The organism is Verrucomicrobiales bacterium (assembly GCA_016793885.1).
In the GTDB taxonomy this organism is placed as follows: domain Bacteria; phylum Verrucomicrobiota; class Verrucomicrobiia; order Limisphaerales; family UBA11320; genus UBA11320.
This window is the reverse complement of the sequence record JAEUHE010000118.1, coordinates 1-51942: the sequence shown is the minus strand read 5'-3', so window position 1 is coordinate 51942 and position 51942 is coordinate 1. Positions and strand designations below refer to the sequence as shown.

Genomic DNA, 51942 nt, shown 5'->3' with positions numbered 1-51942 from the left:
TTCACCGGCGTCACCGTCAGCGTGAACGATCGGGTAGCCGTCCCTCCGTTCGCGTCACTCACTGTCAGGGTCACCTGCGCGGTTCCGGATTGGTTGGCCACCGGATCCACCCTCACCGTCCGGTTGGCCCCACCGCCGCCGAACTCAATCCGGTTCACCGGCAGCAGGCCCGTGTTCGAGCTCGTCGCCTGCAGCGTCAACGCGCCCGCCGCAGTCTCAATGTCACCCACCATGAACGGGATCGCCCCCGTCGTCTCGTCCTCCTCGATGGTCGGCGAGCCAATCGCCGAAATGGTCGGCAGATCATTCACCGGCGTCACCGTCAGCGTGAACGATCGGGTAGCCGTCCCTCCGTTCGCGTCACTCACTGTCAGGGTCACCTGCGCGGTTCCGGATTGGTTGGCCACCGGATCCACCCTCACCGTCCGGTTGGCCCCACCGCCGCCAAACTCAATCCGGTTCACCGGCAGCAGGCCCGTGTTCGAGCTCGTCGCCTGCAGCGTCAACGCACCAGCAGAAGTCTCAAGGTCACCCACCATGAACGGGATCGCCCCCGTCGTTTCGTCCTCCTCGATGGTCGGCGAGCCAATCGCCGAAATAGTCGGTAGATCGTTCACCGCATTCACGGTGACGCTAAAGGAGGTCGATGCACTCCCGCCGATGCCGTCAACAACCCTCAATGTCACGTCGACGGCTCCTGATTGATTGGCCAAGGGCGTTATCGTCACTGTTCGATTGGCCCCCCCGCCCCCCAGCACAATTCTCCCCACGGGCACCAACCCAGGGTTCGAGGTAGTGGCGGTCACCGTCAAGGCACTGGCCGGGGTCACAGCATCCGCCACTGTAAATCCAATCGGCCCGGTCGAGTTGTCTTCGTCGATGGTACGTGGACCGATGGAGCTGATGGTAGGAGGTTCGTCGGCAGGGCCAGTGGAACGAGGGGCAAGGGCCACGTCATCGACCTTGAAAGTCGCAGGCCCCCCTTCACTGCTGATCATCAAGGTGCAGGCCGCCTGGGTGGGCGAATACGGGACGGATACCGTCTGCCACCGCCCCGTCTGAACCAGGGAGATCGACAAGTCGGGCGCCTGATCCGGACGTCCGATACCGAGCACAGCCCGCCCTCTCTCAATATAAACTCTCGCCGTCAGATCGTACTCCCGTCCGGGAACCAATGTCAGGTTCTGGCCAATGCCGTCCTGGCTGCCTCCAGCCACGACTCGCTGCAGGCTCACTCCCGGTATCAGTCCACCCTGAGCCAACTGAAGACGCGAGCCCGACTGCGACCTTTGAAACCAGCCCAGGCCGAGCTGGTTGGTAATGCCCCCGCCGATGATGGTGTCAAATCCGCAGTCGAATCTTCCGTTCGCCACAAAGTCATTCACTGCTGCCACCCTCGCGTTGATGGGAACGACCGGGGAAGCGACACCCAGGTTACCGCTGTCATCTACAGCCCGCGCCCGAAGTCCATAAGAGCCGGCGCTGCAAGGGGTGAAGCGATAAGTCCACGCCTGGCGACCGACCGCCGGATGCCAGCTCGCACCTCCATCGGTGGACACTTCGATCGCGGCCACCCGGCCTCCAACGTCGGCAGCGGTCCCGGAAACGACCACCGTATCCTGCACCGTCACAAAACTCCCGTTCGCAGGTCCGGTCACCTGGGCCGTTGGCGGAGTGAAGTCGGTGGATCGAGTAGCCGGACTTAGCCCCGCGAGAAGACTGCCCGGTTGAACATTCATGTCCGCGAACAAGTTTACAATGGCCTGTTGCAGCCGCGGGTCCGCCGGAGCGGGAGCCTGATTATAAAAGCCTGCCAACGAGCGCTGGAGACGCATGGTGCCAGCGGAGAAGACGAGCGCACCGCTGGCGGCTCGGTAGAGGGAGAGATGATGCATCGCCGACGCCGTGCCTAACTCGAAGCTGGAGCTATCCTGATTCGTCACATCCGTAGTCGAGAGATAAAACAAACCCGGCGGGCGAAACCCGTTGTCGACATCACCGTCCAGCTCATAGCCCAGCAACCCATCGAAAACCACCGACTCGCCGGCCGTCAGCGCAGCGACCGACGTATTCCTCCAAAAACGCAACTTACCGTCCGGCTCGGGAACCTCCAAGGAGAACTCCGTGTGCGTTGGGCGGGAGGTAAGCAGGCCGGTCGTGGCGTTCTCGGGCTGATAGCCGTCATAGAGCGGCGGACCGAATTGCGGATCCCGAAACAGCCCGGTGGATACTCCAGGCAGCGGATCCAGCTTCGGCCCTTTTCGCTCCTTGTAGACCACCATGGTGTGATGGTCATCCTCCCAGCGAATCTTCCAGAAGGCGGTGTTTCCTGAGAAAAAGGCCAGGTTCACTCCGGCATCGCGGGCTGCCTCGATGTTCACTTTCTGCTGAAGCGACCAGTATTCGTCGTGGCCACTGGTCACAAACAACCGGTGATTTTTCATGAGTTCGCCGCGACGATCGCTGTCCCGACCGGTGGTGTACGAAACATCAAACCCATTCGCTTCGAGAAAACGAATCAGCGGATACTCCTCACCATAGCGCAACACATTCCCGACCGTGTTGTCCCCCACGATCTGCGTGTACGGCGCCACCGAGTTGGTCAACACCCAGAGATGCGGTCGACGATAAGACACCTTGTAGGCGCGCGGGTTGAACAAATCGTAAACACTATGGCCATCCATCGCGCGCTCGGGAGGAATAGTCCCACCATAATACGCGGGACCGTAATTGTAGGCTTGCCAGGTGGTGTCGGATGTCTGGAGAAGAATGTCCGAACTCCGCGCGTCGTCACGAACGACGAAAAAGATGCCGCAGGAGATCCCCGTGTCCCGCCGCCGGACCTTGGCCATGAACAGGCCCGACACCAAATTCGCCGGTGTGTTCCAGGTCCAGGAAGGGATCCAGTTTCCACAATCGATCAGACGGGCAAACTGCCGGGCATCGGTCGCCGGATCCAGGGACGGGGTCGCGGTCTCAAGGCAAGCGGGCTGATCCACGGAGGTGCCAGCGAAGCGGGCCACCTCTCGCGCACCCCGTCCCTGATAATAACCAAGTCGGTAAACCACCAGATCATACAAGATCCCCGAATCGGCCGGGGTCTGCACGTAGAAGGTGATCGGCTCTCCCTTGTTCACGCTCACCTCGCTGGTAAATCCGCGAATGGTGGGAACCGAGCTGTCAGGGTTCCAGACGGAAGGCAACGTCCCAGGAAGCAGGTTCTCCTCGACTATTGGATTCGAAGACTGACCTCGAGCATCCTCATAGCCAGCACCCAGCAACGTCACCAGAGCGAGCACCACCAAACTCCGCCACAGGCCGAAAATTCGCGGCGCACGGAGGCCGCGGGATGAACAGTTCGCGTGTTCAAGGTGTTCCTGGGAGGCAGAATTCCCAAACGGGGTCAGCGAGAGTACACGAACCCTGTGGGAGTCGGAAGAGTGGTTAACCTTCATGAGTGAGTGAAAATTAGAAGGACCCTCTGGCAAGAATCGAGCAAAATCTGATGTCCGTAGACCGCCACTGACGGTGACGGTTGGATGACAGGCCCGGCGGGAACAGCGCCCTTCACTTGGATCGGGCGGGACAGGAGGAAGGCCGACCGGAAACGCATTCTGGATAGGTGATGTGGTATTTCGGATATCCCTCCAAGCTTGCCGCACTCCACGCAATCCTTCACAACAGGAACCACTCAAACCCAACCCGAACTATGAAACCACGCCGCCCACTCGATGGCTCCTCTACCGGAAGATCCCTCGCCTCCCGAATCCTAAGGACCAAGTTCTCCTTCGCCTTTGCCGCTGGCCTGGGAGTCTGGCTCCCGACCGCCTACGGGGAAGTCATCATTGACCTCGACTCCACCCAACTCAGCATCGGACCGCTCCAAGCCTGGCCGAATTCCGGAACCGTGGGAGGAGAATTCACCTCCGCCGGAGGCACTACCCCGGAAGTAAGCGCTATCCTGGGGGTACGAGGTGTCACCCTGGTCGGAGCCGATACCCATTACGTGGGTCCGAACACAACTCTCGCCGCCCAGGGCAACCGAAGTCGGAGCGTCGAGGCCTGGATCTACGACGACGCTCCGCAGGACGGCGGGGTGATCATCTCCTGGGCGAGGCGAGGTGGACCTGACGGCAGCAACGGGACTCTTCTTCACGGCACGAACCCCGCGTTTGGGGCCGTCGGACAGTGGGGCGCCGGTGACATGGGGTGGAATGAGAAGATCGCCTTCGGCCGCTGGACCCACATCGCCTACTCGTTCGATGCGACAACTCAAAAAGGCACCGTTTACTTCGATGGGAAGATCGCCAACACCAAAGAATTTGCCCCTGGAGTCATCAACGCCCACGCGACCGACGAGGCTGGCCAACCGGTGCCGTTTCGCCTCGGACGTCAAACCACCGCCGCCGGCTTGCTGAGCGGCGCGGACTTGCCCAGCAACATTACCGTAGGACGCGTGCGCATGCACGATGTAGCGCTCACCGAGGAACAAATCAGGGCCAAGTTCTTGGAAGAGAAGCCGAGCTTTGAAATCGACTCGGATGGAGACGGCGCTGCCGATTGGTTTGAAGTGCTCCACGCCCTCAACCCCAATGATCCAGCCGACGGGGCACTGGACGCCGACTCGGATGGCCTGTCGAACGCAGAGGAATTCCGAGCCGGAGCCAATCCGACCATACCTGACACCGATGGCGATGGAATTGCGGACGCGGCCGAAGTCAACCGCAAGGTGAACAACCTCGCGGCGCCCACCGATCCGGCCAAGGCCGATACCGATGAGGACGGTTTGGGGGATGCCGTGGAAACCGGCAGCGGGACATTCACCGACGCTTCCAACACGGGGACCGACCCGCTGAAAAAGGATACCGACGGCGACGGCTTTGACGATGGACGTGAAGTGGCCAGCTTCACCAACCCGACAGACTCGAACAGTTTTCCCCGAGCCGACCGTGGCCCCTTTGTTGAGTTGGATGCTACCACCCTGGAGGCCGGCCCGCTGACCGAGTGGCAAAACACCGGCCCCCTGGGGGGAAGCTTTGTGGCCGCCGAAGGCGCCGCCGCGAACATCGAGACCGTCGATGGGGTGAACGGAGTTAACCTCGACGGGGGGGTAAATTACTACACCGGGCCCGCAGTTCCCTCCGTCCTAACGGGGGACAGCGCCCGATCCATCGAGGCGTGGATCTACAACCCGGCCGCCGCGGACGAAGAAACGATTGTTGCCTGGGGACGCCGCGGCGGCGGCGACGGAACCAACCTCTCTTTCAATCACGGAACGAACCCCGCCTATGGCGCCGTGGGACACTGGGGCGCACCTGATTTGGGATGGGATGGAAAGCTGGCGGTAGGACGTTGGACCTATGTGGTCTACACCTACAACCCTGTCAACAAAACCACTTCCGTCTATTCCGACGGAGAACTGGCAAGTTCCGAGGTCAGCGGCCCCCTCAACACTTGGGGAGTTGATACCGCCGGGCAACCGCTGCCCTTCCGGATTGGCTCACAAAACGAACCGAACGGCACTCCCACCACCAACCTCAGAGGATCGCTCAGCCTGGCCCGTCTCCGCATTTACGACCGGGTGCTCGACTCCACTTTCATCCGATCCAAGTTCAGCGAGGAGCGACCGCAGCTCTGGGCGGATACCGATCGTGACGGTATTCCCGACTGGTATGAGCTGCGCTACTCCTTCCTGGATCTGAACGTGGCTGGGGATGCCGTCCTCGACGCCGACAACGACGGCCTGAACAATCTCGGGGAGTTCAGAGCCGGAACGCTTGCCGACAATCCGGATTCCGATGGCGACGGAGTGACCGATGGCGCCGAGGTGAACCGTCAGGTGAACAATCAAGCCGCCCCCACAAACCCGCTGAAGTTCGATACCGACGGGGATGGCTTGGGCGACCGTGCCGAGACCGGCACCGGCCTTTTGGTAGATGCCCAGAACGCCGGATCTGACCCCTTGAAACCGGATTCCGATGGCGATTCATTCGATGACTTCCGCGAGGTGGCCAACGGTGCCGATCCCAACAAGGCCTCGAGCACCCCTTCCCCAACCCGCGGCCCCATCGTCTACGTGGACGCCGCCGCGCTCGAGCTGGGCACGCAGACCGAATGGGTCAACCAAGGTCCTCTCGGGGGCAGCTTCGTAGCGCCTCAGGAGGCCCCCGGAGTCGTCGAGGAGATAGCCGGAATGCGCGGCCTGACGCTGGACGGCTCCGCCGCATTCTACACCGGACCGGCGACCCCTCCGTTCATCGCCGGGAACAACGCCCGTTCTATCGACGCCTGGATCTACAACCCATCGCTGGCCGACGAAGAGACGATTGTGGCCTGGGGCCGTCGGGGCGGGCCGGATGGTTCGAATCTCTCGTTCAACCATGGAGCCAACACGACCTTTGGAGCCGTGGGCCATTGGGGCGGAGCAGATGTCGGCTGGAGCGGCCGAGTGGTGGCCGGCCGATGGACCCATGTCGCCTACTCGTACGATCCTCAATCGCGAACCGCTAAAGTGTTCTCCGAGGGGAGCGTCGCCACGACCAAGGTGACCGGGGCACTCAACACCTGGGTGCTGGATACCGCCCAACAACCCCTGCCCATTCGGATCGGATCTCAAAATGATGACAACGGAGCCCCAACCAGCGCCCTGCGCGGCTCGATGACGATCGGAAGGCTGAGGATCTATGACCGCACCCTTAGCGACGGGGAGGTCAAGGGCCTCTTCAGCCTGGAACGCAAAAGTTACTCGGTTCCGAATGACCTCACCCTCGCGCTGGGTCCCACCCCCGCCGAATTTACCCTCCAGTGGGTGCCAGTGGATGGCCTGAGCTATGAGGTCCAGCAATCAGGCAATCTGGTCGACTGGACGCCTTTGGCTTCCGGCATCACGGCCGGCAGCTACACCGGCGTTCGCACTCCGGAGGCGACGGGACCGCAGTTTTACCGCCTGGTGGTCCAATGAACCGCGATCAGCAAGCCCGCTGATGGGGCTTCTAGGATCGGCTGCATTTCCCGGGCCAACCCCGGTAGGCCGAAGGAGTGCAGCCGATCCATTTCTTGAAGGTGCTGGAGAACACAAAGGGGTTCCGATAGCCGACCGTCGTCGCAATGGTTTCAACCTTCTCCTGAGTGGTGGATAAAAGCTCGGCCGCGCGTCGCATACGCAGGTAGATGACTTGGTGCATGGGGCTCCGATGAAAGGCTTCCTGAGATCGCCGTCTCAGGAGTTCAATCCCACAATGCGCCGACTTCGCCAGCTTTTCCAGGGACCAAGGCTCCGCTAGGTTTTCATTCACGCGCTCCCACAGCGCGGTAAAAGTGGGGTCCGCCGACTCAGGTTGAGCGAATCGCTTCAGGTACCCGTCGATGAGATGCACCCAGGCGGTGGCGTGAGAAACCGCGCCTCCGTCACGACACTCACAGAGAAGTCCCTGGATAGCGTGCCTCAGGGGCTCTGGATCGAAACGGGCCAGGCGAGGGGAGGCGGAACGGACCTCCAAATGGTCCGGGGGGCAGCACACCCAGCAGAATCGCCAAGGAGCCCGCCCAACAGCGTGAAAGGCGTGAAACATGTGCGGCGGAAGCAGACATCCGTGACCCGAGGGAACCGATTTCCAGGAACCGTCGATAAAAACGCGACCCTCACCGGCGAAGACCGCGAGGAAGAAAATGGTGGTCTGGCATCGTCTTACGATTCGATACGGAACACGAACCTCCGATATGCCCACGTGGAGAAGCCCTACCCGGTCCAAAGCGACCTGGCGGGCAAATCCTTCTAGCCAGGGACGAGGTTCGGCGGCGACCGAACAAACCCCCACAAACTTGGCGCGAGAACCCGGAATCGTGGCATCCTGACTCAGGGACAAGAGAGGTTCCGAGGTGGCGGAGTGGATCATGGCAGGCAAGCCTCCGAAGACAAAGCCTCGAGCCGCCAATTCGGCCCCCAACACCCCCACGCCGGCAGCCCGCGCTCATAGCTGGAAGGGAGATCGTTGTCAGCCTGAGCTGACTGGCACTTCTTCTCCATGTGAACGTATCGTTAACAACAATCGACAGGTCCCGGTCACGCTAGCTCAGCCATGGCCGCGAGCAAGGGTTCTTTTTCTCGCCTCTTAGGAAGTCCAGCCCCCCAAAAATCAGCGGCAACCACACCAAATTTCTTGAATTAATCTCCAAATCGGTGCGTCATCCCCCATAATCTATGTCTACCCCTGACCATCCGGTGACCACGCGACGTGGCTTCATCAAAACTGCCGGCGCCGTCGCCGCCACCTCCGCGCTTGCGGGAGTGGTGTTGCCGCACGTGCACGCCGCTGAGAACAACACGATTCAAATCGCCCTCATCGGTTGCGGTGGGCGCGGCACCGGTGCGGTCGGAAACGCCCTCGCCACCAAAAAGGGTCCGGTGACGCTGAGCGCCATGGTGGATGTGTTCGAAGATCGGCTGGAGAACAGCTACAGCACTCTTAAGAACAAATTCAACGACCGCGTCGACGTCCCTCAGGACAAGCGCTTTATCGGGTTCGATGGCTATAAACAGGCCATGGATTCCATGAAGCGAGGCGATGTGGCCATCTTCACTACTCCCCTCGCCTTCCGCTGGGTCCACTTCCAGTATGCGATCGAAAAGGGGCTGAACGTGTTCATGGAAAAGCCGGTGACCGCGGACGGTCCCACCAGCCGCCGCATGCTGGAGTTGGCGGAAAAAGCCAAGGCTAAGAACCTGAAAGTCGGTGTCGGCCTCATGTCCCGCCACGCCCGCCATTTGCAAGAGTTGCACAAGCGGGTGCAAGACGGTGAAATTGGCGACGTCCTGCTAATGCGTGGCTACCGCATGCACGGACCTGTGGCCTCCGCCTTCTCGAAGCGCTGGCCAGGCAAACCCAGCGAACTGCTGTGGCAGATCTCTCGCTTCCACAGTTTCCTCTGGGCGAGCGGCGGCTGCTACAGCGACTTTTACATCCACCATATCGATCATCTGTGCTGGATGAAAAACTCCTGGCCCGTGAAGGCTCACGGACTAGGCGGTCGACACTACCGCAACAGCCCAGAGGGCGATCCCTGGGTCGACCAGAACTTCGACTCCTACGCCGTCGAATACACCTTCGAGGACGGGTCCAAGTTCTATATGGACGGACGCTGCAACACCGGCGCGCATCCGATGTATTTCAGCCACGTCCACGGAACTAAGGGCATGGCCGTCGCTGCCAAGACCGGCGACTATAATGGCCCCTCCAGCATCCACCTGGGACAACTTCCCACCCGCGAAAGCACACTGTGGCAATCCAAGGTCGATCCGAGCGAAAACGATCCCTACCTGAATGAGTGGAACGACCTGATGGACGCGATTCGGAACGATAAGCCCTACAACGAAGTTCCCTTCGGCGTGCAGGCGAGCGTTGTCACCTCCATGGGCCGCATGGCCGCCCATACCGGTCAGGAGATCCGCTACGACGACATGCTCAACCACCCCCACGAGTACGCTCCTGGAATCGACAAGTGGACGATGGATTCGCCTCCCCCGGTCACCTCGGACGCCAACGGCCTATACCCCGTCCCCATGCCGGGCGTGAAGAAGGATCGGGAATACTAAGCGACGACCCTCGACCAAGACCTTACCGCATCGCCTCAAGCCATCCCGATCAGGGATTACTTGAGGCGATTTTTTGTGCCCACGACCCGGCCCGCACTACAACTGTAGAAACGTGCCTCCCCGGACGTTCCCCCAGCCCCCGAGCACCGCGAGCACAGCTTGCATCCCTCCGTGAGCCAAAGTATTCATCAACCCGGTCGCGTGAAGGAAATCTCACCCTGCCTGTGCCCTTAACCCAATTAGTCCCTGTCCCCCAGCATCGGTCGCTTGGAAAGCGACCGGCACAAGCCCTTCAAATCGCCGCTTCAAGCCCTCCCGCCACCCGTCGTTCGTCCCCGGAAAAACGCCTGCCACGACGAGGTGCGCAGGCATGAACGAGCCGGTCGCCAAACCCATCCACACGGTCCCGGTTCGCGATTTGGTCGAATTCGTCCTGCGACGGGGTGATCTTGCGGTGGAACGCCAGTTCGTCGGTTCCGATCGTGCAATGGCAGGGATCCGCGGACACCAGAAACTCCAGCGCAGCCGTCCCTCCGAGTACCAAACCGAGGTCTCAGTCGAACATCACATCGACGCCGGCGAATTCATCCTGCACATCCGTGGCCGCATCGACGGCGTGCTACCAGGACCACTTGAGACCTTGATCGAAGAGATCAAGACGGTAGTAGGAACATCTGATCCGGTCGCTCATCCCTTGCACTGGGCTCAGGCCAAGATCTACGGCTTCCTCTACGCCCAGCTGGGAAATCCCCATCCGATCGTCATCCAACTCTCGTATCTCAACCTGGAGACCGATCAAGTGACCGAGTTTCGGCAGACGCTCACCGTGGCCGAACTGTCCTCGTTCTTCACCGAAACCACCACGCTCTACGTGGATTGGCTTCGGATTCAGCAGCGCTGGGAACAAACGCGCAACCAGTCCATTCGCGCGCTGACCTTCCCATTCCCGGCCTACCGATCTGGACAGCGGGAACTCGCAGTTGCCGCCTATCGCACCGTAGCCAAGGGTGGACGGTTGTTTCTCTCGGCACCAACCGGCATCGGAAAGACTCTCTCCGTGCTGTTCCCAGCCGTCAAAGCTCTCGGCGAAGGCAGGCTCGAACATCTCTTCTACCTCACCGCCCGAACCGTTGGCCGCACCATCGCCGAGAAGGCGGTCTCGGACCTGCGCCAGAGCGGGCTGAAGCTCCGCTCCGTAACTCTAACAGCCAAGGAAAAGGTCTGCGTGCGGGACGGCCATCCCTGCGATGCACTGACTTGCCCCCTGGCTATCGGCTACTACGATCGCCTGCGCCCAGCGCTCACCGACGTCCTCAGCCGGGAGGAGATCACCAGAGCCGCTCTCGAAGCAGTGGGGCAAAAGCATCAAGTCTGTCCCTTCGAGCTTTCACTGGATACTGCAGTCTGGGCGGACCTGGTCATCTGCGACTACAACTACGTATTCGATCCCCAGGCCTACCTACGTCGATTCTTCGAAGAAGAGTCCGGGGATTACGCCTTCCTCGTGGACGAAGCCCACAACCTGGTCGACCGCGCCAGAGATATGTTCTCCGCCGACCTGGACAGCCAGGAACTCCAGGAGGTCAAACGCGCGGTCAAATCAGCAGCTCCGCGCTGCGCACGGGCGCTCAACCAACTCTACAAGGCACTGCAAAACTTCGCCGATCCCGAGTTCCGCTACCCCGACGATAGCGACGAGCTGGACCCGGCACTGGAGTTGGACCTCTTCCCGACGCACACTTCCCCTTCCCAACCGGGCACCCTGCCCGCTCGTCGCTGTGAGGCCTTTCCTCCAGGGCTTATCAACCCTCTGGACAAAGCGCTCCTGGAGGCAGAGAAGTGGCTCGTGCGGAATCAGCCTGCCGAGTTCCGTGAGAGATTGCTGGCGCTTTACTTCCGCCTGAGGGCATTCCGCCGCACAGCCGAACTGTACGACGACCACTTTGCCACACTCCTCGACGAGGGAGGGCCGGCGATGAAGATTCGACTCTTCTGCATGGACCCGTCAGCTCTGCTCCGAGAAGCCATGACTCGAGGCAAGGCAACGGTTTTCTTCTCCGCCACCCTCACTCCCATCGACTATTATCGCCATCTGCTCGGCGGTGCGATGGAGGATCGGGTAGTCCAACTCGGATCACCCTTTCCTCCCGAAAACCTGAGTGTACTGATTCACGACCGAATTAACACTTCCTTCAAAAAGCGAGCTCACTCCATTTCGGACGTCGTCGCCGCTATCGCGACCCTGGTGCGGGGACGTCGCGGAAACTACCTTGTCTACTTCCCTTCCTATCAATACCTCAGCGACGTCCTAAACCTGTTTCAGATCAACCATCCCTCCATCCGGTTGGTCACCCAGCATCCCGGGATGACCGAGCTGGAACGCCATCATTTCCTCGCGTCCTTCTCCGTTGAGCACGATGAAACTGTCCTGGGCTTTGCGGTTCTGGGTGGCGTGTTTGGAGAAGGGATCGACCTCGTGGGCGAACGGTTGATTGGAGCGATTATCGTAAGCGTGGGCCTTCCCCAACTCTGCGCGGAGCGCAATGTCATCCGTGACCACTTCGAACAACAGAACGGCTCGGGCTTTGAGTATGCTTACACGTTCCCCGGTATGAATCGGGTGCTGCAAGCCATCGGGAGAGTCATCCGATCCGAAACCGACCGAGGCATCGTGTTGCTGATCGACTCACGGTTCTCCGAACCTCGCTACCGTCAACTGTTCCCGCCATGGTGGCATCCCGTGCGAGTCACCGACACCCCATCTCTTACCCAAGCGGTGGAATCAGCCTGGCTGGGACTCCGTTAGAAATTCCGTCCCCTCCCTGTAGGAGACGCTCGTCACGCCGTAGCTCCCCGCGAAGGCGGAACGTCAGTCTTCGGGCCGCAGGGGGATCCACCGCCTCACGAAGACTCGTCCCCCTACCGGGCGGACAATCTGCTTGAACAAACCGGGGCTGATCTTCGTTAAATCTAGACCATGAAACGCCATTTGATTCCCCTCGCTCTGGTCGGGTTATCGCTCTCGTTTGCCACCTCGCAAGAGAAGCCGCACGACGGCTTCGTTTCCATCTACGACGGCAAATCCCTGTCCGGCTGGCATATCAGCGCAAAAACCGGTCACAGCGCCGTCAGCAAGCATCAGACGGGCGGCAAGTGGGTCATCGAGGACGGGGCGATTGTAGGTTCGCAGGACATTAAGGGAAACGGTGGCATCATCATCACCGACGAGCAATTTGGCGACTTTGAGGTGAAGCTGGAGATGAAGAATGACTTCGGTCCGGACAGCGGTCTATTCCTGCGCAGCACGGAGGACGGCAAAGCCTGGCAAGCCATGATCGATTATCATGCCGGTGGAAATCTCATGGGCATCTACGGCGAGGGACTTGGGGGGACTCCGCACGTGAGGAACTTCAGCTTCACAGACAAGGTGACGGAGATTTCCGATAAACCGACCGGGGTGCCGCCCGTGGCTCTCCCCGTTCTTCCTCAAGCGTGGCCCTATTTTTGGCGGCATGGCCAGTGGAACGAGCTCCGCGCCCGGATTGAGAACAATCCCCCGCACATCACCACCTGGATCAACGGTGTGAAGATCATGGAATGGCAGGAGAAGGAAATCCGCCATCCCGCCAGGGGCGGCATCGCCCTGCAAGTCCACGGCGGGGGCGATCACACCCAAGAGTTCGTGCGCTATCGCAACATTCAAGTCAAACGCCTGGATCAGAAACATTGATCAGGAACGGAAGACTAAAACCGACAGGCTGCTAAGGACGTCGACGATCCGCTGTGAGCCGCTGGATGAGATCGCTGACAGAGTGCATATCGCTAGGCTTGGAAATGACCTCTGCCACACCCGCGGCCCGCGCGCTCATTTTGAGCTCCTCGGTGAGGTGTCCCGAACAAAGTACGATTGGGATACCGGGTCTTACTTGGGACAGCTCTGCCGCCGCCTGCAATCCGGAGATACCGGGCATATTGAGATCCGTAATCACTACATCCACCTCGCCGGCATGCTGGCGAAAGTAACCAATGGCTTCCGAAGGACGCGTGAATCCAGCCACTCGATACCCCAGCCGATCCAGCATCCGCTTGGCCACCGCGACTAGAGGCTCCTCGTCGTCTAAAAAAAGAACATGCTGACCGCCCCCTCGTCCGGGGACGGGCTTCAGCGTCGCCGCATTCGCCACGGGAACCGAAGCGGCCGGAAAATAGAGCTGAAACAGTGTACCCCGACCGACTCGGCTGCTCACCGAAATAGCACCGTCGTGGTCCTGGACGATTCCGTGCACCACGGAAAGCCCGAGCCCGCTCCCCTTTCCTTTCTCCTTGGTTGTGAAAAAGGGTTCAAAAATCCGTTCCAATACCTGGGGATCCATACCCTTGCCAGTGTCACTGACGGAGAGACAAACACAGGAGCCGGGCTTCAACCCCGCAATCCGGCTGGCGGAATGCGCATCCACCTCAATCCCTTGAAGCCTGATCTCGATCGTGCCGGGCTGGTCCTCCAGTGCATGCCAGGCGTTGGTGCACAAGTTCGCGATCACCTGATGCATCTGCGTCGGATCGGCCAGCACGGGTGGTGTGGCCGGATCAATGGAAGTCGTCAGCCGGACCGAAGCTGGAATGGTCGCGAGAAGGAAATTCACTGTCTCCTGAACAACGGGACCCAAATCGATCACCTGCTTATCCCGCGTCTGCTGGCGGCTAAAGGCGAGGATTTGTTGCACCAGACTTGTTGCCCGAACGCTGGCGCGTTCAATCTCCTCTAGATTGCCCTTCACCGTGCTCCCCGGAGTCAGATCCATCAGGCCCAAGTGCACATTGCCCAGGATAGCGGCGAGAATGTTGTTAAAATCGTGAGCCACCCCCGCAGCCAGCCGACCAACGGCTTCCATCTTCTGCGCCTGTCGAACTTGCTCTTCCAGTTGGCGCCGATCGGTGACGTCCAGGTGCATCACCACCGCGCCCAGCGGACGCCCCTCGTGGAGAGGTGTCACAACCATGCGAAACCAGCGTTCCTCCGCAGGCGAATGGCAAGGGTATTCCAGGGAAAAAGTCCCGAGCTCGCCACGTAACACTTGAAGAATCCCCTGAGCCGCGGTTTTCGATTCCTCGGCCCGAGCCCCATGTGATTGAGCGCACACCTCGATGTAGTTCTGGCCTACCGCATGATTGGGGCTAAGCAATTGATTGGCGGCCGCAAACCGCTTCCAGGATTCGTTGACCGACACGATCACACCTTCCAAGTCCAGCAGCGCGATGTGCGCCGGCAGCGCGTTGAGAATGTCAGCTTGGGCCTCCGCGAGACGCCGCTGGGTCTCCTCGCTCTGCAATAGCTTAAGCTCGGCAACCTTCCGCTCTCGAATATCCTCGAAAAACGCCAGCAGGTAATGCTCGTCCGAGAACGCAAAAGGAACCAGTCGACAGTGCAGCCAAAGATCCTTACCGAAGGAATTGATCGTCCGGATCTCTCGTTCACAGGACCGTCCCGAAGCCAGGACACCTAGCGCCGCGTTGAGAAGACCGGATCTCTCCCACCACTCGATCTCGTGAAAATTGTGTGTCTTCACATCCGCCACGCTGGGCACGTCCAGAACATGCTGGCTCGCAGCATTGGCGGTCACGGCCTCTCCGTTGGCTCGATAGGTGACGATGCCGAGCGGTGAACTCTCGATCAGTGTCTGGTTGAACCGCTGCGCATCCGCGATCTGTTGCTGGGTCCGTTTACGCTCGGTGAGGTCCTTTTCCAACGCACGGTTCGCCTCCTCCAACAGTAGCATCTTTTCCTCGAGCTTGCGGATCAGCGTCTCGCTGTACAGTTGCAGCAGTCCAGCGTCTCCTCCGAGAGGCGACACGAGCGACCGAGGGTCGGCGCTTGGAGAAGGAGGCTTCACGGCCCGAATGCGTGCCAGGAAATCGTCGGGTTCCGTCGGTTTGAGAATGAACGCGTCAGCTCCCAGGCTGAGGGCCAGCCGTTCGTCCTCGGGGTCAGTGTAGGTGGCCGTGTACACAATGAAGGGAACCGCCGTAAGCCGTCTATCGGCCTTCCAATGCCTGAGCAGGGTGTAGCCGTCCATCACCGGCATCAGCAGATCCGAGATGATGAGATCAGGGGTACGGAGACGAGCCTTGAGCAGAGCCTCGGCGCCATGGCAGGCGGTGTCCACCGTGTGACCATGACCCTTCAGTAGGGAGGCCAGATAGTAGCAGTTCTGCTCCTTGTCATCGACGATGAGGATATGGCTCATAGCGGTTCACTCCCGGGCACAGTGGCGGCGCTCAAACGCTGAACATCAGCGACAAACGTGTCTGGATTGATGGGTTTCTCGAGATACCCCGAGCAGCCGGCGGCAAGGGCCTTCTCGCAATCCCCCACCATGGCGTAGGAGGTAACCGCGATGATGGGGACGCTGCGCAGCGAATCGATGCGTCTCAGCGCCCGAGCTACCTCATAGCCATCCATGGCAGGAAGCTGAATGTCCAACAGGATCATCGCCGGGATTAAGCTGCGAGCCAGCTCGATCCCCCGCAACCCGTCCGACGCCGGCACGACCGCATAGCCGTGCCGCTCCAAGAGGAAGGTGGCGAGGTAGCGGTTCTGTTCATTGTCTTCGATGAGGAGAACAGTCTGTTTCATGGCTGGCATGGGTTACCCAGGGGGAGGACCACAGTGAAGTCGCTGCCAGTCTGCCAGGCGCTGCGAACGGCAATCTCGCCGCCCAACAAGGCGCACAGCCGGGAGCAGATCGCGAGACCAAGACCGGTGCCATCATGATGCCGGGTCATCCCGGTGTCCAACTGGCGAAAGGGTTGAAACAGGAGCGGCAGGTCGTCCGGCTTGATGCCGATTCCGGTGTCCGAGACAATCATCTGCACCACCGGACAGGTCGTAGAATCGCCAGAGCGGCGGAAATCCATAATCGTTCCGATCGTCAAGGAAACACGCCCCGCCTCCGTGAATTTAATGGCGTTGTTTAAAAGGTTCAGCAGGATTTGTTCAACACGACGTCGATCGCTGACCATGAAGGTAGGGCTGGGCGGCAAAACCACGGACAGGATCAAGCCCTTCTTCTCCGCGAACGGCCGCACGGAACCGACTGCACTTTCCACGACGCTCACCAGGTCGAAAGCCTCGTTGCGTACCTCCAGCTGCCCGGCCTCAATTTTGGAGATGTCCAGGACGTCGTTGATAAGCTCCAGCAAATGCCGCGCGCTGCCTCGAACCATCCCCAGTTGCTTGGATTGTTCGGGGTTCAAGGGCCCGGCCAACTCCTGAAGGATGATGCCCGTGAACCCGATGATCGAGTTCAGCGGGGTGCGCAACTCGTGAGACATCGTGGCCAGAAATGCGGATTTAATGCGGTCTGCCGATTCCGCTCGGGCGAGCGCGAGCTTCAGCTCGGCGGTCCGCGAGGTGACCTCCAGCTCGAGAGTTTCATTGATCACACGCAAGGCCATCTCAGCCGCCTTTCGCTCTGAGATATCGATACCCACCGCTACCAAACAGGTGGTTCCCTCGAAAACCACCCGCCTTCCAGTGAAAAAAAAGGGAACCGAGCGGCCGGAGCGGTCCAAAAACGGCAACTCGACCGAAGATTCGCCTCCGGCGAAGACCTCAGCGATATGAGTTTCCAACAGCGATCGTTCCGCGGGAACCAAAAAGTCCGATGGTTTCATTCGCGCGATCTCCTCCGCAGAATACCCGGCGATCGTTTGGAGATTTCTATTCCAGCGCAAAAGTCGGCCCCGATCATCCGCCAGGTACACTACCCCCGGCATGCTTTCAATCATCGAATCCGAGAACAACCTCTCGTTCCGTGCCCGGTCTTCAGCGCGCTGACGCTCTTTCTCCCGGGCCAAATGGTCGAGCGCGTAGGAAACATCAACCACCGCCTCCTTCAGCAGCGCTATCTCCCGATCTTGAAAAAAACCTGGCACCTTCGAATAAACATTCAGAACTCCCGCGACCTTGCCACCAAAGAAGATGGGGAAGGCCGCTGAGGTTCGGAACGCGCGCCGCACGATTTCCGCTCTCCACGGTCCAACCGCCGGATCGACTAGCAGATCATGGCAAATGAACGGCTCGCCAGTTCGCACGGCGATGCCCGAGGGGCCTCGGCCTTCGGCCCGATCGTCTGCATAAACCTCCACGGTCTGAATATAACCACTGTCATCTCCCGCGACCGCCACCGGAGTGATGCGATAACTTTCCGTTTCCTGCCATCCCACCCAGGCCATCCCAAACCCGCCCTCCTTAACCAGCACACCACAAAGTTTTTGGAACAGTTCGTCAGGTGTTTGAGTTCGAACGATGGCTTGGCTGATGTGGCTAAGGGCGGAATAGAGTCGATTCAGCCGCTCAATCTCCGCCTGCTGAGACTGAAGGAAGGTATATCCCTTCTCCAAAGCTCCAAAGGCCCGATGCATGAGCAGCAGCAGAAGAAGGGACGTGACGCCCACGAAGGCGAGACCTTTGTAGAGGCTCCATTGCACCAGTCGGGCCGGATCTGCCACCATCAAACCCATGATATGGTCGGAGAAGAGAATCCAGAGCGTCGCGAAAAGCGCGTAGCAGATCACGATCCAAGCCGCACGGGAGCGAAGCCGGGTGACTTGTTGGCGGTCGATCTGCATTGGCTGGACGTCGGAATTCATTGTGCCACAAGCCCCTTGTATCACCCAGCCGAAGGACGATCACTGTAAAAATGAGAGGAGTTCAGGGAATACATCGACCGCTTCCGCTGCATAAACGCTTCAGAATCAAACCTCCAAAAAAAATCAGATCCCTTAGCGAAGGATTTGGGAGGGTCGAGCGTGTTACAGAGTGAAATGAATATACTGAACAAACTCGTGCTACCGACTCTGATCCTCACCGCCATGCTGCACCATCCACCCGCCACCGCCCAAACCGCGACGGCTGGACGTCCACCCGAACCCCCTCCGACGGGGGGACCAACCCCCACAAAAAGGGAGTCTGTCGTGAGCGTGGACCTCGTCCTATTTGACCTGGACTTCAAAGGGGGAACCCCCGGAGAACTCGTGGAAGCCATCCAGAAGCAAACCAAACGACCACTCAACGTCATCATTCCGGATGATGGCGTGAACGACCGGATTCCCGCTCTCAAGATGCGGAATGTGACTGTTCGGGACTTGTTCCTGGCACTTGGGCAGGCGACCGCCACCGCGACACCAGTTCCGGGATCCAACGGAAGTTACAGTCTTCATCAGACTGCCTCCTGGTTTAAAACTCTTGGAAACGCGACTGACGACTCCATCTGGTACTATCAGTCCCCGAAGCCTGTCAGCGTCCCCAAAGCTCCTCCCCCGCAAGCGTGCCGATTCTACCAGCTTGCCGGGTATCTCGACCGCCTAACCGTGGATGACATCATTACCGCGGTAGAGACGGGCTGGAAACTGATGAATGATGGATCCGACAATCCTCATCTGACATTCCACCGCGAGACCAAACTGCTCATCGCAGTGGGAGGCCAGGAGAAGCTGCGCATGATCGATGATGTGCTTCAGCAGCTCAAAAACGTGCCCCGGGAGAAGGAGACATCGCCAGCACCGGCTAAACAGCCCTGATGTCTCTGGGATCCGACACATGGTTTGGGATCAAATCTCACAGACGGAATCTCGAGAATCGCTCACCCTGACGGCGATGGCAGACGAAAATCCTACCGATTGCCTTCAGGTCGAGCGCTTGACCTCGCGCATGGTGCGGAGCGAGGAGGATGCCTATCGTGAATTCTATCATGCCTACGCTCATCGTCTCTTCCGTTACCTCCTCGTGGTCACTCATGGCCACGAGGAGACGGCGAAGGAGGCGCTGCAGCAAACGCTGCTGCGAGTGGTTCGCAACATTCGTCGCTTTGATTCCGAGGAGGCGTTCTGGAGCTGGCTCACCGTGCTCGCCCGTTCCGCCGCGACCGACCAGGCGCGGAGGGGGCGGAGTTACCTCAATCTACTCCAAGGTTTTTACGAACAGTGGACCGCATCCGGGACCCATCCAGAGCCCGAACCCTCCGACCGTTTGAACGACCACGTTGATTCGAGTCTGGCATCCCTCTCTGAAGAGGACCGTCATTTGATCCATTTAAAATACCTTGCCCGCACCCCGGTGCGAGAGATCGCCGAGAAACTGAACACGACCGAGAAAGCAATCGAGTCCCGCCTCGTTAGAGTACGCCAGCGTTTGAAATCCGCCATCCTGGAAAGACTACAACATGAAACCACCGCCTGAACATAAGGACCTGCTGAAAGACATCCTGAGCCCCGAAGGTTCGCAGGATGATCAACTGCTTCAGTTGACAATCAAAGCGGTGAGAACCCACCGTAGGGTGCGACAGACCCAGCGTGTGGCCCTTGCCCTCGCGCTGGTTCTGACCGTCGTCGGCCTCCAGGTTAAGCTATCCCATCGTTCCAGCTTCCCCGGGCCTAGCCCGTTAGCGTCGACGTTGATGACCTCGAGGGAGGTCACGACGATCCCCCTACACCCGGCACGCACCATCGCTACCCGCCCTGGTTCGGTCGAGTTTGTGCAGTCGGTCCCAGGGTCCAGCGAACGGATCGCGACGACGCAAAAAAGCACTTCACTCCGCTACATCAATGATGAGGAGCTGTTGCTATTGGCGCAAAACCAAGGAGGGATCCTCGTTCGTGGAGAGGGCTCCCCAGCCCGGCTGGTTTTTCCCGAACGAATGCAAACGCCGTGAGAGCGTTTGTCGCGGCATTTCCTAAAATGGCGATCGACACCGGCGGGCCCAAGACAGCCCGTCAATCCCAGCCGATTCGCCGTCCAGCGTTCTCCTTCTCCAACCACGCCTGCAAGGGTGCGAAGTAATCTTTCATCGCCCGGGTGCTCAGATCCTCGCCGGTGGTCTCACGTAACAACGAGCGCCAGTCCCGAGTGCCGCCTGCGGCCAACATTGTCTTCAGAAACGAGCCCACCTCACGACTCCCCGCGTAATTGCAGGATTGTGGTGGTTGGCGAAGGATTTTTCGCGCGATGTGATCATGGAGTTGAAACTTAATTACCGTGGCGATCGCGTAACTGTAGTAGTAACACGGATTGTCGTTGATATGCGTTTTCGTGGCAGGATCGCACCATTCCTCCCCTCGACTGCCAGCTCCGTTCGGGGGTTCGACGCCTTGGAGCTCAGCGACGTGTTTCCACCAGCGCGCGTTCCACTCGCTGGCGGAAAGCTGATCTGCGTAGACGTCATGTTCCCAGTGCGTCATGGTCCCGCTGGCCCAGAACATAAAGGGAATCGCGTGGGCAAGGGCCGTATCCAGCAGCGTGGCACTGGTGTCTTCTTGGTAATCCGCCGGCAGAATCCCCATTTGTTTCAGATAGGGCGTTTGCCCAGCGGCCAAGGCGATCAACTCTCCGATTCCTTCGTGAAAGGCAGGATTGGCCCCAATTCTCAACAGCGGCGGGACCTCAGGTCTGGTATAAGCCATGAAGTAATATCCATGACCTAACTCATGATGCGCCGTGGTAAACCACCAATAGTTTGGTTCCACGCTCATGAGGGACCGGATGTCATCCTGCAGATCGACATGCCAACAACTGGCGTGGGAGTTTTTCTTTCGAGACTCGCCGGCGGCAGCTGGGAAAAGATCGCTCCGACTCCAGAAAGTAGTCGGCAATCTCGGGAAACCCAGCCCCACATAAAATTCCTCCGCGGTCTTGGTAATCCATTCGGGTGCCCGGTTCGTGAGGTAAGGATCGTAGTCCACCCCAGAGACCAGGCCGCTCCATTCTTGGGACCAACGATTGTTGATCCAATGGGCGGGGATGCGTTTGGGGACGGGTTGTCCATACTTCTTAGCCAGCCGGTATTTGGCCCAGGTATGCAGCTGAAGATAGAGCGGACGAAGTTCGCGAAGGAACTCATCGTTGAGCTTGAGCATTTCATCGGCGGTCATCTGATAGCTCGCCACTTGGAGGGCAAAATAGTCGGCATGGCCGAGCTCTTGGGCGCACCGATTGCGGAGGTCGCGAAGTTTAACCAGTCCCGGTTTGAGCGCAGGTCCAGTGAACTTACTCGCTTCCCAGGCGGCTTGGCGGGCCTTGAGGTCGGAGGATTTGGTCAAGACGCGGTCGAGATCATTGGCTAAACAGTTCGTGCCGCCCAATTGGAATTGGAACCCATTCAGGACAGAACTCTGCGCGGTTTCCGCGGTCACGCGAGCATTCACCAACCCTGGATTGGTCATGGGTCCCTCGGCCGCGTTGAGCAAGCAGCGGTCGAGTTGACGAATCTGCAGTTCCGTCAACTCCTTCCGGTGCGTCAGGAGCTCCCGCGCCTCGCGAATGATGGCGGGGTTGCCGTTGAAAGCCGCCCGAGCCTTCCCAGCCACCTCGGCGCCAGCGTCGTGAACCGCTGTGACGTCCGTGCCTGCCAGCCATTGAGCCTCGCTCTCGACCCGATAGAGCGCTTGATACCCCGCGTTGACCAAGGTTAGGAATTGGTCGGCACGCTCGCTCCAGGCAGGCGCACCGACAGCGGGAAGGGTGCACAACAGCACCACGAGTATGCCGGCGAACACAGACTGGATGAGCGACTTCATGGAATGAAGCTAGTGCCAAATGAGAACTAGGAAAAGCTCAACCCGAAGTCGTCAACCACCACGTGTCGGCTGCCAAGACAAAGTCGGTGAACGTACGTTCGGCGACTTTGTCTTGGCAGCCGTGGGGGAAAATGGAAGCTGAGTGGCACGCGGCCCCAGGTCCCTATCAGTTGCCAGGCCAAGATGGTTGGGGGCTTTCAGTCCAGCCCCAACCAGCCATAGGGGTCAACCGACCAATGGGGGTCCAACCGATCAAAGGGGTCAGATCTGAATGGCGGTTAGTTAGCGCTTCGAAGAAATGCGGTATTTGGGACCGAAGACGCTGTTTTTGTAGTATCGGTTTCGATGGGAAATTTCGCGAAACGTTCTCCGATGTTTCATCAGGAGCGGATAAGGCTTAGGTCTGCGTTTGACGGCTCTGGGTTCTCGGCGACCCGGCCGTTCGGGAACCTGATCGAGCGCGATGACGCGAAAGAGCTCATCTCTCAGTTCTTTGCGTCGCTTCGCCGAGCGCGCCTGCAGCAACGCTTCACTAAAACGTCGACTCGCCGCGAGACTGCCCGCAAAACTGATCCGATCCAAGTGCACGCTGTGGACCCGTGCGGCTTCGAGCATCAGCCGCCGCACGAAGTTGTGCAGCAAGAAGTGCATGCGAAGCTCCCGCTCCAGGTTCTCCGGTGTCTTGCAGCTCAAATGCTCCATCTGCAGGGTGGTTTTGAGATTGCGAAAGGTCAGTTCCATGGCCCAGCGACGAAAATAGAGTCGGCTCAATGCCGCCGGTGGGTATTTGACGCGGTCGAGTAACGTCGTGACCAGCGTCACCTGCCGGGTACGAAACCCCGGAACATCCATGTGGCAACGCACCAAACGTAAACTCAGCTGTTCCGGCAACCGTTTCCATTCCTTTTTAGAAATAGTCCTGGCTCGCTCTTTAGGTTTGAACCACGTCACCAGACGCTCGTTTTTGCTGAGCCGTTGGCCTCGACGGAAGTCCGCGCGCAGCTTGCCTTTAACCCGGAAGACCACATGCACCTTGCGCATGTGGCACTGGGCCAGAAGTCCCCAGGAGCAGAAGCCTCGGTCTCCCAAAAGAACATGCCCTGCTGGGAGGAAATCCCACAAGGTGTTCAAGAGACCCAGTTCATGAGACCGCCAGGGACCCACGGCCCAAGCGACCAGCATCCCCGTGGCTAGGCTCATCAGCCCCACCACGCGAAGGATCGGAAACCCGCAACCCGGTTTCTGAACGGATTGCTGAGGGAAGGCTTTCTGGTTTTCGGGAGTATCGGCACCCACGACCGTAGTGCCATCAACGACCAGGACAGGGTGACCACACCAGAGGTCTTTCTCCGCCAGAGCATGGTCGGCCTCTCGGACCAGGGCGTTGTGAATCTGCTCAAGCCGCTCAATGGGTAGAGCGCCGCGGGCCTGACAATAGGGGCTAGTCGTATCGGGAGGAGGCCGGTGGCCTACCGAAAGACACAAAGCCTGCGCTTGGCGTATGGCTTCGCGGCAGGAGGCCCCGGCTTGAGCGACTTGCCAACAGAAGGTCCAAAAGACCAGGCGAAAGGGCCATTTCCTCTGACGAGAATGAGCGCCTTCGTCGGCCTGCGAAAGGCATCCAGGCGGAACCCAGGCACCAAAGAGGGCTTCCAGTTGATGAAGAGTTGCGGCCGAGGAGGATCGGAGGGTCTTGAGCTGATCGGCAAAGAGGCCGGAGAAGTGTTGAAAACAGGGAGTCATGCAATAGGACAGCGCACGCGCTGTCCTATTGACAATGATGATATCCTTGCTCCATGTCAACTCACTCAACGTCGGAAAAGTTCCCTGCGGAGTATCAGAAGCTACAGAATCAGCTGGCTCAAACGGGTTGGATTGCACTGGGCAGCCTCTTGGAGCGTGGCCTTCCAGGCCAAGGTGGTCCTCGTTATCAGTGGTCGCGCCGGGTTGGGGCCAAGACGGTGACCGTAGCACTGAGCTTGGAGCAGTTTGAATGGCTCCAGAGAGCGGTAGCCAACCAACGGAAGGTCTGGGAAACGCTCCTCCAAATGCAGCAAATAACCGCCGAATACATGCTCTCAAACCTCCCCAATCCTCCTCGTCGCAAACGTCTCTCCAAAAAACGCTTAGGACTTAACTAACCGCCATTCGGGTCAGATCTAATTATTTGGCAATTGATGCCAAACCCGTCGAGACGACATTTCTGAGAAGTCAGGTGGCGATCTAGGAAAATCATAACCCTTGATAAATGTTGCCATCCGGAAGCGATTGTCTTCACCCTGGATCGCGTTACGGTGCCAGAGGCAACAAGAGTAGGTGTTCGACAACTGGGCACCGCAGAACGAAGAAGGATCGGAAGCGCCGAAATACCTATGAAAGCCCACTTTTCACTCGCTCGACCGCGAGCGGTCCTCGCTCTGATGATGTTATTGCAAGTGGCCTGCACGGCAAAAGCTGCACGCCCCACTCTCCCCACACTCGAGGCGGTCGGATGGGATATCCTCCCGATCCAAGGCCCGCCACCGAACTATGTCGCCTCCCCGACCGCGCTCGCGATCCGACAGTTACTGCCGGAGGATGTTGAGCAAGCCAGCATCCAGATGATTCCGTTCGGGCCGAAACAATTTGCGGTCAAATGGCGTTACACCGAACTGGGCGCCGCACGGATGCTCGCGTTTCGGGAATCTCACGAGGATCAGGAAATGGTGACCAAGATCGGTCGCTTCCAACGTTCCGGTCATATGGGCCGGTTCGTTCCCATGCCTCCATACTTCCACGACTACGCCGAATGGAGACAAGGGTGGCTGAAGCGTCGCACCGACAAGTGGGTCGGCGTCACCGAGCAAGAGGCGCAAATGATCATCGCCGGATTGAAAGCCCGCTAGCAGGCCCTCGAACGCACCGACTCGCCATTGCCTTTCAAGGCGCAGGTTCCTAACCTCCGACATGCAACCTCGGGAACTCACGCTGCGCGGCCTGGTGCTCGGCGCGCTCATCACGACGGTATTCACCGCCGCCAACGTCTATCTAGGTCTCAAAGTCGGCCTGACGTTCGCTTCCTCGATCCCGGCCGCCGTGATCTCGATGGCCATCCTGAGTCGGGTTAGAGATTCCTCCATCTTGGAGAACAACATTGTGCAGACCGTCGCCTCGGCCGCGGGCACGCTCTCCGCCATCATTTTTGTCCTTCCTGGGTTGGTGATCGTCGGCTGGTGGACGGGCTTCCCGTTCTGGCAGTCGTTCCTCATCTGCGTCAGCGGCGGAATTCTGGGGGTGATGTTCACCATCCCATTGCGGCGCGCCCTGGTGACCCACTCGGACCTTCCCTATCCGGAGGGGGTTGCTGCTGCGGAAGTGCTGAAAGTGGGCGCCAGCGCACGCGGCGAAGGCAACACCGATCCGAAAGAGGCTCGCGAGGGATTGATGGCGGTCCTGTTGGGTTCTGCCTCATCCGCAGGGCTGGCCATTCTCGGAGCTACCCAACTGGCCGCCATGGAAATCGGGGGCTTTTTCCGAGTCACAGCCACGGCGGCCTCCGGTTACAGTATCGCCTGGTCATTGGCGCTCTTCGGTGCCGGCCACCTCGTCGGATTGGCCGTCGGCTTGGCGATGTTGACAGGACTGATCATCGCCTGGGGCGCCGCCGTCCCGATCCTCACCCACCTCCACCCCGCGGGAGTCGGAGTCGAGTTCGGAGCCCATGCCCAGGGAATCTGGCGACATCAGGTGCGGTTCATCGGTGCCGGCGCGATCGGGGTGGCCGCGATCTGGACCCTCCTGAAGCTGGCCAAGCCCGTGGTGGGCGGGCTGGTCAGCACCCTCTCGGCATCGCGTCGGACCGCCGTTGCTAATGATCTGGATCGAGACCTCTCGCGGGGCTGGATACTTGCCCTGACCTTGGCCTGCCTGGCGGTGGCAGGCGGGCTGAGCTACACTTTCGCCCGCTCCAGCATCCTGTCCCCTCACGTCGGCCTGCTATCAGCCTTTGCCGTGCCGTTCGTTCTTGTCGTCGGATTCCTCATCGCGGGGGTCTGCGGCTACATGGCCGGCCTGATCGGCGCCTCCAATAGCCCTCTTTCGGGAGTGGGCATCCTGTCGGTGGTTGCCTGCGCATCGCTGCTCGTAGCCCTCTTGCCACCGGTCGTGGAGAACCGGCCCGCGATGATCGCCTTTGCCCTGTTCATCACCGCCATTGTGTTTGCCTGCGCCACCATCTCCAATGACAACCTCCAGGACTTGAAGACAGGCCAGCTGGTCGGGGCGTCTCCCTGGCGTCAGCAGGCAGCCTTGATCGTCGGGGTTGTCGCCGGTGCGGCTGTTATTCCTTGGGTCTTGAATCTGCTGGCCAAAGCCTATGGGTTCGCGGGCGCACCGAATCTTGGCGTCCTGACGCAGCATCCCCTCCCCGCGCCCCAGGCAACGCTGATTTCCGCACTCGCCCAGGGTGTGATCGGCGGTAACCTCGACTGGAACATGATTGGGATCGGCGCGATCGTCGGCGTCTGCTTGGTCGCGCTGGATGCCGCCTTGGGCACAACCAAACGATTCAAACTCCCCCCCCTGGCGGTGGGCATCGGCATTTACCTCCCGATGTCGGCTACCTTCGCCGTGGTTGTCGGCGCGGTCGCTGGCCACTGGTACAACCAGCGAGCCAAACAGGCCGCTTCACCCGAACGGGCCGAACGATTGGGAGCCCTGGTGGCTTCGGGCTTAATCGTTGGGGAGAGCCTGTTTGGCGTGCTCAACGCCGGACTGATCGTCGGACTGTCGAAGGACGCACCGTTGGCACTGGTCGCCGCTTCCTTCAAACCCGCTCCCATTCTGGGGCTACTCGGCTTTAGCGGGTTGGTTGCCCTGCTCTATCTCTGGATGCTGCGGAGGAGTGGTCAGCAACGCGAAGCCTAGGGTCCGACTGCAGGACCAAAACGTGTCTCGCAGATGTAAGGTTCCAGCCACCGGTCCGACTATACTTCAAAAAACAGATGAAAACCTCGGCGGCCTTGCAACCTCCCCAAAGTCATGGAAGCATCCCGTCCAAGTAGAAACTGACATGCCTGAAACTTTCTTAAGTAAGACCACCCAATCGTCCTGCGCCGACGATAACCTGGATCAGGATGGACGAAGATTGGTGGATGCGGCGCTGGCAATTCTAGCCCAAGGGGAGGAGCTGCTGCGCACGCTGCCCCAGGAGCGCTATGTGCAGCGGATTCCCCAGGCCGCCAACGGTTCCATCGGGGCGCATTACCGACATTGCTTGGATCACTTCACCAGCCTGCTCAAAAGCCTCCACCTGTCGGTGGTGGACTATGACCTTCGGGAACGGGATGTCCGAATCGAAACGCAGAAGGAATTGGCGCTGCTCCGAACTCAGGAAATCTGCGCCGCGCTCGATTCCATCCCTCCCCAGCGACTACAGGACCCGGTATGGGCTCGCTGCCAGGTCAGCTACGTTCCCGGGGAATCGCCCGTCACCCGCTCCACATTTAGCCGGGAACTGGTCTACGCCATCGCTCATGCCATCCACCACTATGCCTTGATCTCAATCATGGCACGGCTCATGGAGGCCTCCCTGCCGGATCGCTTCGGAATCGCGCCCTCGACCCTGGCCTACCATCATTCCCAGGAAGCCCGCCAATGACGGCTGCCCCACCGTTTGCGCTTCCACTGGGCTTTCACGAGTGGACGCCCGTGGTCCAGGCGGCAACCCTGGGACTTTTGACATTCGTACAAGAGGACGTGCCCACGGTGGGCGCCGCATTGCTTTCCGCCGCCGGCCACTTGCACTGGCAGACGGGACTTGTGGGGGTTTTTCTGGGCATCTGGATTGGAGACGCCCTGCTCTACTGGCTGGCGCGGGGTGTGGGCCGTCCTCTCCTGCAAAGTGCCTGGGCCAGGAAGTGCCTGGATCCAGCCGCCGTGGCGCGCAGCGAGCAATGGTTCGCCCAACGAGGCACTTGGATCCTGCTGAGCAGCCGCTTCATTCCCGGAACGCGGCTGCCCACCTACCTGGCCGCAGGGTTTCTTCGGCTACCCTTCGGCCGGTTCCTGCTGGTGACTGGAACCGCGGTCGCCGTGTGGACCATTGGCATCTTTATCCTGGCACACACGGTCGGCCCCGATCTCTTGAGTTGGCTAGAACAGCTCGGCTCGCAGCGCGTGTCCATCGTGGCGGGGGCCATCGCGTTGCTGCTCGCGATTCGCGTCGCCATGAAGTTGGCTCAACGCGATGTCCGACGCCGACTCCGCAGCACTCTTCACCGCTGGATGCATTGGGAGTTTTGGCCAGCCTGGCTGTTCTATCTTCCGGTGGTCCTGAACTACCTGCGGCTCGCGATCCGCCATCGCGGTTTCACCGTTCCCACGGCTGCCAACCCGGGCATTTTCTCCGGAGGATTCGTGGGCGAATCCAAGATGGCGACGCTGCGGGACCTGCAGCGAACCTGTCCCGAATTCACTGCCGATGCCTACCTCCTCGCGGGCAGCAACGCCTCTGACCGCCTAGCCTCGCTAGATCAGCTTTGCTCCGAGCACAACCTCAGCCTCCCATTCATTCTCAAGCCCGACATGGGCCAGCGCGGTGCCGGGGTAAAGCTCATCCGCACCCGGGAGCAAGCGATGGACTGCCTGCAACGGACGTCGGCGCCCTTCATCGTTCAGCGTTACGCGCCCGGCCCCGAGGAGGTCGGGGTCTTCTACTATCGCATGCCCGGGGAGAGCCAGGGACACATTCTCGCCATCACCGAAAAACTCTTCCCGTGCGTGACCGGCGATGGCCGGCTCACCGTGGAGGAACTGATCTGGCGGGATGAACGAGCCCGTTTGATTGCCGACACCTACCTCAAGAAGCTGGGGCCTCGGCGCTCCGAGATCCTGGCCCCGGGGCAGTCGCTGAAGCTGGTGGAGGCCGGCAACCACGCCCAAGGTTGCATCTTTCGGAACGGGGCCCATTTGTGGTCGGAGCCTCTCGAACGGCGCATCGACACGATCTCTCAGAGCATCGATGGGTTCTTCATCGGCCGCTACGACATCCGTTACGCCTCTGCCGATGATCTCCGCGCCGGACGGAACTTCAGCATTATCGAGCTGAACGGCGCCTCTTCGGAAGCCACCGTGATCTACGACGCCCGCAATTCGCTCCGCTCGGTGTATCGAACCCTGTTTCGGCAATGGGACCTCGTTTTTTCGATCGGGGCGGCCAATCGACGTCTGGGCACCCCTCCGACGGACCTCGCCACCCTGTGGCACAAGTGGCGCGAAAACGCAGCCCGCGTGGCCACCTACCCCGTGGCAGACTAAGTTACCCGCATGTGCACGGTCACTTTCATCGCTCGCCGCGCAGGCTACGCGCTCGGCATGAACCGCGACGAGCAGCTCACCCGCGCGACGGCGCTGCCTCCCGCCAAACACGACCTGAATAGCCGGACGGCTCTGTTCCCCTGCGAACCGACCGGCGGAACCTGGGTTGGGGTCAATGACGTCGGAATCACCTTCGCCTTGGTCAACTGGTATGCCATCAAAACCGGCATGCCTAGATCGGCCGTGAGCCGGGGCGAAGTGGTGCGACGAACTCTGGCCGTGGATTCCATCGCCGAAGCCGACAGCGTGCTGGCAGCACTGCCGCTCCACCGAATGGGCCCCTTCCGACTGATCGGGATCTTTCCAGCTCGGTGCCGGGTGCTGGAATGGCGCTGGGATCTGAACCGATTAAAGCGACTCAGCCATAGCTGGCAGAGCAAGACCTGGATTTCCTCCGGCTTCGATGAGCCGGGTGCCCAGCGAGTTCGAGGTCGCAGCTTCCATGACGCCCTGCGCCAGAACTCGGCCGGGCAGCTCGATTGGATCCGACGTCTCCATCGCTCGCATCGTCCGGAGCGTGGCCCGTACTCCACCTGCATGCATCGCGATGACGCAGCCACGGTCAGCTTTACCGAAGTCACGGTCCAGAGTCGCAAGGCATGCATGAGATACACCGCAGGTCCTCCCTGCTGCACGCTCCCCACGCCAGCCGTCCATCTAGCCCTGAATCATCACTAGCACTCAGGTGCTATTCCCTCTCGGTCGATTCTCGGATAACAATCTACCACTCTTGAATTCGTTCGCTGTCAATGACAGTGATGCATCCCGACGCCCTGGAGGTGTGGTTAGCACGGTAACCCATCCGATTGTAGGGCTCGACTACGAAAACGGCTGCACTCACGCTCGCGGGAACCAATCACGACGCGTTCACCTCCTACGGGGATGTCGATCCGTGGACGTTCCTCGCGTGCAAGGGGGACCTCATCACACTCACAATCCGCAGCCTCACGGCCACCAACAACTACTATCCCTGGATTCGAGTCTATAGTCCGGAGGGGATTTTGGTGGACGAGACCTCTTCAGCGGGGGTCGCGTCAGCTCAACTGGCTTGGGTGACGACCTCCGCAGGGCAGTTCACGGTTCTGGTCGGTGATGGATCCTATGGGGGACACACCGGGACAGGGCTTTATCGAATCGTGGCGGAAGGTATCCAGACTGGATTGACGCTCTGCCGTCCGGTCATCACGGGTTCAGCTCTGACGGTCGGGGCTGTCGGGGGAACGCCGGCCGGGAGGTATGTGCTGCACACCTCCACCAATGTCACAGGGCCATTCAACCATTGGCGGCCAGTGGTGACTAACCAATTTGATTCCTTCGGACTTATGGACTACCAGGGGGAGTTCGATAAGCTCGAGGCTCAGCGATTCTTCCGGATCGTTCCGCAATAAGCGTTCCGTCGGCAGACCATCGACCACCACCGCAACCGGGTTCATTCCCTTTCCCATTAACAGACCGACAGCCAGCGCCGTTTGTGAGTTCAATGCCAGGCGCCCTCAGTGGATCAACGTTTCACGCGTTTCATCACGGTGGGATGTTCCGGCATTTCCTTGCCATCCATGAAGGCCTTGCAACTCGAGGTGATGGTGTCGGCATCCTGGAAGGTCAGCGTCAACGAGTGCATATGGGACTCCTTCTTCACATTGATGCCACACGATTCATCGAAGGCGAATTTGAAGGTCTTGGCGTCGGCGGACTTCAGCACCATTCCAGGCCGATTGCCGAAGGTGCAATAATGGGTCAAAGCGAGCTTGCCCTTCTTGTCGTAATACATCGTTGTCATCTCGTTGGGAGTTCCCACAAAGACTTTTTCCTCCAGCACACTGCCGCCCGCCAGGAGTCGGTATTCTTGCACCAGTTCAATAGGGCCCTGCCCCATGTCCATCGTTCCCTTCCAGGTGCCGACCAGGGACTTCATGCGTTCAAACTCCGCTGACGCCGGAACAGGTTTGGGCGCATCACCCGCCTGAACAGGTGCTAGCGAAGTGAGGAACAGGCTCGTAACCAAAGCGATCATCTTCAATTTCATGGGTCGTTTTGTCTCGTTATGTTGTTTGCAGGAGCCCGGTCTAACGACCGCGGCTCATCAACATGACGAACGGAGATCCCCTCGGAGGACACATCGAGCCAACAGGTAGGGATCGACCGTGGATTTGGGGGTGTTGGCCGATCCACGCGCAACCCGCGATGGGGACTAGACCAGTCGTCCGGGGACGGGTGTCCGCAACTCGTCACTCGTCACTCGTCCCACCCCACCGATCACCTGGCCGCCTGAGGGTCAGGCGGGAACTCGGCTGCAGCGGCGCTCCATTGCATTCCGGAGTCCATCTCGCTTTGAGCATTGCCCTGGTTGACCGCCCAATCGGATCCGAAGAAGAATGACCCCCCTGGCAGGGGAAACAGAATACGCGAACCATCGGGATAGGTCTCCTCCAGCGACCAGCCAAACAACAATGGCTCGGAGATCGCCACCGGTCCGGTCGGCGCCGGGGCGAGGGCGAAGTCCATCGCCGGTGCATCGCAGGGTTCCACCTTAACCTTGAGTGGGAAATTGTCCACATCACGAATCCCAAAGGTGACGCCCAGGCTGCCGATGTTGGCCGCGGTGTCGAGTCCGAGGATCGCGATGGTCATGCCAGCAGAGTTTGGATCCTGGGTTGGGATGGAATCAGAGCCCAGCCAGGTGATCTTCTCGCTGCTGCTCCTGTCGCAGGGATGTGACTCCACACCGGTGGCTTTCATTTGCACATCCGACACCCGAGCGGCGCTGGCATAGCGCGTAGGACGAATAAATACATTCCCCGGTTCTTTTCGATACTCTCCCACATCCGCCCGAAACACGAGGCTCCACGTGCCGTTGATCTCATGCGGGGTCTTGGGTTCGGTCATCTTATAAGTCGCGTGAACGATCCATCGGCTGATCCGACGGACATTGCTCTTATGACCACGGGCAATCACCTGAACATCGCCCGCCGAGCCGGCGCCCGATTCCGCCAGCGAGCAGATGATCTCGCGATAGTCCCATGAACTGATCGCAGCCGACGTACCACCGATCATCACCTGCTGGTCCGCTGCAGGAGGCTTTCCAAACAAGCCCTTCAAATGCACTTTATTCTCCGATTCGTCGACTAAGCAGTATTCGATCGAGGGTGCAAAAACTCCGAAAGCCTCATCGCCAGCCGCCCCCTGGAAAACAATCTCCGTCGTGGTGGCCAGGCCTTTATCATCGACAGTTGGGTAGCGATGCAATCCGCGCGATCGCAATTCCGTCCACGACTTCTCATAGTCGAAGGGACGCTGCGGAGTGGCTGGTGGAACGAATCGATTCGCGCCCAGCAGGCGGTCGAACAAAAACATGGTCGCGTTCGCCACCGATGCGCCGTCGATATTCTGAGTCCAGCTCGACACCATTTCAGCCCCCACCTCCTGGAAAGCGCTTCGCATTGAAGCCGCCGCAGCTGAACCGCTCTGGCAAGCCGCAATCCAAATGCTGGCGTGATTCTCCTTGGGATACTTCAAATACTTCCTCACCCACGCATCCGTGATTCCAAAACGCCACTGATTGACGGGTACTGTGAGGTTGCCTTGTGAGTCCGGAGTGTAGAAAGCCGCTGCGAGAACGATCCCCAATCGTTTGGCTCGAAACTCTTGTTTGAACTCGGCCACCGAAAAATCAGGGTCAACCTTGTTGAAGTTCACCTGTTTGTCGGTCCAGAGACCAAAAACGGGAACGCTCGAGTGGGAGCCGTCGGGAAGAATGATGGCTTTCCCGGTAGCATCGTACTGAGGGGCTTGGAAGAGACCGCCATGCGTGTTGAAGAAAAACACCGCCTCATTACGAGTGCCTTTCAACGAGGTCAACGCTCCGTTGTCGGAACTTGTGACATAGCCGTTCGAGGCCAACTGCCGAGCCAAGCGTGGACCAGCCAGCGTGAATCCAGCCCCGACCGTCGTGGCGAACCGAGCCAGGTTCTTTCCCGGAGTTTCGGTGCCGGCCAACTGGATCTGGGGGACTTGATCTTCCGGATCGAACGGATCAGGCCGACGATTATTCCAAAAGGCCAAGGGGATCCCATCCTTGGTCAGTGCCCAGATCCCATCGGGAGTCGACCCCGAGCTATTGATGTCGGATCGGCCTCTGAGAAAGGCTAGGATATTGGTCTGCCACTCTTGACGGTTGGTGGCGGGAACCGAGTTTGCGTACGCCGCCAAGGCATCCAATGTAGCTTGGATCGACTCCCCACTCGGGTCCGTCGACGTGTCGCCGGAAGCGACCCGGAAGAACTGTTTCGGCTGCGAGGCCGGAACTTGGGTGGAGGCATTGGTGGTGGCCGACCCAACAGCCAGCCACGGGCCAGCAACGCTCGAGCTCTGCTCCAGCTGGAAGGGAGGAATGCCGCCGCTCCACTCGAGCAACAGCTGCGTTCCCTGCCGCACCGGCGGTTTTAATCGGAGTGCCTCAGGATCCGCGGCCTCCACTTGAACAGCCCAGCCGAACGTCAGCAAACTACCGAGAGCGAGACAGAATGACCCAATCCAGTTTACACGATTTCTCACGCTGATCTTATCGCAGAGAAACGACCCAAGAGCAAGCGTGGGATGGCGGTGATTCGTGGCCCTCTACGGCTTTTCGGCACGCCCCGGAGGGGATTCCAGCTACGCTGGAGGGACCAAAGCGGCAGAGGCCTGCCGGACATTGGAACTATAAACCTCATCGGACCGCTTCGCGGTCAACTCCATATGTCCGCCATTCCTCGCGAAGCGTTTGGAGTGCTGTAGCCCTCTACAGCTTTTCGGCACCCCCGGAGGGGGATCCCCGCTACGCTGGGTGGACCAAAGCGGCAGAGGGCTACCGGACATTGGAACTATAAACCTCATCGGACCGCTTCGCGGTCAACTCCATATGTGCCCCATTCCTCGCGAAGCGTTTGGAGTGGTGTAGCCCTCTACAGCTTTTCAGCACCCCCGGAGGGGGATCCCCGCTACGCTGGAGGGACCAAAGCGGCAGAAGGCTGCTGGAAATTGGAACTATAAGCCTAATCGGACCGCTTCGCGGTCAACTCCATAGAGCCCCCCCCTCCTACGAAGTGCCTGCTAGATATCTTTCCTGCGGAAAAGAGCCGATCCGCTGGTGGTTCCCTTGAAGCTGCCATGAATGGCTCCTACTCCTTATCCGGGGGAACTCCTAAAAACACCGACGGAATCCCATAATTTCGGTGATTCCTATAGATTAGGCACTCCCCCGTACGGATTATTCCTTACGTACGTATGAAATAATCCGTACGGGAGGCCGGCTCCGAAGGATACCTCGTGGAACGCTCATGGATGGGATTCATCCCACGCGTACTCAGATCGCGGTTCCCGTTAGCGGGAGCTGGGTGCGGATCCAGGAAACCACTCGGTGTGCTGATCACCCTGGCGCCCAAAGTAGGTGACCCGCTTGCCACGCAGGAAGGCAAAGTAGCCTTGAACTCCGGCTTCCATCGCACGCCTCGTGAACTCCAGGTACCTCTGCCCGTTTCGCTGGCTATCCAAGATATCTGCTCGCAAGGCGGCTGGATCGAAGACCTCGTGAACTGGAGGCAGTCCTTCGTAGTCGATGGTCGTCACCACGGTCTCCCCGCTGGCGCTGTAAAAGGTTTTCCGCCGCCCGACATAATCGACCTGGTAATACTCCACCCCCGCCTCGACCAGCATTCCCACGATCTCGGGGAAGGGCTTTAATCCCTGCAAGGTGGCAATCGACGCCTGTTCAACGAGTTCAACGTTCATGATGGCTTTGTTTCAATTGTAGCGCCCGTGTGGGGCTTCAATAGGATAGACAATCCGGATAAGTGGTTGTGACAGTCCCGACGTAATTTCTGCGGAGGGGGCGTGTTTCCTCACCCCTCGTGCCTGAAGCCGCAGGCAACCGCGCGCAACCCGGCGTCAATTGCTGTTGAAGCTGGATTGCGTGAGAATCTCCCGCAGCTTTTGGGCCAGATCAGGGCCCGCCAAGAAGGGCTGCGAACGGTAGAGCTCGGCATGCTGACGATCGAGGGAATGCAACTGCTCCATCCCATCCGCAGCCACCTCGCGAACGTTGGCGATGCGATCTTTGGAGAACTGCAGACTTTTAGGATCCAGCCAACCGTTGCGCATAAAGCCGCTCGCCTTGCGGGCGCAGCGGCACGGATTGGCCCGATTCACCAAACCGCACTTGTCGTTCATGAACTGATAGAGATCCTGCCGGGCGCGGCTGAGCAGCTGCCGAAAATTGGCTGGGCTCTCCCCGAGCGCAGCCCCGCCCACCTCGCTGCTTTCCCCCAGGACTTCACCGAGGATGAAGGCGAGGCGCTGACGTCGATCGAGACACATCAACATCGCCGTGATACAGCCGAGCTTTGCCTCCTCCACCAGGAGACTCGTCTCGACTGGCAAGGCACGCTGGTCGGGCAACTCCTCATCCGGCACGCCGTCGAGCGACGCTCCCATGTCGGCGAAAGTCATCTTCTGTTCCTCCATCTCGGATTTACGGACGTTCAAAAGATGGTTCACCGCGATGCGGTAGAGCCACGTGCGAAAGGCAGCCTTACCCTCGAACGTGCTCAGGTTGGTTACGGCTTTGATGAGAATCTCCTGGGTCGCATCCTCCGCGGCCTCGCGTCGCCAAACCATGCGCATGGCAAGGTTGAAAATCCAGGACTGATGGCGTCGCACCAGTCCGTCGAGCGCGTCCAAGTTCCCGCTCCGCGCTTGAGCGAGGAGGGAGTCATCGGATTCAGAGGGCATTTCCATACCACATTAGACCGGAATCTGCGCTTATTGTGACAGTTAGTCCGTAAAGGGGAAAGCTGCGCCTTCCCTGGCAAAGTCTACTCACCTCGCCTCCTGCAGTTCCATTGGTGCTAACGCCCGAGGCCAATACCCCAGCACGAAAATAAATCACACAACATGCTTATCATTAATAACATAAAAATGATCCTTGAAAATCTAAATGACACGCTTTGATTTTCACGTTCACCGAAAAAAGTCCTGCGCATTCTTCGCAACGTAGGCTTCCACGCAGCGCTCAAAAGCCTGACTGCACCTGGATCATTTGCTTTGCCATTGGAGCAATCCGAGTCTAGCGTGAAATGACTACCGTGATAGTATGAGAGATGCGGGGGATCGTGGGTTCAACGGGGCCTACCAGGCTTACGATCCTTGTAGGAGATGACCAATCCCCTACGACCACGCTCGTTTCCGCACGAGTTCATAAACACGGGTAGCGATCCGAGCGGGTGATTTAGGACGAGGAGGATCTAACCATTTCAGTTTATGTCACAAATTCGAATGTCACGCGCGCTTAAGCCAGCTCAAGCACTTGCCGTTTTCCTGATCCACCTTCGGGGACTGCTGGTTGGGGCATCCATTTTCTTGGCGCAAGATGTTCAATCCCATTTACTCAGTGCGGCCGTCGACCGCAGCGCCGAGGAAGCGGCTGATACACCCCTGTCTCTAGGCCTGGAGTCTGTGAAGGATCGTCAGGTGAGGTCGCGGTTGGCGGAGAACCTGGGGAGCGTGGTCTCGCCCGCTCAATCTTCTACTCTGTGTTCTGCTGAACAGTTTCTGGCGGCGTTAACCAACGGTGGTGTGATTAGGTTGGAGTGCGACGTATCGATCAACCTGGCGCAGACCGTGCTGATCTCTCGAGACACCATCATCGATGGAACAGGATACCGAGTGGTAATCAATGGGCAAAATCGCGTGCGGCTGTTCCAAGTGCAACCGGGCGTAACGTTAAGCCTGACCCAGGTAATCCTCACCGGAGGCAATCATGTGGGAAGGCCAGCCACTGAAATCGCCGATGCCGAGCCTGCCTTTGGGGGAGCCATCTTCAACGATGGCGGAACTGTGAACGCCGTGCGCTGCGAGTTCGTAAGGAATCAAGTGTTTGGCGGGTTAGGACTTAGAACCTTTCGAGAGCCTGTCGGGCAGGGATCGGCTGTAGTGAGTGCCAATCATGGCGGGGCAAGTCAAGGAGGCGCGATTTTTAGCCGCGGAGGAGCACTCAGTTTCTCCGAGTGCCGATTCGTCAGTAACACGGCAACGGGGGGCGAAGGTAGTTATGATACGGACTGGCTTTTTGTCTCTTATGGTTCCGGGGGCCCTGCGCGGGGTGCGTCGATGTGCACCATTGACACCTCGCTGAACTTACGAAGTTGCTACTTTGAATCGAATCGAGTGGTGGGAGGAAGTGGGGGGCCTTCCCGAGATGGGCATTTCCCATTTGATGGTATTTCCGGAGCCGCAGAAGGAGGGGCGCTGTATCTCGAGGGCGGCCAGTCGAGAGCAGAAGAGTGTATCTGGCACGGTAATGAGGCGTCCGTACCTTACTCTTCACAAGCTAATCCAAGCGGCATTGCTACGGGCGGGGCTGTCTTCATCCGAAGAGGCTCATTGATGGTCACACGGTGCAAATTGCTATTCAATCAAGCGGAGCGAGGGGGAGGATTTCACAACGAGGGCGATCTGGAAATGATCCGATGCGAGTTGTCTAAGAACCGCGCGCAGGCGAGGTTGCCAAGCCGGCACGGAATGGGTGGTGGGGGATTCAATGGGGGGGTCGCAGTCTTGCGTCAATGTCACTTCAAAGAAAATGAAGCTCAAGGCGCGTTGTCGCACTTTCACAGAATCACTTGGGTTCCTCCTACTGGGCACGGAGCCGGTGGTGGCATCTACAGCGTCAGTTCATTGGTCCTGATCGACAGCACTCTTGAAGGTAACCGCACGTTTGGCGGAGGATTCCCCGACGCTGCCTATTCCGGCGGGGCTCCAGCATTCGGAGGCGGCCTGTACAATTCCGGCTCGTCCTTTGCTACCAATGTGACCTTCTTCAACAACTCAGCGAATGGGAGCGGACATTCCCCAACCTCCGGGGCGGGACTCGGGGGCGGGGTTCAGTCGCCCGGAGGAACTGCTATGGGCGGCGCCGTGTGTAATCTGAATGGATCCCTAGCACTCGTGAATGCGACATTGTTACAGAATGCTGCGCGGGGTGGATTGGGGTATTTCTGGGAGGGGAACAACCTCAAGTGGCCCGATGGCGAGAACCTTGGTGGCGCCCTGTTCAGCACGAATAAGAAGCTGATGCTCCGCAATACCATCGTGGCGGGTAGCCTGTCCGGCACCAACTGCTTTGGGCCGATCGCCGACGACGGCGGAAACCTGAGTTCCGATCAGAGTTACCCGTTCAGTGGAGGGCTCACCGGGGTCGAGCCGAGACTCGGAGCCTTGGGCGACTACGGCGGAGGAATTCCAACACTTCCGCTGTTGCCTGGAAGTCCAGCCAGGGATACTGGACTAAGCACAGCGTGTCCGCCGACTGATCAGCGGGGACAAGGCCGGCCCTTCGGCACTGCCTGTGACATCGGGGCTTTCGAAGACCAGGGAGAGTTCAGCCCGAGCGCACTCCACATTTACCCGATCACTGATTCAAGGATTCGGCTGGTGTACTCGGGGCGATCCGGGGGCCGATACGCCATCCAAACTTCCGATAATTATTTTCAGTGGCAGGCACTGACAGCTCCGATCTTGGTCGGCGACAACGGGCAGTTGGACTTGACCTATCCTGTCGATCCGAGAGTGCCCATCCGGGCCTTTCGGGTGGTAGAGCCGTAAGTTGCCCGTAAGGGAAAGTCTAGAATACAAGCCGGCCCCCGGACAGACTCCTGTGTGGCGATCGGCAAACAATAGTCGATTGCAGGCGTGGGCATAAGCTCGATCGATCCCAAACTGTTCTCAGCGTTACTAGGGGATTGTCGTAAGCCTCGGCATGTGCATAGTCAACACGTCCTTCCCGAGAATTCAATCGAATTAGGCTGCCCGATGCTTCCCTCAAACTCCTCGCTCGCTTTACATTCCGCGGTCCGACGGACGCCGACCTGATCGATGGCTGCATCGGGGAAAGGTCGCCCGTATTCCTAGTTGATGAATAAACGGACCGAAGCGGTGGCCTTACCCCATCTGAGAAGGAGGTTGACGACGGTGGGGTTTTGATTCTATGAGACGCTTGTCTGTCGCGCTCATGCGTGGCCCTCGCTGCCGTACCCTCAACGGCACGGGCCATCCCGGCAACCTCATTCCACCGCTTTCCAGGAAACCTTCGAACGTCGGTGCGTCTCCAGAGTCCAAGCGTTGTGATGACGAATTGGCATTCCTAGTTAGCGGAGAAGTCCTATGAAAGGTGGCCCCTCAACATGGCGAGAACGACAGCCTCGCCTGATCCTTTTAATCACATCCTCCGCAGCTTCAAGTCGCCAAACATGCCCCACGAAAACCATCGAAGATCTGAGCCGGGTCGGCGAGCTTGCCTAGGGTGGTGTCGCACATACGGCTGAAACTCCCGAGTTGGCAGGGAACAACCGCCGGACTATACTGCCCAAAGTGCACCACGAACTACATGATGAGGTCGGCTTGGAAATCGCGAAGCGCGTGGTTGTGCAGCTTCGCAGCAACCCCGATCTCCTCAACTTCGCTCGGACCAACGTAAAAGCCTGGAGGCAGCGAAACACCGATGCTCCGGCCCTCCTGGCGTGCTATAAGGAGTGGGAAGAACTACTGAACAAACCCATGGAGATCATTTGCTCCAACTTGTGCTCGGAGACGGAAGAAGGCTGTCGTTTGCGACAGAATTCACCTTTCGCAGGACTGCTCCCCCCTCAGGAAATCTGGGATATCAAACGAACGACCCGGGCAAGATATGCGAAGAGCGCAGCTTGAGCACGTCATCCGAGCAGCCTCTGGAATCACGGGAGCCACAGAGTTGGTCATTATCGGCAGCCAGGCGATACTTGGACACTTTCCAAGCCCCCCCGATTCGCTCTGTGTCTCGATGGAAGCGGATGTGTTTACATTCCGCGATCCGGCAGATGCCGACCTGATCGATGGCTGCATCGGGGAGGGATCCCCCTTTCACCAAACGTTCGGCTACTACGCCCACGGCGTTTCGGAGGAGACAGCCATACTACCCGAATGTTGGAAGCAGCGCCTCGTGCGCCTGCAGAACGAGAATACCGGCACAGGCGTCGGCCTCTGTCTGGAGATGCATGACCTCACCGTCGCGAAGCTCATGGCCGGTAGGGAGAAAGATTTCGACTTTGTTGCGGAACTCCTACGTCACCGTCTGGTGAAGCCAGAGATCATCCTCCAGCGGCTGGAAGCGACCTCGGTCGATGATGCTCGCCGCAGCCTATGTCGAGATCGGCTCAAGAGGCTATCGGTGGTAGGAGAACGCAGCAAAGAATGACGCTACATGCATGAGGCCATGGGATGCTCGTGATCTTCTCAACTCGGCTCCTACAGGAACGTTGACAGGTGGGGTGCGGAACCGAAGGCCAATCAGAAGGCTGGCTTCCTCCTTCGCTCAAAGCCGCCACCTACGCCGAGGCTACGGCGGACAAGATGGAGGACGCGGACTCGAAGGGTTTACATGAGCCGAAGGCCAATCAGAAGGCTGGCTTGCCAAGCCGTAGCTACAGGGGATGTTCGTCGAAGCCCGTCTTCGCTTGAAAGCTTCCGCCGTCGCCGGAGGCTATGGCGGGACGAGCCTCCGTGGCAGCCTTGCTTTGGCTCCGCAAAGCGAAGGGTTTTATATGAGCCGAAGGCCAAACTAGAAGGCTGGCTTGCCAAGCCGTAGCTACAGGGGATGTTCGTCGAAGCCCGTCTTCGCTTGAAAGCTACGACGTGGCAGCCTTGCTTATGCTCCGCAAAGCGAAGGCTGGTGCATTCGACAGGATTTGAACCTGTAACCTTCTGATCCGAAGTCAGAAGCTCTATCCAGTTGAGCTACGAATGCTTCCCAGAAAACGAAATTGATCGCTTGGCGAGCTTTGCAGCCCAACCAAGCACGCGAAGACTACAACGAACCTTCTCCAGACTGCAATAGGCAAGACACAGGGGATTTTGGATTTTAGATTTTGGATTTTAGATTGCTCTGAGGCGGACCAGGGAACGTCCGACACGGACGTTGCTACAAAGAAGCCAATTTCAGGGGGACCTCGGGCGAAAGCAACTAACGCTTGATGCCAGCACGTACAATGGAGTTTGCCGAAACCTCCACGGTGGTCTGACGACCGAGAAAATCCAGCAGGACCGTCACCCGCTCCCGACCTGGCATCACCCGGTTGACCACCGCTTCCAACCCGTGAAACGTCCCGCCCGCAATCGTGACCGTCTCCCCCTCACGGATTCTCTCACCCAAATCATGAATCTCTTCGTTCCCGACCAATCGACGTAACTCCTCAATCACCGCCTCAGGAATCGTCGGCCAACGATTGCCAAAATGGACGATGCCGCTAACCCCGTTGGAGTAATGAATCCGATTGAGTGACGTCTTCCAGTCGAACTTCGCGAAAAGATAATTCGGAAAGAGAGCCTCGGTAACCCAAATAGGACCCTGACGGGTCGCCCGAGCATAACGCACTCGAGGGTTCAAAACCTCAATCTGCTCATATCGCCTAAGATGCGTAGCCGCAATATGTTCGTGCTTGGGCTGAGTACGCAAACAAAACCAGGCCGTCCCCTCGGGAACCTCTTCTGCCACCACGGGCATCTTGTCCTGTGTTTGCGACACAGGTGGAAATTAATGCCCCGGGGCCACAAGGCAACGATCAAATGAAGGTAAGATGAAGGGGGCGAAGACCTGGAACCCAAGGACTCCTTCGCCTTACCTCGTCACGTAGAGCACGACTTGAATCTCACCCGGAAAAGATTTAATACCGGATCCGCCCGGGTCACCACTTTTTGATGGTCCCCGTCACCGCAAGCTGCCTCAATTACGCTCGACATGTCCGCCGTCGCTCCAGTCGATGCCCCTGCCCTGCCCCGCTCCCTGCTGGACTTGTCGTTTGGTCAACTGCAGCAGGTGCTGGTGGCCGGCGGGCTGTCGCCCGCGCATACGCGTCCACTCTGGCGCCGGATTCACCGCGACTTGGAGCGAACTCTGATGGGGCAAGCCGATTTCTCTCCGCCGTTGGAACGGTGGGTGGCGAAAAACCTCGGAGACCAACCTCGCTTCCTCATCGATGCCCCCACCCAGGTCGCCGATATCTCCAGCAGCGACGGGCTGACACGCAAATTCCTGCTCCGCCTGGACGACGAGCAAACCATCGAGACGGTGGTCATGGGTTTCAAGGGTCGCCACACCGCCTGCGTCAGCACTCAGGCAGGGTGCGCCATGGGCTGCGTCTTCTGTGCGACCGGTCAAATGGGTTTCGTCCGCCATCTTCGCGCGGGCGAAATTGTCGCCCAGGTGCGACATGCCCAGCGCGCACTCCGGGCGGCCGGACAGGAAGACCTCCGCAACCTCGTGCTGATGGGCATGGGCGAACCCCTGCACAATTACGACGCCGTCATGGCGGCGCTGGAAATCATCCGCGATCCGGGAGGCCTCAACATCGGACCCAGCCGCATCACTCTCAGCACGGTGGGAGTGGTGCCCGGGATTCATCGACTGGCGCAGGAACAGCAGCCTTATCACCTCGCTGTCAGCCTGCATGGATCCACCGATGAGGAGAGGTCTGCGCTCGTCCCCGCTGGCCGACGGTGGCCACTGGGCGAATTGATGGCGGCCTGCCACCGTTATTGTGCCCAAACTGGTCGGCGGATTTTTTTCGAGTGGACCTTAATCGCCGGCACCAATGATTCGCCCGCACACGCCGAGCGACTGGCGGCCCTGCTATCCGGGCTGGACGCTCATGTGAATTTAATCCCGCTCAACCCCACCGAAGGTTACCCAGGAATCGCCAGTGCTTCGGATGCGGCGAAAGCCTTCCAGAAGACACTTCAAACGGCCGGCATCCCCAGTACGGTTCGGCAACGTCGCGGCATCGATGTCGTGGCCGGCTGCGGCCAACTGCGGGCCAGTTCTTAGTGTAGGAGTCGACGAAAGAAGGCTTCGGCGGCCGACGATGGCCTCACACTAAGGCACAAAGCTCGCCAAGCTCCCGAACCGATCCTTCCTCCGTGTGGTCTACGTTGTCCGCGAGCAACAACCTCAGTTTTCCTTCCCTCCAAGAGCTTTGTGGCTTCGTGGCTTTGTGTGATAAATTCGGCCGTTGCCTTCGGGCAGACACCCCGACCAAAGCGCGAGGCAGGCTGGTCCGCGCTGCCAGGCGAACGAGTACGTCAACGTCGCCAGGGGGTCTTCACGCGATAGAAGCGATTCGTGCTTGAACCTAGATCAACCCAGCGCTCCACGCGACTGCTGGGAACGGCCGGATAATCCGCCACCCGCGTCCACACCGGCTGCTCAAGATCTTCCGCCGCCTCGAGTGTGTATGTCCGGTTGCCCAGGGCCAGGAACTCAAACGACACCCCACCCTGCCCCGCAAGGCTGGCCTGAAGCTTGAGCACGCTACGAGGATCGGTCGGATCGGTTCCCGCAATGAATTCCGCCAGATTGGACATCCGATCCTCGTCACGATCCAATCCTGCATCCTGAGCCGACGCCGGATCGAGCTGCCACTGGGATTCCCAGGAGTCAGGCAGGCCGTCCTTGTCAGTATCACCCAACAAGGCCACGGTGGCGGTCTTGCTGGTGATGACCGTTCTCCGAGCCAGATTGCTCACCGTGACGCTGAAGTTAGTAAGGGAGCCCTGGATGTTCGTCGCCGTCATGAAGGACACGCGCTGATGCAGGGTCATGACCCCGCCGGGAAGCTCGAGATTTCCGCGTCTCCATCGATAGGTGATCGGCAAAGTCGCGGTGTTGGTAATCACCACGCTGAAGGTCGCCGAACCGCCCGCAACGCTGACGGTGCTAAGCGGGTCCTGCACAATCACAGGATCGATCAACATCCGAAGGGAGGCCGATTCGCTGTAGATGGTGGCAACCGAATCGGTGATCTTGACCCGATAGAGGCCTTCATCGTCCAGATCGACGGCGTTGAGCGCGAGCGTCGCACCATTCGCTCCAAGTAGATCCACTTCATTGCGCTGCCACTGATAGCGAATCGCGGTGGTGCTGTCGGCCGTGACCGAAAAGACCACATTGCTACCCGGTCGAGCCAGAATGCTCTGCGGATGGAACACAACCCGCGCCGGCAGAAGAACGCTCAGTCGTGCCGAGGCGCTGACCACCGATCCGAATCGATCGACCACATCCACGGAATACCGCCCCTCCTGCGCCTGGCTGACGGCCGCCCATTGCAACACTCGCTGTGTAGCACCAGGGATCCGCTCGCCTTCGAACTTCCATTGATATTGAACGGGCTCCTCGGCCATCACGACCACCGAGAATGAGGCGTCCTGACCCGCGATGGCGACGACATCCTCCGGCTGGGTCACCACGCTGGGTCCGCTCCCGGAACCAGGAACATAGGCTTGGCCGGGCGATGGCAAGGCAGCGCGCCAGTGGGTCGGCTCGCTCCCATAACCTCCGGTATCCGTCCGATGCAACGAGGCACCAGACCCATCCGCCGCCCCCGGCCAGGGAGCGCGGTCGTTATACCGAACCTGATCCATGGCAATGTAGGGAACGCCACCCGATGTTGGTGTGCCAGGCGCTTGCAGTTCGAGTTGCTCGCCGCTCTGCTGCAAACTTCCCGCATAGGGCCCCAGTATCAACACGTTCTCGGGAAGGCCATGCCGCGCACGGAATCGCACGGGCTCGTCCCTGACGAGGAGCACCGTCTGCGCTGGCTGGATCCGAAGCCCGGCCGGGAACACAAACGTTAGACCCGCGACGCGCCATCGGTTGGTCGGGAACACAGGATCGAACAGATCCATAGCCGTCAGACCACGATGGTAGATCTCCACATATTCATCCTCCGGAAACCGTGGATGGTAGGAGATCTCGCTAAACACCAGTGAACCAACCGCCGGTCCCGAGTTGGTGGCCCCCAAAGTAATCCGAGTCTGAGGAGGGAAGGACTCCTCGCCCGCGCTGTTCACATGCCGCCCCAATGATACCCCGTCGGAGGAGCCTCCGAAGCTCCATCCGTGCGAGTATCCAGTCAGGTCCCCGTTCGCCGCTCCGGAGAACAAATAAATTTCCTCGCCGAGGGAACTGAGGCCAAAGCTCGGATCGGAACCCGGCTGCGGATTAAACTGGGGCTCCCGCACGGTCAGAAAGCCTCCCGGTGAGAGCACCGAGCCCACCGGCAAACGGAACTTTTGAGGGTCGCTCGGATCATCCGTAAGCCACCATCCCGTGAGGTCGACGGACAACGACGTGGGGTTGTGCAGTTCAATCGCATCGCTGCCCGCCGTCGGCGAGGCGGCCTGGATCTCCGAAATCACGACCGGCACGATCGTGCTGGGTGGATCCTGCTGCCCGGGTGATCCCCCAGGCTGGGAACTGGCGCGATAGGTGCCCAGCACGGGATCCGACAACACGAGGGAGAAACCAAACCCATCGGCCGCAACCGGCCAGGGGGCGCGGTCGCGGTAGCTGATAGATCCCAGAACCACTCCCTGGGGGTGGATCCATTCAATCGTCTCGCCACCGTTGTCCAGTTTACCCTGATAAACTCCATGGACGATCACACCCGGGTAACGCCGTTCGAAAGCAACCCGATCTCGCACCAACAACCAGGATTTGCCCGGGTCGAGCCTCGAGCCGTTGGTAAAGGTGTAATCGATGCCACTCAAGCTGATCCCCGTCAGATCCAAGGTGCGGGTTCCGATATTCTGGAACTCCAAGAACTCATAGGCATCCTCGTCCAACTCACCCGGAGCCGAAGGATGATACATCAGCTCGGAAACCACCAAACTTTCGCGGATACCACCCAGCACGTCGGCCGGCGTCGGGATGAACTCCACCGGAGCCGACCACCGGCTCCACCGTCCCGTCGTGTCCTTGTGCTGAACCCGCGCTCGATAGCGCTGGCCGGCTTTCAGGTAGGCGCCCGGAATCAGGATGTCGGCCTTGAACGGGGTCAACTCGCCTGATTCCCAAATCGCATCCCATTCCAACCGGAGTTGAGCGGGATCGGAAATGGGTTGGTTGGTGGTCAGAACCTCGGCTACCCGCCAACGCAGGGCGGCAAACGTATTGGCACCTTGAGGATCCGCAAATGCGGAGGAACGGAAGAGAAGAGCATTGAGTGGATACCCGGCCGGGCCCACGAAGCTGAGCGTGGGCTGCACGGGAATCGCCGCATCCCGAGCGACGGTTTCCAGGTAAGCCGCCTGCCCCCCGCTGGCCACATCGCCCCCCGGCCAGGATCCCCCCACAAACGCGAAGCGCTTGAGATCGGCCACATAGGCGTCCAGTCCCCCGGACAATCCAGGCCCAGCGGCAGGTAACGATCGATAGGCGGCCTGGGAGAGAGCCCGCGGATTGTTGGCCGTCGGCGCGTTGGACCAGCGTTGAAGATCCGCCGGAACGAACGCCCGAATATCACCGGCCAGCGCATCGATGATGGGCATCAACTGATCGGGTTGAAACAGGAGGTCACGCATCTCACGCACCACGTTCTGATATTCCACAACCAGTTCCGGCTTGCGGCTTCCCCCGCCCTCCACAGCAAAGATCCCGTTATATGGGCCATCGTAGCCGGAGTTCCAAGTGGGTCCCCAGGTGGAGTCGGTGTCCCAAGGCAGGGTCCAAAGCCGTCCCAGGAAGTTGTTCTCCGGTGTGTAGATGGGCTCGAAATACCACGCCGCATTCTTGTTGGCGGTGGGCCAGTAGTCGTAGTGCCGGATGCCCTCGGCTACGGCGTGGTAACGGAACCAATTCGAATAATTGACATGGGCCAACAGCCAACTGCTGCTCTGGGTGGCGTTGAGCCGTTGCTGGATGTTGAAGGCATCAGCTGAGTTGGTGACGGCGAACGGGGCTTGATACCGCTCCTGTCGCTGCTGGTCGACCAGCACGTCATCGCTGCGGGGCGCGTTGATCAGCTTATAGAGATTTCCCTTGGGCAGATCGTGAGTCTCCAAGAAGCGCACATCGTAGTTTTCCTGCGCCCAGGAGAGCCCCCAAAAGTCGCCGCGATAGGCATCGGGGCTTTCGTCGGCTCCCTGAACCACTCGAAAGTGAAAGTAGTGCGCAAGCGGAGCGGGCACCCCGACCTTGTTCCACAGGAAATAATTGACGATCTCGTTGAGCGCCCAGGTCAGGGTCTGACGATTGCTCGATCCCTTTCCGGTGGTCAGCGAGGACCACTTGGTGGGATATTTGTTTCCGCTGCGGTCGCGCGCCTGGAAATGTCGGCCCTGATTGAACTTGAAGCGCATATTTCGCTTTCCCTCCTGATAGCGTCCGTTCGCCCCACGCAGACGATAGCGCACGTGATCATACACCTCCCCGTCATAGACGATCGCCCCTGGCCAGTTGAACGCATAGCGGGCCTCATTCGCGACCGACCCACTGAATTGCTCGATCTGCGGCAGACCGTCGTAGCCATTGCAATCCAGCAAGTCTTTGGGCCGGGTGATGAGAAAATAGACGGGGAGTGAGGTTAGATCGGCACTTGCGGTTCCGAAGTAGTCCGGGACGCCGTCGTAGACAAAATAGGCAAAATTCAACGACTCATCGTCTTCGAAGGGGGAGCGACGGGAGGCGCCGAAAGTGTCCGCAGCGGTGATCCGATAGCGCACCAAAGTACGGTTCGCTTGAGGCGGAAGCACGGCAGTGTAAATGTCATCGCCCGCCACCTCGTCACCCAGAAGCCCATTGTCCACCATCACCACCGAGACCCAATTCGATTCATAAGCCGGATTCGGCAGAGGGGGTCGCAGTGGATTGCTGTTCAGGGCGGAGATGCTGTACGGCAGAATCGAAGGAATGAAGTTGCCCGGCGACACGACCTGATACTCCAAGGTGACCGAGGCCACCCCTTCCGGATCGGTGACCTTGACGGTGATGGCCACGGCATTGGTGGAAGCGGGAGTCTGCGGACTATGGTTCACCTGACGTTGCTGAGGCGGGGCATTGAGAGTGAAGGTGCGATTGGTTCGTCCCGGGGAAGGCAACGACGGTGAAAGCGAGGTGGCCCAGGAACCGCCCAGATTGTTATCGATGGTCGGATTTACCAATTCCATCGATCCGCCATTGCCATTGGCTCCAATCGGCCAGGGAAACTCGCTGCGAAATTCGACCCGATCCATCGTGGCACCCTTCGCATCGCGCAAGGTTAGATCCTCGCCCTCGTTGTTAAGCACGCCCTCCCAAGGCCCCACGGCCGAGATGGAATACACCCGCTGCAAAGTGGCTGGATCTTGGGCCACCACCAGAAAGCCACGCGGCTGGATAACCGCCCCCGCGGGAAACAGGTAGTCGATTCCGCCCTCCAGCCGCCACCCCGACAGATCCAGCGCCGTTTCGCGCGGATTGTAGAGTTCAACGAACTCCTCCCGCACGGTGTTGTTCACCCCGTTGTAGTGAATTTCATTGATGACCACGCGCGAGGAGTCGAGCGCGACCTGGAACACCAACACCTGGTCCAAGGTGAGCGCTGCGCTGTCAGTGGTGCGCACGCGGATCGACAACGAGGGGGAAGTGCCTGCGGTGAGGGGTGCCGCGAGGGCAAGTCGGTTCCCGCTCAGTAGAAAGAAGCCGTTGTCGCGCGATCCTTCGCCCCCGACCAGGGCGTAGGAATGGGTATCCAGCGGATTGGCATCCACCGTCCGCAAGGCCGCAGCAAACGCGCCCACGGCCGCGGGATACAGCAGATTGGTCGAGCTGAGCACGATGCGGCTGGGGCTGGTCGGAAGTGGGTCCACCCGAATCGCGACCGTCGCGGGAGCCGAGGTCTGCGAGCCGTCGCTCACAGTAAAGGTAAACTCATCGTTGCCCGCGAAGTCCGGACTCGGATGGTAGGTGAGCACGGGAGGTACACCGGACAGCGTGCCATGGCCCGGAGGCCGCTCCAGCGCATAACTCAGGGTTCCACCATTGGGATCACTGCCGGAGAGTTGAATGTCCCGGGGGCTGTTCCGAATGGTCGCCACCGACTGCGGAAACGCCGTCGGGATCCCGGGATCGACAAACACGGTGACTGAGGCCGTCCGAACGCCGAAGGCGTTGGTCGCGGAAAGCAGGTAGGTGGTGGTTTGCGTCGGCGTCACTACCCTGCTCCCCTCGGCCCCAAGGATCGCACCGTCGCCGGGGTCGAGTCCCAGGCTGGTAAAGTTGGTCACCGCCCACGTGAGTCTCACCGAATCGCCCACGTAAATCGTGTTCGTGGAAGCGGTAAAGAGTCGAATGCCGGGCAGATTGGCATCCAGGTGAGCGGACTTCAGCTCGCGAATGACATTGGTCGCCTCAGCGGGATTCAAGGAGGAGCCATAGAATCGAACCTCTGCTAAATCTCCCACGAAGCGCCGTCCCAGCGCGGCGTCGCTGGTATGGATGGCCCCCAACGAGAATCCTCCCGAGTTCCGAGCCAACACCGACAACCCGGTGGTCCTTCGGGCCACCGGACGGTCCTCCAGATACAGCGCCTGGGCTCCACCGCCCCAAGTGATGACCGCGATGTGATAATTACTATCGACCAAGGAATTTCCGGTGACAGTCGTAGTGACATCCGGCTGTCCGGATCCAAAGGCGAGTCGACCACGTTCGTCGATGACCAGCCCCCAGTCCGCCGTGATGCCTCCCTGTTCGGCATCGACGATGCCCGACTTTCCGTACCAATGCGTGCTGGTGTTGGTCCCGACGGCCGAGGCCTTGAAAACCAAGGCGATGGAGAAAGCCTTCAACCCCGCCACCGGGCTGCTATCCACCGTCATCCAATGTCGATCGAAGCGGAGCACCGAACTTCCTCCGGGGGTGGCCCCTTTTCGCAGAATCGGTTGCGCTCCGGAGACGGCCAGAGCATTTCGGTTGGCCGAACTAGTCCAGGTGCCGATGGCATCCCCTTCGTCGAAATTGTTCAGGTCGTCCGCGCGCCAGGCATCCAGCAACTGTCCCTGACTAGAAGTGGCGAGCAGCGCCGTGAAAACCAGGAGCAATCCGAGGGAAACCACCGGTTGGGAAGAACTGCGGGTTACAAAGTTCATGGGAATATCATTACTGAAACAAAAATCATTGGATAGGGCAACCTTGTTCGCGGCATCCTCGACCTGTGTTTAGCCCCCCGCAGAGACGCTCAGATCTCACCCGCTGTCAGCCCCCCCTTCGGCTCCCAGCCGAAAATCAGAATTGATGTGCAGCCCAACCTGAGCTGAACTCTCCCCATGCCCACGACCACCACCACTAAACCTCTCCCCCACAGCGAACTTCTCGAGCTGAAACGGTGGAACACCCCCACCGTCTACAATGGGTGGGAGCAATTGACGTCGCATGATCGGTCGCGCGCTGGATTCAATTTGGAAGAGACCCGCGACTTCATGCCGCAAATGGGGCCCATGGTGGGGTATGCTGTCACCCTGAAGGTCGAGCTTAGCAATCCGGGCCACCCCAAAACCCACCCAAACGCGTGGGTCGACTACTACCTCTACATTGCCAACCAGCCCGGCCCAAAAATCGTGGTGGTCCAGGATCTGGACAAACCCCGAGTCGTCGGTTCTTTTTGGGGCGAGGTGACCAGCAACACGCATCGGGCGCTGGGCTGCGTGGGGACCATCACCGATGGCGCAATCCGCGATCTGGACGAGATGACCAACGCTGGCTTTAAAGCGCTCGCCCGCCGGCTGGCCGTGGGACACGCCTATGCCTGCCCGTATATCTGGGGAGAACCGGTGGAGGTCTTCGGCCAGAGGATCCAGCCCGGCCAGCTTATCCATGCCGACAAGCACGGTTTCCTGGCGATCCCACCGGGCGAGGAAAAGCATCTGCTCCGAGCCGCGCGGTTCATGGACTCCAATGAATGCCGGACCGTCATAGCCGCGGCGCGGAACACGAGCGGCCTGTCCCCGGACCAAATGATCACTCAGATCGCGGCCGCTGGAAAAGCTTTCCGCGAGAACACCCAGGTCGAGTTCAGTCGCACCGGCGAGTGGTGAAGGGCGGACGTGCATCGGCAACCCCTCCAAGCCAAAAAACGATCGGCCGGATTTACACCGCAGTGACGGGAAGAGCGCAGAGAAAAAAGGGATGCAGCAAGACGAACCGCTCTCTGGAGTGCGCGTGGCATGCCCTCATCTTCACCTCCTAGAACCCGCAGGGTTCAAAGAAATTAGCCGGGGGTCGAGCGCAGCGACACCCCCGGTCTGGAATCCCCATATTTTACAGCACCCTGAAAGGCGTGCCACCCGGCGACAAATGGACTGACGAACGGTTCAGGTTCCTTGATTACGGGTGACACAAGCCTGAAAAACCGGGTGGCATCGCTGCGCGATGCTCCGTGTTTTTAACGGTTCCGGGGGTGACAGCACCCCCGTATAGCCTAACCGGAGTTATTCACCGGCTGCGGGAGGGCTCCCTGCAGAGCCCTCCACAGCAGACGGTAAATAACTCCGTCGAAAATCATCATTTTGATCTATTTTGGTCTGGATGCCGTACGGACATCACC

At 59.4% G+C, this 51942-nt stretch carries 32 protein-coding genes and 1 tRNA gene; 19 read left to right on the top strand and 14 right to left on the bottom strand.

The features are described 5' to 3' along the window. Positions 1-3455: hypothetical protein (locus JNN07_13460; protein ID MBL9168745.1), on the bottom strand; the 3455-nt coding region annotated here is incomplete at its 3' end. A 254-nt stretch (positions 3456-3709) separates the two neighbouring features. On the opposite strand from JNN07_13460, the gene JNN07_13455 reads away from it, so the two are divergent. Beyond that, positions 3710-6961 (top strand): hypothetical protein, encoded by a 3252-nt coding sequence (locus JNN07_13455; protein MBL9168744.1) that lies wholly within the window; start codon positions 3710-3712, stop codon positions 6959-6961. Between the two features lie 31 nt (positions 6962-6992). On the opposite strand, the gene JNN07_13450 is transcribed toward JNN07_13455, so the two are convergent. Continuing rightward, on the bottom strand, positions 6993-7895 hold the full coding sequence (locus JNN07_13450; GenBank protein MBL9168743.1) for an AraC family transcriptional regulator: 903 nt from the start codon (positions 7893-7895) through the stop codon (positions 6993-6995). Between the two features lie 305 nt (positions 7896-8200). Here JNN07_13450 and JNN07_13445 point away from each other — a divergent pair, with 305 nt between their 5' ends. The 3 genes from JNN07_13445 to JNN07_13435 all read left to right on the top strand — a co-directional run bounded on the left by JNN07_13445 (position 8201) and on the right by JNN07_13435 (position 13322). After that, entirely contained in the window at positions 8201-9592 is a 1392-nt protein-coding gene (locus JNN07_13445) for a Gfo/Idh/MocA family oxidoreductase (GenBank protein MBL9168742.1), read from the top strand. 370 nt (positions 9593-9962) lie between these two features. Continuing rightward, positions 9963-12398, top strand: a complete 2436-nt coding sequence (locus JNN07_13440; protein ID MBL9168741.1) for an ATP-dependent DNA helicase — start codon at positions 9963-9965, stop codon at positions 12396-12398. A gap of 171 nt (positions 12399-12569) precedes the next feature. Further along, positions 12570-13322 carry a DUF1080 domain-containing protein gene (locus JNN07_13435; protein ID MBL9168740.1) on the top strand — a complete coding sequence of 251 codons (753 nt, stop codon included), beginning with the start codon at positions 12570-12572 and terminating at the stop codon, positions 13320-13322. Between the two features lie 31 nt (positions 13323-13353). On the opposite strand, the gene JNN07_13430 is transcribed toward JNN07_13435, so the two are convergent. The 3 genes from JNN07_13430 to JNN07_13420 are packed head-to-tail and all read right to left on the bottom strand — an operon-like array spanning position 13354 to position 18223. Continuing rightward, complete coding sequence (locus tag JNN07_13430) at positions 13354-15837, bottom strand: response regulator (protein ID MBL9168739.1); 2484 nt, start codon at positions 15835-15837, stop codon at positions 13354-13356. Then, on the bottom strand, positions 15834-16226 hold the full coding sequence (locus JNN07_13425; protein MBL9168738.1) for a response regulator: 393 nt from the start codon (positions 16224-16226) through the stop codon (positions 15834-15836). The genes JNN07_13430 and JNN07_13425 overlap by 4 nt, the downstream gene beginning before the upstream one ends. Continuing rightward, positions 16223-18223, bottom strand: coding sequence for a GAF domain-containing protein (locus tag JNN07_13420; protein ID MBL9168737.1), 2001 nt, complete (start codon positions 18221-18223; stop codon positions 16223-16225). The genes JNN07_13425 and JNN07_13420 overlap by 4 nt, the downstream gene beginning before the upstream one ends. Before the next feature lie 195 nt (positions 18224-18418). Here JNN07_13420 and JNN07_13415 point away from each other — a divergent pair, with 195 nt between their 5' ends. The 3 genes from JNN07_13415 to JNN07_13405 all read left to right on the top strand — a co-directional run bounded on the left by JNN07_13415 (position 18419) and on the right by JNN07_13405 (position 20304). Next, positions 18419-19174 carry a hypothetical protein gene (locus tag JNN07_13415; GenBank protein ID MBL9168736.1) on the top strand — a complete coding sequence of 252 codons (756 nt, stop codon included), beginning with the start codon at positions 18419-18421 and terminating at the stop codon, positions 19172-19174. 76 nt (positions 19175-19250) lie between these two features. Continuing rightward, the gene (locus JNN07_13410; GenBank protein ID MBL9168735.1) at positions 19251-19832 is read left to right on the top strand and encodes a sigma-70 family RNA polymerase sigma factor; all 582 of its coding nucleotides are present in this window, start codon (positions 19251-19253) and stop codon (positions 19830-19832) included. Beyond that, positions 19816-20304 (top strand): hypothetical protein, encoded by a 489-nt coding sequence (locus tag JNN07_13405; GenBank protein ID MBL9168734.1) that lies wholly within the window; start codon positions 19816-19818, stop codon positions 20302-20304. Before JNN07_13410 ends, JNN07_13405 begins: the two co-directional genes overlap by 17 nt. 61 nt (positions 20305-20365) lie before the next feature. On the opposite strand, the gene JNN07_13400 is transcribed toward JNN07_13405, so the two are convergent. Beyond that, positions 20366-22165: a M2 family metallopeptidase gene (locus tag JNN07_13400; protein MBL9168733.1), complete on the bottom strand. Its 1800-nt coding sequence runs from the start codon at positions 22163-22165 to the stop codon at positions 20366-20368. 282 nt (positions 22166-22447) lie between these two features. After that, entirely contained in the window at positions 22448-23908 is a 1461-nt protein-coding gene (locus JNN07_13395) for an IS4 family transposase (protein MBL9168732.1), read from the bottom strand. Positions 23909-23961: 53 nt separating this feature from the next. Between JNN07_13395 and JNN07_13390 the strand changes: the two genes are divergently transcribed. The 7 genes from JNN07_13390 (at position 23962) to JNN07_13360 (ending at position 30909) form a co-directional block, all read left to right on the top strand. Next, positions 23962-24306 carry a hypothetical protein gene (locus tag JNN07_13390; GenBank protein ID MBL9168731.1) on the top strand — a complete coding sequence of 115 codons (345 nt, stop codon included), beginning with the start codon at positions 23962-23964 and terminating at the stop codon, positions 24304-24306. A 231-nt stretch (positions 24307-24537) separates the two neighbouring features. Then, positions 24538-25050: a hypothetical protein gene (locus JNN07_13385; protein MBL9168730.1), complete on the top strand. Its 513-nt coding sequence runs from the start codon at positions 24538-24540 to the stop codon at positions 25048-25050. A gap of 61 nt (positions 25051-25111) precedes the next feature. Continuing rightward, the gene (locus tag JNN07_13380) at positions 25112-27070 is read left to right on the top strand and encodes an oligopeptide transporter, OPT family (protein ID MBL9168729.1); all 1959 of its coding nucleotides are present in this window, start codon (positions 25112-25114) and stop codon (positions 27068-27070) included. Between the two features lie 145 nt (positions 27071-27215). Further along, entirely contained in the window at positions 27216-27803 is a 588-nt protein-coding gene (locus JNN07_13375) for a hypothetical protein (GenBank protein ID MBL9168728.1), read from the top strand. After that, positions 27800-29461, top strand: coding sequence for a VTT domain-containing protein (locus JNN07_13370; protein ID MBL9168727.1), 1662 nt, complete (start codon positions 27800-27802; stop codon positions 29459-29461). The genes JNN07_13375 and JNN07_13370 overlap by 4 nt, the downstream gene beginning before the upstream one ends. A gap of 9 nt (positions 29462-29470) precedes the next feature. Beyond that, positions 29471-30199, top strand: a complete 729-nt coding sequence (locus tag JNN07_13365; protein ID MBL9168726.1) for an NRDE family protein — start codon at positions 29471-29473, stop codon at positions 30197-30199. A gap of 326 nt (positions 30200-30525) precedes the next feature. Continuing rightward, positions 30526-30909 (top strand): hypothetical protein, encoded by a 384-nt coding sequence (locus JNN07_13360; protein ID MBL9168725.1) that lies wholly within the window; start codon positions 30526-30528, stop codon positions 30907-30909. 113 nt (positions 30910-31022) lie between these two features. Here JNN07_13360 and JNN07_13355 read toward each other — a convergent pair whose 3' ends face one another. From JNN07_13355 to JNN07_13340, 4 genes are all read right to left on the bottom strand, one after another. After that, the gene (locus tag JNN07_13355) at positions 31023-31547 is read right to left on the bottom strand and encodes a hypothetical protein (GenBank protein MBL9168724.1); all 525 of its coding nucleotides are present in this window, start codon (positions 31545-31547) and stop codon (positions 31023-31025) included. Between the two features lie 230 nt (positions 31548-31777). Beyond that, the gene (locus JNN07_13350; protein MBL9168723.1) at positions 31778-34075 is read right to left on the bottom strand and encodes a hypothetical protein; all 2298 of its coding nucleotides are present in this window, start codon (positions 34073-34075) and stop codon (positions 31778-31780) included. An 807-nt stretch (positions 34076-34882) separates the two neighbouring features. Next, positions 34883-35290, bottom strand: coding sequence for a DUF1398 family protein (locus JNN07_13345; protein MBL9168722.1), 408 nt, complete (start codon positions 35288-35290; stop codon positions 34883-34885). A gap of 156 nt (positions 35291-35446) precedes the next feature. Beyond that, the gene (locus JNN07_13340; protein MBL9168721.1) at positions 35447-36289 is read right to left on the bottom strand and encodes an RNA polymerase sigma factor; all 843 of its coding nucleotides are present in this window, start codon (positions 36287-36289) and stop codon (positions 35447-35449) included. Between the two features lie 528 nt (positions 36290-36817). On the opposite strand from JNN07_13340, the gene JNN07_13335 reads away from it, so the two are divergent. The 3 genes from JNN07_13335 (at position 36818) to JNN07_13325 (ending at position 40787) form a co-directional block, all read left to right on the top strand. Then, on the top strand, positions 36818-39160 hold the full coding sequence (locus tag JNN07_13335; protein MBL9168720.1) for a hypothetical protein: 2343 nt from the start codon (positions 36818-36820) through the stop codon (positions 39158-39160). Positions 39161-39925: 765 nt separating this feature from the next. Beyond that, a complete protein-coding gene (locus tag JNN07_13330) occupies positions 39926-40261 on the top strand; it encodes a hypothetical protein (protein ID MBL9168719.1) in 336 nt (111 codons plus the stop codon). Next, complete coding sequence (locus JNN07_13325) at positions 40242-40787, top strand: hypothetical protein (protein MBL9168718.1); 546 nt, start codon at positions 40242-40244, stop codon at positions 40785-40787. The genes JNN07_13330 and JNN07_13325 overlap by 20 nt, the downstream gene beginning before the upstream one ends. Before the next feature lie 472 nt (positions 40788-41259). Here the strand turns inward: JNN07_13325 and JNN07_13320 are convergent. Continuing rightward, positions 41260-41336 (bottom strand) — tRNA-Arg (locus tag JNN07_13320). A gap of 216 nt (positions 41337-41552) precedes the next feature. After that, on the bottom strand, positions 41553-42113 hold the full coding sequence (locus tag JNN07_13315; GenBank protein MBL9168717.1) for a hypothetical protein: 561 nt from the start codon (positions 42111-42113) through the stop codon (positions 41553-41555). A 213-nt stretch (positions 42114-42326) separates the two neighbouring features. On the opposite strand from JNN07_13315, the gene rlmN reads away from it, so the two are divergent. After that, entirely contained in the window at positions 42327-43412 is a 1086-nt protein-coding gene (rlmN, locus tag JNN07_13310; protein ID MBL9168716.1) for a 23S rRNA (adenine(2503)-C(2))-methyltransferase RlmN, read from the top strand. Between the two features lie 254 nt (positions 43413-43666). Here rlmN and JNN07_13305 read toward each other — a convergent pair whose 3' ends face one another. Then, positions 43667-50488: a lamin tail domain-containing protein gene (locus tag JNN07_13305; GenBank protein MBL9168715.1), complete on the bottom strand. Its 6822-nt coding sequence runs from the start codon at positions 50486-50488 to the stop codon at positions 43667-43669. A gap of 177 nt (positions 50489-50665) precedes the next feature. Between JNN07_13305 and JNN07_13300 the strand changes: the two genes are divergently transcribed. Continuing rightward, complete coding sequence (locus JNN07_13300; GenBank protein ID MBL9168714.1) at positions 50666-51433, top strand: RraA family protein; 768 nt, start codon at positions 50666-50668, stop codon at positions 51431-51433. Positions 51434-51942 lie beyond the last annotated feature (509 nt).

Coding starts and splice junctions, on each gene's coding strand:
- JNN07_13415 (MBL9168736.1), top strand. CDS start 18,419: ATGAATATACTGAACAAACTCGTGCTACCGACTCTGATCCTCACCGCC.
- JNN07_13370 (MBL9168727.1), top strand. CDS start 27,800: ATGACGGCTGCCCCACCGTTTGCGCTTCCACTGGGCTTTCACGAGTGG.
- JNN07_13450 (MBL9168743.1), bottom strand. CDS start 7,895: ATGATCCACTCCGCCACCTCGGAACCTCTCTTGTCCCTGAGTCAGGAT.
- JNN07_13425 (MBL9168738.1), bottom strand. CDS start 16,226: ATGAAACAGACTGTTCTCCTCATCGAAGACAATGAACAGAACCGCTAC.
- JNN07_13345 (MBL9168722.1), bottom strand. CDS start 35,290: ATGAACGTTGAACTCGTTGAACAGGCGTCGATTGCCACCTTGCAGGGA.
- JNN07_13455 (MBL9168744.1), top strand. CDS start 3,710: ATGAAACCACGCCGCCCACTCGATGGCTCCTCTACCGGAAGATCCCTC.
- JNN07_13445 (MBL9168742.1), top strand. CDS start 8,201: ATGTCTACCCCTGACCATCCGGTGACCACGCGACGTGGCTTCATCAAA.
- JNN07_13410 (MBL9168735.1), top strand. CDS start 19,251: ATGGCAGACGAAAATCCTACCGATTGCCTTCAGGTCGAGCGCTTGACC.
- JNN07_13335 (MBL9168720.1), top strand. CDS start 36,818: ATGTCACAAATTCGAATGTCACGCGCGCTTAAGCCAGCTCAAGCACTT.
- JNN07_13365 (MBL9168726.1), top strand. CDS start 29,471: ATGTGCACGGTCACTTTCATCGCTCGCCGCGCAGGCTACGCGCTCGGC.
- JNN07_13420 (MBL9168737.1), bottom strand. CDS start 18,223: ATGCAGATCGACCGCCAACAAGTCACCCGGCTTCGCTCCCGTGCGGCT.
- JNN07_13430 (MBL9168739.1), bottom strand. CDS start 15,837: ATGAGCCATATCCTCATCGTCGATGACAAGGAGCAGAACTGCTACTAT.
- JNN07_13385 (MBL9168730.1), top strand. CDS start 24,538: ATGAAAGCCCACTTTTCACTCGCTCGACCGCGAGCGGTCCTCGCTCTG.
- rlmN (MBL9168716.1), top strand. CDS start 42,327: ATGTCCGCCGTCGCTCCAGTCGATGCCCCTGCCCTGCCCCGCTCCCTG.
- JNN07_13375 (MBL9168728.1), top strand. CDS start 27,216: ATGCCTGAAACTTTCTTAAGTAAGACCACCCAATCGTCCTGCGCCGAC.
- JNN07_13440 (MBL9168741.1), top strand. CDS start 9,963: ATGAACGAGCCGGTCGCCAAACCCATCCACACGGTCCCGGTTCGCGAT.
- JNN07_13340 (MBL9168721.1), bottom strand. CDS start 36,289: ATGCCCTCTGAATCCGATGACTCCCTCCTCGCTCAAGCGCGGAGCGGG.
- JNN07_13395 (MBL9168732.1), bottom strand. CDS start 23,908: ATGACTCCCTGTTTTCAACACTTCTCCGGCCTCTTTGCCGATCAGCTC.
- JNN07_13305 (MBL9168715.1), bottom strand. CDS start 50,488: ATGAACTTTGTAACCCGCAGTTCTTCCCAACCGGTGGTTTCCCTCGGA.
- JNN07_13390 (MBL9168731.1), top strand. CDS start 23,962: ATGTCAACTCACTCAACGTCGGAAAAGTTCCCTGCGGAGTATCAGAAG.
- JNN07_13355 (MBL9168724.1), bottom strand. CDS start 31,547: ATGAAATTGAAGATGATCGCTTTGGTTACGAGCCTGTTCCTCACTTCG.
- JNN07_13300 (MBL9168714.1), top strand. CDS start 50,666: ATGCCCACGACCACCACCACTAAACCTCTCCCCCACAGCGAACTTCTC.
- JNN07_13325 (MBL9168718.1), top strand. CDS start 40,242: ATGCGAAGAGCGCAGCTTGAGCACGTCATCCGAGCAGCCTCTGGAATC.
- JNN07_13405 (MBL9168734.1), top strand. CDS start 19,816: ATGAAACCACCGCCTGAACATAAGGACCTGCTGAAAGACATCCTGAGC.
- JNN07_13435 (MBL9168740.1), top strand. CDS start 12,570: ATGAAACGCCATTTGATTCCCCTCGCTCTGGTCGGGTTATCGCTCTCG.
- JNN07_13380 (MBL9168729.1), top strand. CDS start 25,112: ATGCAACCTCGGGAACTCACGCTGCGCGGCCTGGTGCTCGGCGCGCTC.
- JNN07_13400 (MBL9168733.1), bottom strand. CDS start 22,165: ATGAAGTCGCTCATCCAGTCTGTGTTCGCCGGCATACTCGTGGTGCTG.